At 62.3% G+C, this 56,548-nt stretch carries 52 protein-coding genes and 1 pseudogene (2 of these 53 only partly in view); 20 read left to right on the top strand and 33 right to left on the bottom strand.

The annotated features are described in order from the left end of the window. A protein-coding gene (locus Thiowin_RS10190; protein WP_328987621.1) for a hypothetical protein crosses the window boundary here: on the bottom strand, window positions 1-7 show its 5' end (the start). Its footprint begins 347 nt before the window's first position; the window shows 7 of its 354 coding nt (coding positions 1-7); its start codon is at window positions 5-7; its stop codon lies beyond the left edge, outside the window. Between the two features lie 220 nt (window positions 8-227). On the opposite strand from Thiowin_RS10190, the gene Thiowin_RS10185 reads away from it, so the two are divergent. The 3 genes from Thiowin_RS10185 (at window position 228) to Thiowin_RS10175 (ending at window position 1,768) form a co-directional block, all read left to right on the top strand. Beyond that, window positions 228-473 carry a hypothetical protein gene (locus Thiowin_RS10185; protein WP_328987620.1) on the top strand — a complete coding sequence of 82 codons (246 nt, stop codon included), beginning with the start codon at window positions 228-230 and terminating at the stop codon, window positions 471-473. A gap of 42 nt (window positions 474-515) precedes the next feature. Next, the gene (locus tag Thiowin_RS10180) at window positions 516-1,166 is read left to right on the top strand and encodes a GGDEF domain-containing protein (protein WP_328987619.1); all 651 of its coding nucleotides are present in this window, start codon (window positions 516-518) and stop codon (window positions 1,164-1,166) included. 464 nt (window positions 1,167-1,630) lie between these two features. Continuing rightward, a complete protein-coding gene (locus Thiowin_RS10175; protein ID WP_328987618.1) occupies window positions 1,631-1,768 on the top strand; it encodes a hypothetical protein in 138 nt (45 codons plus the stop codon). 574 nt (window positions 1,769-2,342) lie between these two features. Here the strand turns inward: Thiowin_RS10175 and Thiowin_RS10170 are convergent. From Thiowin_RS10170 to Thiowin_RS10100, 15 genes are all read right to left on the bottom strand, one after another. Continuing rightward, window positions 2,343-3,584 carry a tetratricopeptide repeat protein gene (locus tag Thiowin_RS10170; protein WP_328987617.1) on the bottom strand — a complete coding sequence of 414 codons (1,242 nt, stop codon included), beginning with the start codon at window positions 3,582-3,584 and terminating at the stop codon, window positions 2,343-2,345. A 46-nt stretch (window positions 3,585-3,630) separates the two neighbouring features. Further along, window positions 3,631-4,341: an energy transducer TonB gene (locus Thiowin_RS10165; protein WP_328987616.1), complete on the bottom strand. Its 711-nt coding sequence runs from the start codon at window positions 4,339-4,341 to the stop codon at window positions 3,631-3,633. An 18-nt stretch (window positions 4,342-4,359) separates the two neighbouring features. After that, the gene (locus Thiowin_RS10160; RefSeq protein WP_328987615.1) at window positions 4,360-4,761 is read right to left on the bottom strand and encodes an ExbD/TolR family protein; all 402 of its coding nucleotides are present in this window, start codon (window positions 4,759-4,761) and stop codon (window positions 4,360-4,362) included. Then, entirely contained in the window at window positions 4,748-5,362 is a 615-nt protein-coding gene (locus tag Thiowin_RS10155) for a MotA/TolQ/ExbB proton channel family protein (RefSeq protein WP_328987614.1), read from the bottom strand. Before Thiowin_RS10155 ends, Thiowin_RS10160 begins: the two co-directional genes overlap by 14 nt. Further along, the gene (locus tag Thiowin_RS10150; protein ID WP_328987613.1) at window positions 5,359-6,747 is read right to left on the bottom strand and encodes a MotA/TolQ/ExbB proton channel family protein; all 1,389 of its coding nucleotides are present in this window, start codon (window positions 6,745-6,747) and stop codon (window positions 5,359-5,361) included. The genes Thiowin_RS10155 and Thiowin_RS10150 overlap by 4 nt, the downstream gene beginning before the upstream one ends. 51 nt (window positions 6,748-6,798) lie before the next feature. Continuing rightward, window positions 6,799-7,383 (bottom strand): DUF3450 family protein, encoded by a 585-nt coding sequence (locus Thiowin_RS10145; protein WP_328987612.1) that lies wholly within the window; start codon window positions 7,381-7,383, stop codon window positions 6,799-6,801. Window positions 7,384-7,404: 21 nt separating this feature from the next. Beyond that, complete coding sequence (locus Thiowin_RS10140; protein ID WP_328987611.1) at window positions 7,405-7,644, bottom strand: hypothetical protein; 240 nt, start codon at window positions 7,642-7,644, stop codon at window positions 7,405-7,407. 165 nt (window positions 7,645-7,809) lie between these two features. Beyond that, window positions 7,810-9,618: an ABC transporter ATP-binding protein gene (locus Thiowin_RS10135; RefSeq protein ID WP_328987610.1), complete on the bottom strand. Its 1,809-nt coding sequence runs from the start codon at window positions 9,616-9,618 to the stop codon at window positions 7,810-7,812. After that, on the bottom strand, window positions 9,615-11,432 hold the full coding sequence (locus tag Thiowin_RS10130; protein WP_328987609.1) for an ABC transporter ATP-binding protein: 1,818 nt from the start codon (window positions 11,430-11,432) through the stop codon (window positions 9,615-9,617). Before Thiowin_RS10130 ends, Thiowin_RS10135 begins: the two co-directional genes overlap by 4 nt. A gap of 78 nt (window positions 11,433-11,510) precedes the next feature. After that, entirely contained in the window at window positions 11,511-11,924 is a 414-nt protein-coding gene (locus tag Thiowin_RS10125; RefSeq protein ID WP_328987608.1) for a hypothetical protein, read from the bottom strand. 11 nt (window positions 11,925-11,935) lie between these two features. Further along, on the bottom strand, window positions 11,936-12,325 hold the full coding sequence (locus Thiowin_RS10120) for a class I SAM-dependent methyltransferase (RefSeq protein ID WP_328987607.1): 390 nt from the start codon (window positions 12,323-12,325) through the stop codon (window positions 11,936-11,938). A gap of 177 nt (window positions 12,326-12,502) precedes the next feature. Next, window positions 12,503-13,504: a helix-turn-helix transcriptional regulator gene (locus tag Thiowin_RS10115; protein WP_328987606.1), complete on the bottom strand. Its 1,002-nt coding sequence runs from the start codon at window positions 13,502-13,504 to the stop codon at window positions 12,503-12,505. Between the two features lie 74 nt (window positions 13,505-13,578). After that, a complete protein-coding gene (locus Thiowin_RS10110) occupies window positions 13,579-15,684 on the bottom strand; it encodes a TonB-dependent hemoglobin/transferrin/lactoferrin family receptor (protein WP_328987605.1) in 2,106 nt (701 codons plus the stop codon). A gap of 137 nt (window positions 15,685-15,821) precedes the next feature. Continuing rightward, window positions 15,822-17,165 carry an FMN-binding protein gene (locus tag Thiowin_RS10105; RefSeq protein WP_328987604.1) on the bottom strand — a complete coding sequence of 448 codons (1,344 nt, stop codon included), beginning with the start codon at window positions 17,163-17,165 and terminating at the stop codon, window positions 15,822-15,824. Between the two features lie 123 nt (window positions 17,166-17,288). Further along, complete coding sequence (locus Thiowin_RS10100; RefSeq protein WP_328987603.1) at window positions 17,289-18,257, bottom strand: sirohydrochlorin chelatase; 969 nt, start codon at window positions 18,255-18,257, stop codon at window positions 17,289-17,291. 504 nt (window positions 18,258-18,761) lie between these two features. Between Thiowin_RS10100 and Thiowin_RS10095 the strand changes: the two genes are divergently transcribed. Continuing rightward, the gene (locus Thiowin_RS10095) at window positions 18,762-19,271 is read left to right on the top strand and encodes a GGDEF domain-containing protein (RefSeq protein ID WP_328987601.1); all 510 of its coding nucleotides are present in this window, start codon (window positions 18,762-18,764) and stop codon (window positions 19,269-19,271) included. 741 nt (window positions 19,272-20,012) lie between these two features. Here the strand turns inward: Thiowin_RS10095 and Thiowin_RS10090 are convergent. The 3 genes from Thiowin_RS10090 to Thiowin_RS10080 all read right to left on the bottom strand — a co-directional run bounded on the left by Thiowin_RS10090 (window position 20,013) and on the right by Thiowin_RS10080 (window position 21,214). Next, window positions 20,013-20,312 (bottom strand): hypothetical protein, encoded by a 300-nt coding sequence (locus tag Thiowin_RS10090; protein ID WP_328987600.1) that lies wholly within the window; start codon window positions 20,310-20,312, stop codon window positions 20,013-20,015. Window positions 20,313-20,408: 96 nt separating this feature from the next. Then, window positions 20,409-20,894 carry an azurin gene (azu, locus tag Thiowin_RS10085; RefSeq protein ID WP_328987599.1) on the bottom strand — a complete coding sequence of 162 codons (486 nt, stop codon included), beginning with the start codon at window positions 20,892-20,894 and terminating at the stop codon, window positions 20,409-20,411. Beyond that, a complete protein-coding gene (locus Thiowin_RS10080; RefSeq protein WP_328987598.1) occupies window positions 20,891-21,214 on the bottom strand; it encodes a c-type cytochrome in 324 nt (107 codons plus the stop codon). The genes azu and Thiowin_RS10080 overlap by 4 nt, the downstream gene beginning before the upstream one ends. Window positions 21,215-21,347: 133 nt before the next feature. Here Thiowin_RS10080 and Thiowin_RS10075 point away from each other — a divergent pair, with 133 nt between their 5' ends. After that, window positions 21,348-22,205, top strand: coding sequence for a hypothetical protein (locus Thiowin_RS10075; RefSeq protein WP_328987597.1), 858 nt, complete (start codon window positions 21,348-21,350; stop codon window positions 22,203-22,205). Window positions 22,206-22,381: 176 nt separating this feature from the next. On the opposite strand, the gene Thiowin_RS10070 is transcribed toward Thiowin_RS10075, so the two are convergent. Next, a complete protein-coding gene (locus Thiowin_RS10070; RefSeq protein WP_328987596.1) occupies window positions 22,382-23,140 on the bottom strand; it encodes a hypothetical protein in 759 nt (252 codons plus the stop codon). Window positions 23,141-23,342: 202 nt separating this feature from the next. Beyond that, window positions 23,343-23,867: a flavodoxin gene (locus Thiowin_RS10065; protein ID WP_328987595.1), complete on the bottom strand. Its 525-nt coding sequence runs from the start codon at window positions 23,865-23,867 to the stop codon at window positions 23,343-23,345. 175 nt (window positions 23,868-24,042) lie between these two features. Between Thiowin_RS10065 and Thiowin_RS10060 the strand changes: the two genes are divergently transcribed. Together Thiowin_RS10060 and Thiowin_RS10055 are read left to right on the top strand one after the other, a co-directional pair. Next, window positions 24,043-26,226, top strand: coding sequence for a heavy metal translocating P-type ATPase (locus Thiowin_RS10060; protein ID WP_328987594.1), 2,184 nt, complete (start codon window positions 24,043-24,045; stop codon window positions 26,224-26,226). A gap of 14 nt (window positions 26,227-26,240) precedes the next feature. Next, window positions 26,241-26,726, top strand: coding sequence for a hypothetical protein (locus Thiowin_RS10055; RefSeq protein ID WP_328987593.1), 486 nt, complete (start codon window positions 26,241-26,243; stop codon window positions 26,724-26,726). A gap of 44 nt (window positions 26,727-26,770) precedes the next feature. On the opposite strand, the gene Thiowin_RS10050 is transcribed toward Thiowin_RS10055, so the two are convergent. Together Thiowin_RS10050 and Thiowin_RS10045 are read right to left on the bottom strand one after the other, a co-directional pair. Beyond that, window positions 26,771-27,058, bottom strand: coding sequence for a hypothetical protein (locus Thiowin_RS10050; protein ID WP_328987592.1), 288 nt, complete (start codon window positions 27,056-27,058; stop codon window positions 26,771-26,773). Window positions 27,059-27,193: 135 nt separating this feature from the next. Beyond that, window positions 27,194-27,370 (bottom strand): hypothetical protein, encoded by a 177-nt coding sequence (locus Thiowin_RS10045; protein WP_328987591.1) that lies wholly within the window; start codon window positions 27,368-27,370, stop codon window positions 27,194-27,196. A gap of 526 nt (window positions 27,371-27,896) precedes the next feature. On the opposite strand from Thiowin_RS10045, the gene Thiowin_RS10040 reads away from it, so the two are divergent. Both Thiowin_RS10040 and Thiowin_RS10035 read left to right on the top strand, forming a co-directional pair. Beyond that, window positions 27,897-28,094, top strand: coding sequence for a hypothetical protein (locus Thiowin_RS10040; RefSeq protein ID WP_328987590.1), 198 nt, complete (start codon window positions 27,897-27,899; stop codon window positions 28,092-28,094). Window positions 28,095-28,136: 42 nt separating this feature from the next. Continuing rightward, entirely contained in the window at window positions 28,137-29,267 is a 1,131-nt protein-coding gene (locus Thiowin_RS10035; RefSeq protein WP_328987588.1) for a GGDEF domain-containing protein, read from the top strand. A gap of 422 nt (window positions 29,268-29,689) precedes the next feature. Here the strand turns inward: Thiowin_RS10035 and Thiowin_RS25270 are convergent, their stop codons facing one another. Beyond that, entirely contained in the window at window positions 29,690-30,331 is a 642-nt protein-coding gene (locus tag Thiowin_RS25270) for a lytic transglycosylase domain-containing protein (protein WP_408034187.1), read from the bottom strand. Between the two features lie 364 nt (window positions 30,332-30,695). Between Thiowin_RS25270 and Thiowin_RS10025 the strand changes: the two genes are divergently transcribed. The 3 genes from Thiowin_RS10025 (at window position 30,696) to Thiowin_RS10015 (ending at window position 34,605) form a co-directional block, all read left to right on the top strand. Further along, entirely contained in the window at window positions 30,696-31,247 is a 552-nt protein-coding gene (locus tag Thiowin_RS10025) for a hypothetical protein (RefSeq protein ID WP_328987587.1), read from the top strand. Between the two features lie 301 nt (window positions 31,248-31,548). Further along, the gene (locus tag Thiowin_RS10020) at window positions 31,549-32,418 is read left to right on the top strand and encodes a hypothetical protein (protein WP_328987586.1); all 870 of its coding nucleotides are present in this window, start codon (window positions 31,549-31,551) and stop codon (window positions 32,416-32,418) included. A 36-nt stretch (window positions 32,419-32,454) separates the two neighbouring features. Beyond that, window positions 32,455-34,605, top strand: a complete 2,151-nt coding sequence (locus tag Thiowin_RS10015) for a putative bifunctional diguanylate cyclase/phosphodiesterase (RefSeq protein WP_328987584.1) — start codon at window positions 32,455-32,457, stop codon at window positions 34,603-34,605. 134 nt (window positions 34,606-34,739) lie between these two features. On the opposite strand, the gene Thiowin_RS10010 is transcribed toward Thiowin_RS10015, so the two are convergent. Continuing rightward, the gene (locus Thiowin_RS10010; RefSeq protein ID WP_328987583.1) at window positions 34,740-35,291 is read right to left on the bottom strand and encodes a hypothetical protein; all 552 of its coding nucleotides are present in this window, start codon (window positions 35,289-35,291) and stop codon (window positions 34,740-34,742) included. Window positions 35,292-35,802: 511 nt separating this feature from the next. Between Thiowin_RS10010 and Thiowin_RS10005 the strand changes: the two genes are divergently transcribed. Beyond that, window positions 35,803-38,739, top strand: coding sequence for a bifunctional diguanylate cyclase/phosphodiesterase (locus Thiowin_RS10005; RefSeq protein ID WP_328987582.1), 2,937 nt, complete (start codon window positions 35,803-35,805; stop codon window positions 38,737-38,739). Here Thiowin_RS10005 and Thiowin_RS10000 read toward each other — a convergent pair. The 4 genes and pseudogenes from Thiowin_RS10000 to Thiowin_RS09985 all read right to left on the bottom strand — a co-directional run bounded on the left by Thiowin_RS10000 (window position 38,718) and on the right by Thiowin_RS09985 (window position 42,162). Continuing rightward, window positions 38,718-39,265, bottom strand: a pseudogene (locus Thiowin_RS10000) (DUF1007 family protein). The gene Thiowin_RS10005 and the pseudogene Thiowin_RS10000 sit on opposite strands and share 22 nt — an antisense overlap. Before the next feature lie 45 nt (window positions 39,266-39,310). After that, window positions 39,311-40,570: a DUF4857 domain-containing protein gene (locus Thiowin_RS09995; protein WP_328987581.1), complete on the bottom strand. Its 1,260-nt coding sequence runs from the start codon at window positions 40,568-40,570 to the stop codon at window positions 39,311-39,313. Next, the gene (locus Thiowin_RS09990; protein WP_328987580.1) at window positions 40,567-41,250 is read right to left on the bottom strand and encodes a hypothetical protein; all 684 of its coding nucleotides are present in this window, start codon (window positions 41,248-41,250) and stop codon (window positions 40,567-40,569) included. The genes Thiowin_RS09995 and Thiowin_RS09990 overlap by 4 nt, the downstream gene beginning before the upstream one ends. A 12-nt stretch (window positions 41,251-41,262) precedes the next feature. Next, complete coding sequence (locus Thiowin_RS09985) at window positions 41,263-42,162, bottom strand: ABC transporter ATP-binding protein (protein WP_328987579.1); 900 nt, start codon at window positions 42,160-42,162, stop codon at window positions 41,263-41,265. Window positions 42,163-42,330: 168 nt separating this feature from the next. Between Thiowin_RS09985 and Thiowin_RS09980 the strand changes: the two genes are divergently transcribed. Continuing rightward, the gene (locus tag Thiowin_RS09980) at window positions 42,331-42,630 is read left to right on the top strand and encodes a FeoA family protein (protein ID WP_328987578.1); all 300 of its coding nucleotides are present in this window, start codon (window positions 42,331-42,333) and stop codon (window positions 42,628-42,630) included. 121 nt (window positions 42,631-42,751) lie between these two features. On the opposite strand, the gene Thiowin_RS09975 is transcribed toward Thiowin_RS09980, so the two are convergent. The 4 genes from Thiowin_RS09975 to Thiowin_RS09960 all read right to left on the bottom strand — a co-directional run bounded on the left by Thiowin_RS09975 (window position 42,752) and on the right by Thiowin_RS09960 (window position 47,676). Beyond that, window positions 42,752-43,402, bottom strand: a complete 651-nt coding sequence (locus Thiowin_RS09975; RefSeq protein WP_328987577.1) for an HMA2 domain-containing protein — start codon at window positions 43,400-43,402, stop codon at window positions 42,752-42,754. A gap of 146 nt (window positions 43,403-43,548) precedes the next feature. After that, window positions 43,549-43,788, bottom strand: a complete 240-nt coding sequence (locus tag Thiowin_RS09970; RefSeq protein WP_328987576.1) for a hypothetical protein — start codon at window positions 43,786-43,788, stop codon at window positions 43,549-43,551. After that, the gene (feoB, locus tag Thiowin_RS09965; protein ID WP_328987575.1) at window positions 43,785-46,286 is read right to left on the bottom strand and encodes a ferrous iron transport protein B; all 2,502 of its coding nucleotides are present in this window, start codon (window positions 46,284-46,286) and stop codon (window positions 43,785-43,787) included. Before feoB ends, Thiowin_RS09970 begins: the two co-directional genes overlap by 4 nt. 157 nt (window positions 46,287-46,443) lie before the next feature. Further along, window positions 46,444-47,676 (bottom strand): LbtU family siderophore porin, encoded by a 1,233-nt coding sequence (locus Thiowin_RS09960; protein ID WP_328987574.1) that lies wholly within the window; start codon window positions 47,674-47,676, stop codon window positions 46,444-46,446. A 441-nt stretch (window positions 47,677-48,117) separates the two neighbouring features. On the opposite strand from Thiowin_RS09960, the gene Thiowin_RS09955 reads away from it, so the two are divergent. The 6 genes from Thiowin_RS09955 to Thiowin_RS09930 form a co-directional block, all read left to right on the top strand. Next, the gene (locus Thiowin_RS09955) at window positions 48,118-50,262 is read left to right on the top strand and encodes a TonB-dependent receptor (RefSeq protein WP_328987573.1); all 2,145 of its coding nucleotides are present in this window, start codon (window positions 48,118-48,120) and stop codon (window positions 50,260-50,262) included. Window positions 50,263-50,299: 37 nt separating this feature from the next. Continuing rightward, a complete protein-coding gene (locus Thiowin_RS09950; RefSeq protein WP_328987572.1) occupies window positions 50,300-50,935 on the top strand; it encodes a DUF2796 domain-containing protein in 636 nt (211 codons plus the stop codon). Between the two features lie 127 nt (window positions 50,936-51,062). Further along, entirely contained in the window at window positions 51,063-51,782 is a 720-nt protein-coding gene (locus Thiowin_RS09945) for an ABC transporter ATP-binding protein (protein ID WP_328987571.1), read from the top strand. 3 nt (window positions 51,783-51,785) lie between these two features. Further along, window positions 51,786-53,045: an ABC transporter permease gene (locus Thiowin_RS09940; RefSeq protein WP_328987570.1), complete on the top strand. Its 1,260-nt coding sequence runs from the start codon at window positions 51,786-51,788 to the stop codon at window positions 53,043-53,045. A gap of 338 nt (window positions 53,046-53,383) precedes the next feature. Next, on the top strand, window positions 53,384-55,438 hold the full coding sequence (locus Thiowin_RS09935; protein WP_328987569.1) for a PAS domain S-box protein: 2,055 nt from the start codon (window positions 53,384-53,386) through the stop codon (window positions 55,436-55,438). Between the two features lie 84 nt (window positions 55,439-55,522). Further along, on the top strand, window positions 55,523-56,548 hold the 5' portion of the coding sequence (locus Thiowin_RS09930) for a methyl-accepting chemotaxis protein (protein ID WP_328987568.1). It continues 630 nt past the right edge of the window; the window shows 1,026 of its 1,656 coding nt (coding positions 1-1,026); it begins with the start codon at window positions 55,523-55,525; its stop codon lies beyond the right edge, outside the window.

Genomic DNA, 56,548 nt, shown 5'->3' with positions numbered 1-56,548 from the left:
CGGGCATGGCGAAATCTCCTGTGATCAAGGATCAATGCAGCGCAACCGACTGGCGTCAAGCCCATGGCGGACGGGGCGTGGGGGACGGGGCGTGGCGACAGCCGCAATCAGCCAACAAAATAGTTCTTGCGAATGATTCGTGTTTAGGTTACTGTGCCAGTTCGCGTCTGTCAAGCCGTCTAGCCGAAAATTTCACCTTGTTTTAAACCACCACGGGAGTCCAAGCGATGCCAACCCTGCTGACCATGCCCACCACCAACCGCAAGCACTCAAGATGCCCCAGGATCAATCAACTCCCGCGCGCGCCTCATGGCCCGCGCTTGCGCTCACCAGCGATTCGCGGGCGGCACGGCCATTCCATGCTCACCTCGGTCGTGATTGTCGGGCTGGTACTGGCCGGCTTGCTGTGGTTGCCACCGGCAGAATCCCTTTCCAGGCAATGGCCCGTGATCACCCCAGGCGTGCATCGCTGAGCTTCAACAACCACGCCCGTCGCTCGTTCGCCTAGAATTGCGATGCAACTGCGTCTGATAAACCGCGAACGCCTGGCAGTGTTCGTCATTCTGCTGCTCGGCTACGCCGCCTTCGGGCCGCTGCTGTTCGGCTTGAATGTCGTGCATCTCGAATTTCTGGGCATCTTCACCCTGCTGAACCTGGTCGCCATCCATGCCTTGCTGCCCTTTTTCATGCCTTGGATGGCCGAACGCGACATCCGCGAGATTCAATCCGTGTTGACCGGGCTCAAGCAGGGCAATTTTCGCGTGCCAATCAAGATCGCGCCCGAGCCCCACGACCCGGATGACGAGAACGAGCTGAACCGCCTCAAACGGGACATTGAGCGCATGCGCGCCGGCATCCGCACGCGCGAGGAAATGGTTTATCGTCAGTCCGAGCGCATTCTCGCCCTGAATGAATCCATGCGCCGCGAAGCCATCACAGACCGCCTGACCGGACTCTACAACTCGCGCTATTTCTGGGAGCGCATGGATGCCAGCCTGGCCTACTCCCGGCGCCATGGCGCCGCCTTCGCCGTGGTCATCCTGGACATCGACTTCTTCAAAGAAGGGGCCGAGGCCCAGTTCCAGCCAGGAGATCCTCAGACGCGCCGACGAGGCGCTTTATTGGGTCAAGCGCAACGGCCGCGACGCGGTGATGGCCTGGGATGACCTGAACCTGGCGAGGAGATCCTTGATGACCGGTCAGAAAGCCAAGCCAAAACACAAGTCAGCAAAGCCGTCCCATTCGCTCACCAAGGCCACCTCGGGAGTGACCCCGAACAGTCATCAGACTTTCCTGGAGAGAAGTGCACCGCATGAAACACAGTAATAACCGCAGACGGCCTTATGACGCCAAGTCCAGCAGCCATCAGGCACCCCCACCCCAGTCCGCGCAACCAGCATGCAGGCTGCGGGAGCGGCTGTGTGCCTGGCTGTGGGACGCCTTTCTGTCCGGACCGCCTTCGCGGCGCAGCCGGCGCTGGACCTTGTTGAGGGAACTATCCTGTCACAAACACGACTGCGTCATTCAATCGCGGCAAAGGCTGTCAATGTCCAGATCGCGGAAGCGGCGAGTGGCGAGGCGGCGCTCGCCTCCTTGCAATCGCTGATGCCAGATCTGGCGCTGCTGGACGATGTCCAGAGCCGCCAGCGTTCTCGACAATCTCAACGCCTTGCATGAACTGGGCGTGGCCATCGCGCTGGACGATTTCCGCACCGGCTATTCGTTGCTTGGGAATCTCATCTCAGGCGCTTTCCGCTCGATACGCTGAAAATTGACCGCTCCTTCGTCCAGGAACTCGGCCAGGGCGGCAATGGCGATGCGGTGGTGCGCGCCATCATCGCCCTGGCCGTGGGCTGTCAACCGCACCAAGGATACCTTTATGCCCGACCACTGGAATTCGAGATTTTCGCGCGAGATTGGATTGTGGAGGACGGCGCACCCAGAAAACCCGTGCCGACACCAGTCGCACGACTCCAGCCGTATTGATGCGCGCTTGCGAGATGACCCGGCAGTTTAGGATCCGAGCATGGTCCTGGCTTCCTCTTTTTCATGATCAGTGTTCAGCACTCTCTTCCCGGCCGCCTGCGGCTGCCCATTGCAACCCTGGGGCAAAATCCGCTGATGGGTGAACAACTCAGTGCCCATTTGATGTCGCTTTGACGGATGTATTCCAACGCGCCGGCCAGGGGGGCGGCATCCTGAAGCGCATCCGGTTCGCCGGCGCGGGCGCGCTCGCATCGGGCCTGAGCCTGGTCACGCAAAGCATCGTTAGATGGCGTTCTGGTGTCGCGGTCGCCGGCAACGGCAGCCGCGTCTCGAAGCAGCTGCCCAGACCCGGCTCGCTATCCACGTCCAGCGAGCCGCCCATCAGACGCGTCAACTGCCGACTCCCTATTCAGGTCGGGCTGCAAGCGCAGGAACGAAAGCCACTGATTCGCCTGCTGATGTTGCCGCGGATAAGCCTCGGCCTCTTGCAAGGCGGCTTGTGCGGTATCACCATCCTTCGCCTTGATGGCGGCGATGCCGAGCAGGAGCCAGGCCCTTCCCGGGTCGGCTGGCCGACCGGCGGCCAAGGCCTGGCGATAGTTGGCGATGGCCTGGTTCCAGTGCCCTTGCTGGTAGTGGCAATAGGCCAGGTCCGCGAGTCGGTCGGGGTCGGTCCGCGGTTGTTCGGCGACAAGCGCTTCCAATTCCCGCTCCGCCTGCTGCCAGGCGCGTGCTTGCAGCCAGGCCGCGGCGAGACGTGCTCGATGCTGGGCGTTGTTCCGCGGGTCTCCATCGGCCAGCCCTTGTTCCAGCAACTCGGCGGCCTTGAGCGGCGCGTCGAGGTGCAGGTAGAGTCTGATCAGGCGGTCGCGTTCCTGTGCCGTCAGCGCCAGGCCCAGGCGTTCCATCGTTTGCAGGGTTGCCGCAGCCGCGCGCTTTTCGCCCAGTTGCAGCTGCAGCCGGGCCAGTTCCTGCCAGTAGCGGCGCTCGGCGGGGTACCAGCCCACCGCTTCGCGGGCAAGCGCCCTGGCCGGCTCCGGGCGCTCGGCTTGGCGATACAGCGCCAACAGATGGTTGATGTCATCCGGCGCGGGGCGGGATTTGCCCTGCAACAGCCGCTGCGCCGTCGCGATGGCCTCGTCATGGGCACCGGTGGCGGTCTGCGCCCGCCAAAGGTAGGAGGCGGCGCGAGGATAGTCGCCCGGATCAAGGCCGCGCAGTTGCTCGATGGCCAGTCGGGGACGGTCTTGCTTGAGGTAGAGCTGGCCTAGCAGGTAGCGAATGTCCTGTTGTTCAGCGCGCGTCAGCGCCTCGGAAGCGAGCGACTGCTCAAATGCTTGAATGGCCAATTCCGGCTGCTCGCCCTGGAAATAGGCCTGACCAAGAAACCGTTGCAGGCTGGCCTGCTCGTAATGGCTCAGAGGCTGGCGTTGCTGCAAGTCCCGCAAGGCGTCGATGGCCGCCGCGGGGCGGTTCTGCTCAAGATGGCGGATGACCTGTTGCAAGGGCGCCTGGAGCGCGGCGCCGATCACCGGCGCGGCCTCGACGCTGGCCGCGAGCAGCAGCACAATCAGCGGGAGAAATCGCTGTGGGGACATTCGCGAATGGTTCATCGTCCTGGCCTCGTCGGGCACCTCGGTGAAACTAGTTGCGGAGACTGAAGCGGATCTTTTGGGTCACGCCAGGAAAATCCGCCGCTTGTGGGCGGAAGCGCCAGCGTCGGATGGCCTCCAGCGCCGCCTGTTCGAAGACACCGGACGGATGGGCCGCGATCACTTGCGGGTCGCGCACCAGACCCTGGCGGGTGACGGTGAACCGCACCGTCACAGTACCCTCGATTCGCCGGCGCTTGGCGGTGGCGGGATAACTGGGCCGCGGCGCGGCGATGGGGCGCCGGTTGAAGGTGGCGGGCGCGGCGGGCTTGGGCGCGGGCGGCCTGGGTGTGGCAGCCGGCTGAGGCCTGGGCCTCGGCGGGCTGGCCGGCTGGGGCTGGATCGCGGGTTGCGCGCGCGGCTTGGGCTTGGGCTCGGGTGGCTGTTCCACCGCCGGCAGATCCAAGGGTCGGGGGTCCAAGGGCAGTTCGAGCGGCTCGGGCAGGGGTTCGGGTTCCAGTGGTTCGGGCGGCTCGGGGGGCTCGGGTCGCGGCTCCGCTGGCGGCGGGGGTTCGGTGACGGCTTGGGGCACTTCGGTGGCGCGCGTCGCGGGCTCCATCACATAGACGAGCTTGGGCGCGAACGGCGGCTGTTGCGTGTCCTGGGTGCGTGGGCTGATCAGGGTCTGCATCAGCCACACCAGCGTCAGGATGGCGGCCAAGGCGAGTGGCAGGGCGCCGAGGGTTCGCAGCAGCGGATGCATGGACGCGCGCAGCTCGGGCTAGGGGCGCTCAGCCGCCACCGCCACCTTGTCGATGCCGGCCAGGCGCAGGTGATCGAGCACCTGAACCAGCAATCCGGTATCGACCGAGACATCGGCTTGAATCACCGCCCCGCCGTGGGGATGCTCTTTGGCGGCTTGTTCCACCAGCGCTCGCACCGCCGCCAGCTCAACCTGGCGGCGGTCAATCCAGATGCGTTGTTGGGCATCGATGCCGATGAACAGAGTCGAGGTGTCACGATCCTCGGCGGTGGCCGCCACCGGGCGCGCGAACTCGACACCGCTTTCCTTGACGAAGGTGGCGGTGACGATAAAAAAGATCAGCATGATGAACACCACATCCAACATGGGGGTGAGGTCGATGCTGCTGTCGTCGGTGTCGAGGTGTCTACGGCGTCGCATGGATCACCTTGGGGGCTAGATCGGGGTTGTTGTTTGAGGTCTGCTCCGGAGGGTCTGCCGTCAAGGAGAATTGGTTGTCGATCCGGCGCAGCCGGCGCTTGATCCAGCTCTCCAGCAGGGCGGCGGCATAGAGCCCCGACAGCGCCATCACCATGCCCGCCATGGTGGGAATGGTCGCGCGCGAAATCCCGGCCGCCAAGGCGCGGGGGTTGGCGGAACCTGTCAGCGCCAGCACGTCGAAGACTTCGAGCATGCCGGTCACGGTGCCGAGCAGGCCCAGCAGGGGGGCCAGGGCGATCAGGGTCTTGATCAGATGAAAGTGGCGCCAGGCGCGCTGACGCAGCTCGCTGATTAAGCCTTGACGCACTCGCCGCGCATGCCAACTCTGGTGCTCGGCGCGCGCCCGCCACTGATGCTCGATCTCGCGCAGATCCTGCTTTTGGCCCCAGGCCAGATACAGCAAGTGCTCAAATACCAGAAACCACAGCAGCAAACCGGCTCCCAACACCAGCAGCAACACCGGCCCGCCGAGTTCAAGAAAATCCTGCAAATCGCTGATGCCCAGCAACCGCGGATGAAGCTGTTCCAGCACCGCGTTCATGCGTCCCCGGCCTGGCCGCCCTCCAGTTGTCGCGCCACCAGGGCGACGGCTTGTTCTTCCAGGATCTCCTCGATGCGCCGCCGGCTGCCGTTGGCGAAGCTATGCAGCAGCAGCAGCGGGATGGCGGTGATCAGCCCCAGCACCGTGGTGACCAGGGCTTGGGAGATGCCGCCGGCCATCAGCTTGGGATCCCCGGCGCCATAGAGACTGATGGCCTGGAAGGTGAGAATCATCCCCACCACAGTGCCAAGCAGCCCCATCAGTGGGGCGATGGCGGCGAGCAGTTTCAGCAGCGTCAGACCTCGATTGAGGCGCGGGGTTTCCTCCAGAATGGCTTGATCGAGCCGGTGTTCCATCAGCTCCAGATCGCTGCCGGGCTTAATCTCCTGGAGCGCGAGAAGTACCCGCCCGAGCGGATTGTTGGGCTGGAGCCGGTCAGCGCGCTCCAACTGACGGCGAACGCGCGCCAGGGTCAGGCGCAGGTGCAGGATGCGCACCACCGCCAACAACCCGCCCACCGCCGCCAGCCCAAGGATCAGATAACCGACCAGACCGCCCTGGCGCAAGCGTTCCATCAGGTTGGGCGTCTGCACCAGCAGGCCGAGGATGGCTCCGCGCGACGGATCGATGGCGCCGGTGATCACTTGCCCGGGCGCGGCCTCCTCGACCGCCCGGGCGGCCTGGCGGTAGCGGCCACCGGGTTGGCGCCCGAGTTCCCGGAGTGAGTTGTCCTCCACGCGGTAGTCGAGATAGCGCCCGGCATGCAGGGCGACAAAGGAACCAATGCGCGTGACCGCGACCCGCGCCTCGCCGCCGCTCGCCTGGATCACCGGCGCGGTGAAGGTCTTGACCTCGCTTTGGGCTTGAAGGGCTTCCAGCAGCGTGACCAGCAAACCGTTCAGTTGCTCGGGTTCCGGCAGCTGCTCGCCCTCGGCGAGCCGGGCGAGGCCCTCAGTGCGGCGCGGCTGTTCGGTGTCGATCAGTGAGTCGCGCAACTGGCGCTCAAGCTCGGCGGCCTGCTGGCGCGCCACTTCGAATAGGCCGGCGTAGGGGCCCAGGCGATCCGTCAAAGCCTTGCGCGCTTGGGCGACCTGGGCGGCGAGCGCCTGCTGGCGCGCCTCCAGGGCATCGACTTGTTCTTGCTGGGCCTCCACGGCGTCCTTGAACGGTTGGTATTCCGCGGCGATGGCCTCCCACTGCCGCTCGAAGTCGGCTTCGCGCGCGGCCTGGTGCTCGCGTGCCGCCGCTTGCGCCTGCTTGGCCTGTTCGATCAAGCGCGCAAGCTCCGGCGTCTCGGCGGGTGCGGCGGGCGAAAACGTCAGGGTCAGCAGCAGCGCCAGCAGGGCGTGGCAAACAGGGCGCGACAAGCGGGGCATGGGTTTCATGAATGGGTTCAACATCAACGACGGATCCAAAAGCAACAGCGACGGCCGGTTCTATTTGCGCAGCGGCGCCAGCACCAGATCGGGCGGCATCTGCTTGCGGGCGATGCGAATCGCACGGCGCACCTCCCGGTTGAGCGCCGGCTGCAACGGCCGCCAGCCTCCCGCTTCCCGATTCCACCAACCGCCGCGCGCGCCATCCAGGTGCTGGTAAACCAAGGCCACACGACCGTAACGCAAGTAAGTGACCCAGGGTCGCTCGTCCGCTTGCTCTTGATTGTCCTTTTCCTCGGCGGCATCGGCGTGATCGGCATTCCCGTCTGCGGCCACAGTCCCAATCAGCTCGCCGTCATAGGCCTCGATGTTGCGCCCGTCGTTCAATTCGTGCTGGTAGGCGAGCAGGATCTGGCGTAACCGTTCGGCCGGCGTCGCATCCGGGCGTTCCAGCAGCCGGCCGAGTTGCTCGACGCGCTTGAGCCGCGCCGCGCGCCGGAAGGGCAGATCGGCGCGCACGAAGGCCTCCAAAGCCTCCACCAGTTGGCGGAGAAAGGCGTCGAGATCCGCATCCGGCGGCACGCGACGCAATTGCCGCTCGAGCCTCTCCAGGGTCTCGGCCTGGCGCTCGAGATCCGCCGTCAAGGCCTGCTCGCGCCGCGCCAGTTATTGCTGGCGCGCCAGCAGCGTCCAGTACTCGTCACGCATCTGGCGGGTTTCCGCGTCCAGCTGTTTGATGGTCTGCTGCGAGGCGATTTCCTCGTTTAGGGTTTCAAGCTCAACAGCCTGAAGCGTCTCGGCACGCGCCGGAGTCTCGGCGCTGGCCTGGGAGCCGGCGATCACCAAGGAGCAGACGAACAGCGCGAGTGCGAAGCGATCAAACCATGGGGTAACAGAAGATAACATAAGATTCCTGAATAAAAACACAAACAAGATCTATTCGCAAGATAAAAGACATCTGATAGTCCATAACATAAAGGCTGCGTTGCGGAACACGACCTAACGCAGCGAAACGTCAAATTCGCTAGCTGCGTCTTATATGAAAATTATGATGTCCATAAGCAGTCCCTCTTAGCTCGGGGCGGAGGCGGTGCTTGCCGCGCATCCCAGCCGCCAGGTTTTGACCGCCTGCTGGGCATTCCACATGGCGCGATAGCGGCCGCCGGCGGCGAGCAGCTCGGTGTGACGACCGCGTTCGACTAGGCGCCCGCCGTCCAGCACCAGGATCTGATCCGCGGCGACGATGGTCGAGAGCCGGTGAGCGATAACGATCACGGTCTTGTCGCGCACCAGAGTATCGATGGCCCGCTGCACCGCCAACTCGCTCTCGCTGTCGAGAGCCGCGGTGGGTTCGTCGAGGACGACAATGGGGGCATCCTTGAGTAGCGCGCGGGCGATGGAAATGCGCTGGCGCTCACCGCCGGACAGGCGTCCGCCGATATCTCCCAGTCGGGTGTGCCAGCCCTGGGGCAGACGTTCGATGAAGTCGAGACACTGGGCGGCGCGGGCGGCCGCCTCAACCTCCTCGTCCGCGGCCTCTGGGCGCGCCATGCGGATGTTGGCCAGCACCGTGTCGTCGAACAGGTAGACGTCCTGGAACACCACCGAGACCATGGCGTTGAGCGCCTCCGGCGGGATCCGGCGGAGGTCGACGCCGCCGATGGTGACGCGACCTTCCTGGGGATCGGCATGGCGCAGCAGCAGGCGGGTCACGGTGGTCTTGCCGGAGCCAGATGGTCCGACCAGGGCGGTGAGGCGGCGGGCCGGCAGGCTGGCGGTGAAGGCCCGCAGCGCCGGCTCGGTGGCCTCGGCGTAGCGGAAACCGACCCCTTCGAAGGCGACCTCGTAGCTGGCCGGCCGCGCGGCGGGCACCGCTTGGGGCAGGGGCGGTACCGCCAGCAGGGCCGCGATGCGCTCCAGGGCGGTTTCGATCAGTTCCAGAATGGCGGTGTAGAGCACGAAGGTGGCCAGCGGCTCGGCGTAGCGGGCAACGATGACGAACACCGCCGCCAGCACGGCCAGATCCAGGCGGCCGCCGACCACCCAGGTCACGCCCAGGGCCAGGATCAGCAGCAGACCCAACTCCACCACGCTGGCGACCACCAGGCTCGGACGGGCGCCCTGGCGGTGGTTGTCAGTTTGTATTCGCTCCAGATGGATGAAGCCAGCGCGCAAGCGCTCGGCCCCTTGGCCGGTGCAGCGGGCGGCGCGCAGCACCGGCAGGCCCTGGGCGTACTCGACGAGGTCGGCGCCGATGCGCTCATGGGCCTGCGCCAACTGACGCATGCCGCGGCCGAAGGCCGGGCGGCGCCAATGGTAGAGGGGCAGGATGGCGGGAAACAGCAGCAGCAGGGCCAGAGTCAGGCGCCAGTCAACCGCCAGCAAGGCCAGCGCGGTGGTCAGCGGTGTGATCAGGGCGATGAAAATAAGGTTGAGGATGGTCAGGCTGTAATGGAGGTTCTCGTCCACATGACCGAGCAGGGTGGCATGAAGTTCCCCGGCCCGCTTGCCTTGAATCGCCTCCAGCGGCATGCGCCGCAACTGCTCTCCCAGGCGGGTGCGCAGAGCGTGGGTGGCGGCGGCCATGCGGCCGGTGTAGTCGAAGCCCTGGGCTTGCCAGCGCAGGGCGGTGGCGGCGGCCATCAGCCCGGACATGGCGATCAGCCAAGCCAGAGCGGCCTGGGGGTTCGGCCGGCTCAGCACGGCGACGAATAGGGGCGCGATGCAGGCCAAGGCCAATCCCTGCAAGGCGGCAGCCAGCGCCAGGCCAATCAGGCTGGCGCGCAGGGCCGGGGCATGGTCGCCGACGCTGGTCAAGAGCTGCCGGTAGGTCTCGCGCCAGGGGGTGATGGGGCGGGGACTCTCGTGCGCGCTGCTCATGGAGTTACTCCCGCGGTCGCGGCAACTTGCTCGCCCAACGCCCAATGCTGGGCGCGCTCGTAGCCCCGCCAAAGACGGGCGTAGGCGCCGCCAGCCGTCACCAGTGCCTGGTGGCGACCCGCTTCGGTGAGCCGGCCCCGGTCGAAGACCAGAATCTGGTCGGCGTCGCGGATCGTGGCCAGGCGGTGGGCCACCACGATCACCGTCTTGCCGCGAATCAGGGCCGATAGGGCCGCCACCAGGGCCGCCTCGTTCTCCGGGTCGGCATGGGCAGTGGCCTCGTCCAGTACCAGGATCGGGTGGTCCTGCAGAATAGCGCGGGCGATGGTGATGCGCTGGCGCTGCCCGCCTGACAGAAACAGCCCGCGTTCCCCGACCGGGGTGTCATAGCCGCGCGGCAGGGCGGTGATGAAATCATGGGCCTGGGCCGCACGCGCCGCCGCCTCCACGGCGTCCATGGCGGTCTCGGGCAAGCCCAGGCGGATGTTGTCGGCGATGCTGCCGGAGAACAGGAAGGTATCCTGAAACACGAAGGCCACCTGGCCCATGAGGGTATCGGCCGTCATCTCCCGCACGTCGGCGCCCCCGACCAGGATGCGCCCGGCGGTGACATCCCAAAAGCGCGGGATGAGCTTGGCGACGGTGCTCTTGCCGGCCCCAGACGGGCCCACCAAGGCGGTGACGGCGCCGGGCGACACACTGAAGCTGACGTCCCGCAAGGCCTCGGCGTCGCCCTCGCCATAGCGAAAGCCGACTCCCTCGAAGCGCACGCTCGCATCGGTTGGGATCTGCGCGCGGCCCGGCGCCGGCGCGGACTGGATCGGCAGCGCCATGACCTGCTGGATGCGGGCGACGCTCAGCTTGACCTTGTCCACCATGTGTTTGAGCATCATCATCGGCAGCATGGACTCGGCCATGCCGGTGCCGACCAACAGCACCGCCAGCCAATGGCTGAAGGCGAGACTGTCGTGCCAGCTAAACCAGACCCCCAGCCACAGCAGCACCGCCAGGGTCGGCATCGGATTGAGCGTCGCCATGGAGAAGCGGGCCGCGAAGCCGGCGTCGCGATACCAGCGCATGACCATGTCCAGGTAAGCTTCCAGGGCGCGCTGGTAGCGGCCGAAGGTGGCCTGGCCGCTGTCGAAGGTGCGCACCACCGGCATGGCCTGGACATATTCGATGATGGCCGCGCTGACCCCTTCGCGCGCCGCGTTGTAGCGCCGCGTCATCTCGGCCTGGTCGCGCAGCGCCAGGCTCAGGACGCCGAAGCCAAACACCAGCACCGCCGTGGCGCCCAGGGCCAGGCGCCAGTCCAGCCACAGCAGTACGAAAAAGGTCGCCACCGGGGTCGCGTAGGCGCGAGCGTAGAGGGGCGTGCTGTCCGCCACGAACACATGAAGGGCCTTGATGTCATCGTACATCACCTTGCTCAAGGCGCCGGCGCCCATGGCCTGGACGTGGCCCATGGAGACCGATCCCAGATGCTCGGCGAGCTGCGTGCGCAGGATGGTCTCCAGCCGGAAGGCGGCGTAATGGGACTGATCGAATGCGATCAGGCGCAGAGAATAGGCGGCGGCGGTGCAGGCCAGCACCGCCGCCATCGTCGGCCAGGGCCAGACGCCGGGTGCTTCCAGCAACCTGTGCACGGTGAAAGCCAGACCGCCCATGGCCCCCAGCCCAAGCACCGCGGAGCCGATGGCCAGGAGCATGGCGAAGCGGATTTGGCCGCGCACCGGGTTCATGATCGACCAGAGCGCGGCCCGGCCTTGCACCGGCGGGGCCTCGGCGGTCGGGGATTGGTCGGCGGGGATCAAGGTTGCAACCTCCAGTTCAGGGACAACAGGAGGTTTTGATGTTTCATTACGGTTTCCTTAAACAACGAATTGCGAGACTTAGGCGCCCGTCTCGCTCCGGGCGCTAACGACCTGCACAATGCTGGGAACCCCTTTGCGCAGCTCAGGGACCTTGGCTATCAGCGGAAAGAGCGCCCAAGGAAAACCACGAAACCGGCGGTAAGGCTGCCACCGAACGGATGCGATCCGAGGACTCCAACCGCGCAGTAGCGGCTCGATCTCATCGCGATTCACACTCCATGTCATATCTGGTACACGATAATGCTTGGTTTTCCAGAGCCCTTGCATTGTTTTGCGTGAGAACCAGCGCGGGATGGCGTCGAACATCAGCTCAACACCTGGAAATCGCTCCACTATCGCGGTCAGGAGCTGACGGACCTCGCTTTCCTCGAAATACATGAACAACCCCTGAGCCGTGACGAAGACGGCCTCGGACGTCTCAACCTCATCCATCCACGCGAGGTCTAGCGCGCTTTTGCAATGTAGCGACAACGCTCAGTCGGCGCGAGGAAAAGCTTGCGCACTGCGATGGCTTCTGGGACGTCGACGCACAGCCAACGCACCTGCCCATTGTCGATTCGTTGGAACTGGGTCTCTAGCCCGCAGCCGAGTTCGACCACCGTGCCACCTGGGTGCGTCTGCATCCACTTTGAGACGACTTCGTCGAACATCGCCGAACGGGTCGCGTGCGAGCCATCCGGACGCCCGAAGCTGCGCTCATAGTCATAATCGATCGCCCGGTAGAGGCGCGCGGCCTCCTCGTCGCGGATGAAACCGTCGGGGCACAGGGCCTCGCTGGCCCGGTTGTGCAGCGTCCAGAGCAGCGTCTCCGGAACGCCCGTTAATTCGATCATCGCGTTACTCCCGTTCGCGGAACCCTGGTCGCGTCCAGTCGGTCACGCCACTGGAATCGCAATACATATGCGGATTATTCGCGTTATGTAGCCTGGCTGTCTCGTCGTGACGGGAATAGCCTTGTTCGGATCGGGAGAAAGGGACGCGGGTGTCAAATCCGACGCCGCGATGGGCCATCAGCGCCGACGAGGGCGAACCAGCGTCGAGGGCAGGCAGCCGAACTGGCTCTTGAAGATCGAGGAGAACCAGCCGAGATTGGAAAAACCCACGGCCAGGGCCGCTTCCTGGACGCCATAGCCTCCGCGTTCCAGCAGTTCGCGGGCCTGCTCCATGCGCCGGAGGCGCACATAGGCGCCAATGGTGTGGCCGAATCGCTGACGAAAGCCGGCCTTCAAGTAGCATTCGTTCAGCCCCACCCGGCGGGCCAGCTCGGCGATGGTGGGCGAAGCTGTCAGGTCGCTGTCCAAAATGGCGCGCGCGTCATCCAGTGCCGTGTGCAGACGGCGTTCGCGGCGCTCCGTGCGGGTCAAGCGGATGTCGCCTTCGGCACCGAGAAGGCGGGCGAGCAAATCGAGCGCCAGGGATTCGAACTGAAGACGACCGCAGAGTGTTGAAGTGTCGACCGCGAGAAACCGCAAGGCGAGCGCCCGAAGATCATTCCACCGGCCCGAAAAGGGTTTCAAAGTCGGCCTGGAATCTTCCAGGACAGCCCGCAACGCCTGACTCAAGGCTTGCGGCGCTTGCTCACGCCAGTGGCCGAGCAAGGAGTCGCTGACATCGATGGAAACACCACGCATGAACTGCCGCGCTGGTTGCGCATAATGCATGGCATCGACCCGACCGGCGCGCACCCAGATTCGATCCGCGCGGATGCGCTCGAGGAAATGCAAATCCGGAATCGCCAGATCGAATTCGCCCTCCACGAGCGGGCTGGCGCCGAGAAAGGTCTCCAAATGGCAAAAAGTCGCCTGATGCGCGCGTTCGAGCCGATAATCGCAGCGCCCCGCCAACAGGCCGTTATCGAACATCAAATGCTCCAGGTAGCCGGTAGCCGCCACCCCGATGCGTTCGTGGCGTGGTCCCGGCGTCAGGAGGCCGGCACCATCCACGGCGTGAAACGCGGCATCCTGAAGGAACACGGTTCGGTACTCATTGAGCATGGATTCAAAATAGCGCATGCACGTTCAACCCAAGACCTTGAAAATAACTCACGGATGACGTCAGTCACGCGGGGACTGGTCATCGATGGACATCAAAACCGATACGCCAGCGTCAGTTTGATATTGCGCCCCGGGCCTGGCAGCGCGGAGAGATAGGGCTGATAGTCGGCATCGAGTAGATTATCCACGGCGAGATTCAGGCTGGGACCCTGGCCGCGACCCGACGCCGGGTTCCAGCTCAGCCACAGATCATAGAGCTGGTAGGCGTCCGAGGGCGTGCCGCCTTCCGGCACCCGATTCTGGGCGGCCACCAGTCGGGCGCGTGCGCCCAGATCGATGTCGCGCATTGGAAAACGCAGTCCGGCCTGCAGCGTCAATTGATCGGGCTCGATCGCCGACAGAGGCTCGCCGCTGTGGCGATCCTCGCCGCGCGTTTGACCATAGTTCGCGTTCGCGAACCAGCGCGGGGCTTGATAGCTTGCCTCGACTTCAAAGCCTTGGAGGCGGGCCGAGCCGACATTGACGAAACCAGTCACGCCGCCGCGCCCTGGATTGCCTGGTACCGGGTGCATGCTGAAGTCAACGATCTGGTCGATGAAGTCATCGACATCGTTGCGAAACACCGCCACGCGCAGATCGCCGCGATCCGCCGGGGTCAGCAAGCCGTCGCGATGCAGGCGCAGGCCCAACTCAGTGTTGTGCGCTTTTTCGGGCTTGAGGTTCGGATTGGGCACGAACAGATTGGCGCAGCCCGGTCCGCAGGTGAAGTGCACTCCCGAGACGAACAGCTCGCTGATCGAGGGCGCGCGGAAGGCTTCGTTGTACAGGGCTTGCAAAGACAACCAATCGGTCAGTGCGACATTGACACCGAATTTCACCCAGAATGCGCTGTCTTGGTTATCGGCGATATCGGCGGCATCGGCTTCGCTGCGATAGTTGTCCCAGCGCAACCCCGGAATCAGCGTCCAGCGCTCGCCGAGCGATATTTCATCCTGTAAGTACAAACCCACCACCTGGGTGCGTCCATCCGGGTAGCTGTCGCGCGCCTCTCCATCGCGTGTCGCCTCGGCGCGATTGCGGTAGGCGTCCAACCCCATGGTCAGGACATGCGACCAGGGTCCGTCGCCACCCAGCAGCGCGCGATTGCGCAGATCCAGGCCCAGGGTCTCGAAGTCAGTCTGGTCGTGGCGCCCGTCAAACAGCCGCCGCTCGTCAATGTCGGTGTGATTGCGATACAGCAGCAGCGACGGCTGCAGCCAGGTATTGAGCGGCTGCTCGCGCTCGTAGCGCAGCGCGATATGTGACTGGCGGGTGGTGCGATCGACCAGATTGTCGTCCGTGGCCTCGGTCTGCGGGTTCGAGGGCACCTCGCCATCGATCTCGCCGGCCAGCACGCTGATCCCGAAACCGTTGCGCCCATCCGGACGCCAATTGACCTTGCCCAGACCGGACAGCTCGCGAAAACCGGAATGCGCTAAATCCGCCCCGTCACCAAGGCGCATATCGCCAGCCTGGCGACCGCTCAGGCTGAGCAGTCCGTCCCATCCCTGATCGTTGGCGCCATACAGCATCGTGCTGCCCAGCCATTGTCCGTCGCCATCCTGATAACCGGTTTTGACGCGCCCGCCCAGCGACTGGCCGGGGGCCAACAGCTCGGCGCCGTCCAAGGTTTCCAGCGCGATCACGCCGCCGAGCGCGCCGCTACCCCAGAGCGCCGAGGCCGGGCCGCGCACCACATCGACCTGGCGCAGCAGCTCGGGGTCGATGAACAGGCGCGCGTTATGAGCGCGACTAAAGTCTTGACGCGCCCCATCGAGCAAGAACAACAAACGCTCGTCGCTCAGGCCGCGCACCGCGATCTGCTGGCCGATACCACGTGGCCCACCCCCGATTGCGACATTGGGCAGACCCTTGAGCACTCCGCCAAGGTCATCGGGCTGAAACCGCTCGAACTGCTCGCGCGGCACCACGCTCACCGATTCTGGCAGGGATGCGAGGGCGCGCTCGCTTTTGGTGGCGGTGACGGTGAGGGTTGGCAAGATGGCTTGGGAATCAGTCTCCGCCCGGGCCGGGCCGAGTGGCACGCTTAACCAGATACCAAGAGCGAGGCCGACAAACCAGCGCGGTATCTCACAACGCCGAATCTGGCCAAGCATGCGTGATTGGTCAAAAGCCCCAGGTTGATTGACACGGATCATGGCTAAATCTCCAAAAAAACGCCCAAGCAACCAGCCAACTCCGAGGCGCTGGCGGTTGCATCGGGCCAATGCCACAACGAGAGAAAACCAAGGCAGCCAAGGGAACATTCCGCATGATGGCGCTGGCTCGACTGCTGCTATTTATTACACGATATGTTTTTATCACGGCCTGGCCGCATCAGGCTTGCAAGCGTATCCAGCGCCTCGCCGGTCGGGCACAGCAGGCGACACCACAGCATGGGGATCCAGGCACCCACCCGCAGCACCAGAAAGAGCGCCAGCAAAAACCACGGCGAACCGGCATCGAAGCCAAACAGATCGGGAAACAACTCGAATCCACGCCAGTGCTCGAAACCGGCGAGAATCCCCACAATCAAGACCAGCGTCAGCAGTCGGCGCAGTTGGCGCATGCGTCGGTTCGACAACGGCCAGCGGTTCAGGCGTGAGCCGCGATCCCAGCGCGCGACCCACCGCTGTGCCTGGCCGAAGGGGCAGATGCGCCGACAATAAGTGTTGTCATCCCAGATCGCGCCCAGCAGCACCAGAACCAGGTAAAGGGTGGCAAAGGCCGACAGAGTGACGCCGAACAAAGGCTGCATCAGCGTCACATAGGTGAAGGCGTCGTTGAGCAGCAGCCCGAGCACACCGATCGCCAGTAGCCCGTGCAGCCGCCAGTCGGCGCCACTGAGTGCCCCGCGTCCTTGCCAAGCCAGCACAAAGAGTCCAAGCAACAGCAGTGCATGGCCGATCCACGCGTTCGACAGCCGCGCCACGACCGCGAAGCCGCGGGGCGATGCCTCCAGATAGTCGCCAAGCGGATCCTCGGCGACGGCGACCAACTCGGTCAGCCCCGCGGCGAGGGCGCGGGAGGTCAGGGTCGCGCCGCTGACCGCGTCGACGCGATGCTCGGCCCGATCCACGGGCAATCTGCTGAAGCGTGCATAAAAGCCGGCGTCTGCGAGCTGGCGCAGGTAGCTCGGCGTCTCGCGGGAATCCAGATGCACCAGCTTGCGGATACGCCCCTGCTCATCAACATACACGCCAAGCTCGATTGGGCCGGCGAACCCGCGGACGCGGCTCTCAAGCTCGACATTGTCCAGATACAGGCCGCGATAGCGTCCCCGCGCATCGCGACGTTCGACAACACTGTGCTCCGCGCCTGGACGCAGATCCAAGCGATGCGCATCGGGTTCCTGGGTGCGCGCTCGGCGCAGCAGGGCCGCGCCCGCCGCGTCCGAGAGCACCGGATCATTGCGCGCGTCCACAGCCAACCCGAAGGGGGCCGGTGCTGGCGGCGACCGCCCCAGCAGCCCATGGCCCTCGCCACGCCAGGTCGGATCCTCGGTCAGGCCATGCGCGGCGGTGAATCCAATGTCGCACCCAGCACCCTCGCTTGCGTCGAGCAGACAGGGCACTTGATGCGCGGGATCGGCCAGATATTTAGGTGGCCGCGGGTCCTCGCCGCGTTCGGTGGTTTGCAACCCGAATCCAATGAGCGCGGCAGCAAGGACCATCGTGGCGAGCCAGCGCCGCCATAACCTGATCACCCGATGCTTGCTGATCATCGCCGTTGACATTTGGGTATGGCGCTGCAATGCGCCCGTTTAGGACTCCACCAGTGTTTGCTGGACGATGTCGAGGATCCACCGATGCAGATTCTCGTCCGGCAGAATGGCGTCGGGCCGGTAAAGGATGTCGTCGGAGCGCGGACTTTGCTCCACGGCCGCGCCGATGACGTCGTCCTGGAACATGGGATCATAGGCCACCAGCAGCGGCAGCACTGCGGCCCGGGGTTCCAGCTCCAAGACCTGCTCGATGGCGCGCTGGGTTGGCTCGGGCGAGTAGTCAACCAAATGTCCGCACCAAGCGTAGGCGACCGTCTCAATCCCAAGCTTGGCCTTGAGCGCCCGGCCAAGTTCGCTCATCAGTTCTTCCCACTGCTGGTTGTAGCGGGCATCGCCATAGGCCACCAGCACCACACCAGTGTCCTCGGGTTGTTCGATCAGCCGTTCGGCGCGCGCGGTGACGTTATCCTTGAGCAGGGTGGTGAAATCCAGCGTCGGCACCAGGGTGACGCGCGCCTGGGGTCGGTAGATGGCGATCTTTTCCTTGGTCAGACGCTCAAGGGTTTCGGGGTTGGACTGCATGCCGACGATGGTCGGGATGTCATTCACCGAGTGCGAACTCACCGTGAGGAACACCGGCACCAGGATGATGGCATCGAAGTCCTCGCGGTCGAAGGCTTTGAGCTGGGTGGTGATCGAGGGCTCGCTTTCTTCCATGAAGGCGCTGCGCACCGCCTCCACCTCCGGCATGTCCAGCAAGGGTTCGCGCACCGCCTGCTCGACATCAAGGAGCATCTGGCGCCAGCGCTTGGAGCGCGACCCATGACTGACCAGCAGCACGCCGACCTTATCCGTCGGTTCAACGCCCAGGGTGGCGCTGGATGCTTCATTGGAACAACCAGTCGCGCCACCCAGCAGCAAGGCGCATATCAGTGCCAGTGCCAGTGCCAGTGCCAGTGCCAGTACCGGCGCCGGCGCTGATCGAGAATAACCACGCCATTGGATCATCGAATGTCTCCCTTGCAAATTGCGGTTAATGACTTCAACAACGCACCCTGGCTGTGAAATCGCGTGCCCCGGCGGCGCCGAGTTCTCAAGCCAGAGGGTGTCTGCCGCCACCTTGGATCGGGTGCTGCTCGATCTTGTGCCGGCTTGCGGCCAGGGCGTGCGTGGAAAAGGGGTTGGCGGTGGTTTGCGGATCGGCAGCGGGCATGGCGAAATCTCCTGTGACCAAGGGTCATGACAGCATAACCAACAAAATGCTTTTTACGAATCATTCGCGTTTAGAGTACTGTGCCAAATCATGGCTGTCAAGCCGCCTTGCCGACATGTCACCGTTTTTTTACCCCGCCACTGGAGTCCAAGCGATGCCAACCCTGCCCACCACCAGCCGCAAACCCCCAAGATGCCCGGAATCAAGCAACTCTCACGCACGCGTCAAGGCCCTTCCATGCTCACCTCGGTCGTCATTGTTGGGCTGATGCTAGCCGGCCTGCTGTGGGTGGCGACCGCGTGCTCGCCCGACTCGGCGCCCTGCTACGCGAGCATGCGCGCGAAACCGACCTCGCGGCGCGCCTCGGCGGCGAGGAATTCGCGCTCATCCTCCCGGCCACGACCAAGGCCGACACCGGCGCCTTTCTGCGGCGCTTGCGCGAGCGACTGCATGACACCGAGATCCTCCTCGACGACGGGCGCGGCCTGCGCATCACCGCCAGCATGGGCTACACCATCGCCAATGATCGGGAGTTGGCCACTGGCGCCGAACGCCAGGGCGCCGGGCCCAGTTCCAGCCAGGAGATCCTCAGACGCGCCGACGAGGCGCTTTATTGGGTCAAGCGCAACGGTCGCGACGCGGTGATGGCCTGGGATGACCTGAACCTGGCGAGGAGATCCTTGATGACCGGCCAGAAAGCCAAGCCAAAACACCAGTCAACAAAGCCGGCCCATTCGCTCATCAAGGCCACCCTGGGAGTGACCACGAACAGTCATCAGACTTTCCCCGGAGAGAAGTGCACCGCATGAAACACAGTCATAACCACATACGGCTGGATGACGCCGAGTCCGGCAGTCCCCAGGCACCCCCACCCCAGTCCGCGCAACCAGCATGCAGGCTGCGGGAGCGGCTGTGTGCCTGGCTGTGGGACGGCTTTCTGTCCGGACCGCCTTCGCGGCGCTACTGGCGCTGGGCTTTGTTGCGGGAACTCTCCTGTAAAAAAGACGACTGCGTCATTCGATCTCGGCAAAGGCCGCCATCACCGTCCAGAAACCAACCAGACCAAGATCTGTAGTCAGGATGTTTGTGAGCACGCACTTGTTGACAGAAGGCATTTTGACTGCTACCTTCATATTATCGCAAATTGATCGTATTCTGTTTTGTATTTTTCACGCAAATCATCATGTGGCGTCATGACATGGCATTTCACAAATCAAAACAGGTTGTCACCTGCATCCAGCGATTCGCTTGTTGCACTGCCATGCCGCCTGCACCGAATCGCATCGCATCGCAATCATGCGCTATATGTATAGAATCATAGGTGCCTCTGACAGCTTTCTTGACGACTAAGGCTGTATCACGAATTTTTAACTGTTACTTCACTCTTCAGCAGACCAAGCTTCCGAGGCACTTAAAGCATGCACATCCGATTCACATTTCTGATCTCGCTGTCCCTGATGCTAACCAGCGGTCCTGGTCAGGCCGAGCCTGTCATCAGTCCTGATCACACCCTCAGTCGCCCAGGCTTCCTTGTCGGTGAGCTGGTCGTTCTACCCCACCCGATGCGGATTATCGTCGACGCCCCGGATCGGTTTGGAATCAGGCCGGAACAAATGGATCGTCTGCACCGAGAAGTTAGGGAGGTTTATCCACCCCAACTTCATCCGCGTGTGCAGGCGGCGTGGCAGCTTGAAAAAGCCATTTACCAGGCAGTGATTGAGCGGGGCAAAAATGCCAGTGCGGTCGCGGATCAGCTCGACGAACTGACGCGCTTGAAGCGCGAGGCCACTGATATCCGTATCCAAGCTCTGAATCGTTTCCGCGCCATTCTTGAGCCCGAGCAGTTCCAAGCGGTGATGGCGGCAAGCGCGGAAGCGATAAAGCCCCATCCATGACCATTAGGAACCCAAGCAGTACCACTGCGCGGCGGAAACTCACGCGCAAAATCAAGGATGGAGAATGAAACGCCCGGTCATCACCGCCCAATGCCCGGGAAAGCTGCAAAAGTAACGATAATCTTCTCCAGGGGTGAGATCGCGTGGCGAAAACTCTACTCGAGCCTGCTCTCCAGGGCCGATCATGGCCGTGTGTGCCACAACCCGATGGTCTCCGGGACGAAGATAGTCATTGACAGAGCCCGCCGCCATCCCGTCAAAAGCAATGCCGAGCACATCCTCGCCGCGCACCAGCACCCAGTTCCGACCCATGGAGAGCTTGGGAAGATGGCCGTGATGGCGCAGGGTCAGTTCAATCGTGGAGCACTCGGCGCTGGCGTGCAGTTCACCCACCGGAAACCTCATGGAATCATCGACATCCATGACAAACTGGCACGTCGCATTGAGATCCAGGCTGATCCCCGCGGCGAGCGCCATGGCGAGGGTGCGCCGCACCGGCGCGCCACGCCTCGGCACAAACCCAACCCAATGGCTCATAGACTGAGCACCCATTCCACCAGTTTGCGGATGTTCTCATCGCTCACTTGGGGGGAATTTGGCGGCATGGGCACCTCGCCCCAGTTCCCCGCGCCGCCAGCCTTGACCTTGGCAACCAGGGTAGCGACGACACTGGGATCACTTTTGTACTTGGCGGCCACCTCCTTGTAAGACGGGCCGACAATGCCCTGATCGACGCCGTGGCAGATGGTACAGCCACTTTGTTGGGCGAGTTCAAGATCGGCCTGCGCTGGCCCGCCCGCCGCCAAGGCCAGGCCACCAACCAAGATCCAATGGAGACGAACAACAGAAGTCTTCATGCGACATTTCCCACAGTCAGGTTAAGCAGAATCCGCGCAAAATCATTAACGCGAATGCTTCGCATTTTGTTATTATGGTGCTGGACTTGTCAAGTCGCTGACCGTCATTGCCTCATCGCCAAGGAGTCGAACCATGTCGAAGATCGCGCATCTCTTTGCTCGCACTCCCGCTCGCCATCGCCGGGATCGACCCCTGCCCCGCATGCCTGTCCGCGGGGCGGGTACAGGCCTTGTCCTTGCGCTCTGGTTGTGCCTCGGTCTGGTCGCGCCGCTGGCGCCCGCGGTCGCCGCCCCTGAGTTGAAATCCGACGGTGGCTGGCTCGAATTCGATGTCGATCCGCGGCAAGCTCGCGTTCAAGGCCGCATGATTCTGTTCGGCACCCACAGCGACAGCGGCACCGTTTTCGCCACCCTGCCACCCGGCACCATCGGCCAGGTTCAAGTAGCCTTGCAATGCATGGCCGTGGCCGCCTTACAGCAGGACGACCAGTTGACCATTCCACTCGGTCGCTGCCCGGCCCAGGGTTGTGCGCTTGAATTGCGCTGGACCATGGATGCCGCGCGCTGGTCGCCGAAGGTCAGGGTTTCCCGACTCAACGCTGGCGGCTATCATCTCGCCGCCGCCGATGTGCTGCCCCGGCTGACGGCCGCGCCGCATCGCCGTTCCCAACCAGGCTCCCAACCAGGCTCCCAACCAGGCCCTAGCCTCGACCAAGCAACCGACGTCCCGGCCGATTGGCAATGGGTGGTTCGCATCGCCGACGGCCGCAACACGATAACCACCAGACGCGGGAGCATCCCCGGGATGGCGGAGTTTGTGGATACCTGGAACGCCGCTCCAAAGCCCAAGGTGCAACACATCCCGGTGACCACGCCGGATCACCGCCGGGCTCTGGCACTCGAACTGCCCCAAGCGAACCATGGCCGACTCCCCTCCTCGAAGCCCGCTGAATTGCCCATCGTCAATCCGACCTCTTGCACGGACTGCTGATCGCTACCAAGTCCCCGATGCGCCCGCGCCGATTTCATGCTGCAACCTCCACCCAGAACTAGCCAGCGCGTGCTGGTGGTCGATCATCTCTGGCTTCCTTGAGCACTTGCGCACACCACCGTGACAGGCGCTCCTCGGTCAATTCACTTTGGTTGAAGCGCCTCGCCCACGCCGGCTCAGGGCCAGAGTTTTAGGATGCCAACAATCAGACCGCCGGTGCCCATGGTGACACCAAACGACCAGCGCATGAAGTGATCCATGCGCAGTTGCAAAGCGCGGATGTCTTGCTGCACGCCCTCAAAGCGCTTGTCAACCTGCTCGAAGCGTTTATCCATGTCTGCTTTCATCAGCTCAAGGCGTTTGTCAACCTGCTCGAAGCGTTTATCCATATCCGCTTGCATCAGCTCAAGGCGCTTGTCAACCTGCTCGAAGCGTTTATCCATATCCGCTTGCATCAGCTCAAGGCGCTTGTCAACCTGCTCGAAGCGTTTATCCATATCCGCTTGCATCAGCTCAAGGCGCTTGTCAACCTGCTCGAAGCGTTTATCCATATCCGCTTGCATCAGCTCAAGGCGCTTGTCGATCTGTTCGAAGCGTTTGTCGATCTGCTCGAAGCGCTTGTCAACCTGCTCGAAGCGTTTCTCGACCTGTTCAAAGCGCTTGTCCATGCTTGACTGCATCAGCTCAAAGCGCTTGTCCATGTTCGCATGCATCAGCTCGAAGCGCTTGTCCATCTGGTTGAAGCCTTCGCGCATCAACTCGCGCTGGTTTTTCAGTTCATCATCAACCCGCACCATCCGCTCGCGCAGTTCAATCTCATAAACCACCGGCGGCTTGCCGAGGCTTTGCTCAGCCAACCAGGCGCTGATATTTTCCTTCACATAAAGGCCAATTTCCTGCTTGATATGATTCAGATCTTCTTGAGCAAGGGACATACTTCAACCTCCTTGGTGAAAGCAACAGGGAGTGCGCGGGGCGCGGAAACCGCCCAGCGCCAACGTCATCCGAAGTCTCTCGAATATGGGCGTGTTGCGGTTCGCCGTCACCATCGCCCGGGCAATCCCTGACAGGAATCATAATCCTGCCCGCCTTGGTGGGAAACTCGCTTGATGCACGCGTGCGAGAGGTTCCGGCGGTTTAGGGTCCGAGCATGACCCTGGTTTCCTCGAGCACTTGCGCGCACCACCGCGACACCCGCTCCTCGGTCAATTCGCTTTGGTTGTCTTCATCAATGGCCAGCCCGCACAACAGACTCTCAGCAATCAGGGCACGCGAGGCCTCGTAGTCGTAGCCCTCATCCGACCAATGACCAATGGTATCCGCGCCGCAATCGAGCGCCCGTTCGTGCAGAATGCCGATGGCATCCACAAATTTGTGCGCATAGCCCTCTTGGTCGCCGAGTCCGAAAATGGCCACGAGCTTGCCACGCAGGTCGACGTCATCCAGTCGTGGCTCCAGCAGATCCCAGTCGTCCTGCAATTCGCCATCGCCGTAGGTCGGGCAACCCCAGACCAGCAGATCGTAATCCTGCATGGATTGTGCATCTTGCAGCGAGGCGACATTGATCAGCGTGATTTCCTTGCCACCAAGCTGCCTGCGAATCAGACGTGCCACGTTTTCAGTGTTGCCTCCTGTCGAGCCGTAAAAGATGCCGATATTCATAAGGATTCCCGTCACGAGATAACCAAAGGCCCACGTTTGACCGCATGGCTTGCGATCACCGATTTGCGCGAGCCGCCGAAAAGGATTATAAATAAGAATTGTTGTTATTTGTAATTTTTTGATGCGGCTTCGCTTTTTGCTGTGCTGAATCCGTGTTATTGAGAGCCTCTTTTTCATGATCCGTGTGCAACACTCTCTTCCCGGTCGCCTGCGGCTGCGCATTTCAATCCTGCGGCACAATCCCTTACTCGGCGAACGACTCAACGCCGGTTTGCTAACACTCGACGGCGGTGTGCGAGTGCGGATCAATCCTGCCTGCGGCGCCCTGATCGTCACCTGGCAGCCGGATCGTCTCCGGCGCGAGGAGATCGAAGCCTCCCTGCACGCCCTCTTGGGCACGCCCATTCCAGCCGCGCACCCAAGCCCGCGCCGCATCGCTTGCCGCGCCTGTCGCCAAGGCGTCGGTTCAACCCGGCAAGCCGCAGTTGGCCGCCGCTCCTGGCTGTGGCGCCTGCTCGGCTTTGCCCTGCTGACCGGCTATCTGTGTGTCATCCTGGTGCGCGAGCATCTGCTCAAGCGCCCGCTGGCCGGCGGCGCGATGAGTTTGACTGGCGGCGTGGCACTCATCGCCGCCGTGCCGCTGCTGCGCGATGCCTGGTACGAAACCACGGTCGAGAAGCGCTTCACCCTGCATCAATTCCTGGCCTTTTCGCTGTTGCTGGCGATCGGCTTTGGCGAGGCGGCCACCGCCTTCGAGATCATCTATGTGCTCACCGGCGGGCGGCTGCTAGAGCGATTCGTAGCCGAACGCTCACGCCGCGCCATCCGCGACATGCTGGCGCTCTCCATCAAGGATGCCTGGGTGCTGGTCGATGGCAGCGAGCTGAGGGTGCCGGTCGCCGAGATCCTACCCGGCATGTTGGTGGTGGTGCGCACCGGCGAGAAGATCCCGGTCGATGGGCGAGTCGAAGACGGTCAAGCCGAGGTCAGCGAGGCGGTGATCACCGGCCGTGCCGAGCCGGTGCTCAAGAACCGCGACGACATGGTGTATGCCGGCAGCTATTTGGAACAGGGGGTGCTGCGGGTGCGTGCAGCATCGGTCGGCGAGCACACCTATCTGGCCCGCATCGCCGCCTTGGTGGATCAGGCGCTGGACGACAAAGCCCCGCTGCAAGAGCGCGCTGACCTGCTGGCCACGCGCCTGCTGCGTCTGGGCAGCTTGATGACCTTGGGCACTTTCGTGCTCACCCGAAGTCTGACGCGCGCCTTTACCGTGATGCTCATCATGTCCTGTCCCTGCTCGACGGTGCTCGCCGCATCGACCGCAGTCAGCGCCGCCATTTACACCGCCGCCCGGCGCCAGATGCTGATCAAGGGCGGCGCCGCGCTGGAGCAGGTCGGCCAGGCGTCGATCTGGTGTTTTGACAAAACCGGCACCCTGACCACCGGCGCGCCGGAAGTGGCCGAGGTGGTAGCCGATGATCCGCGCGCCCTGCTGCATTGGGCAGGTTCGGCTGAATGGCACAATCCGCACGCGCTCGCCCATGCCATCGTCGCCCATGCCCAAGCACTGGAGATCGAACTGCAAGAACACAGCAAGAGCGAGCATCTGCTCGGTCACGGTGTCAAGGCCGAAGTCGATGGCCGCCAAGTGCTGCTCGGCAACGCCCGGCTGCTGGCCGAGGCCGGTATCGACTCCCGGCCCTTGGCGGCGGCAGCGGATCGGCTGCGCGCGCGCGGACTGACGCTGGTCTATCTGGCGCTCGATGGCGTCCTCCAGGGCGTGATCGGCATTCGCCACCAATTGCGCTCCGGCACACGCGAGACCATCGCCCGGCTGCGGGCCGCTGGGGTCGAACACCTGGTTCTGATCTCGGGCGACGAGCGCGGCGTCGCCGAGGGGTTGAGCCGCGAACTGGGGCTGGATGCCTGTCACGCCGACTTGCTGCCCGAGGACAAGGCCACCGTGGTGCGCCAGTTGCGCGCCGAGTCCGGCGGCGCCATCGTGATGATCGGCGACGGCGTCAACGACGCCCTGGCGCTATCGGAGGCCGATGTTGGCATCGCCATGGGCGCCGGCGGCTCGGAAGTCGCCGTCGAGGTGGCCGACATCGCACTGGCCGACAGCGACATCGGCAAGCTGTTCGCCCTGCGCCAGCTCAGCCGTATCACCCTGCGCACCGCCGATCAGAACTACGCGCTGGCGGTGGGCACCGATCTGATCGGCATCGGCTTCGGCGCCCTCGGACGGCTCAGCCCGACCATGGGCGGGCTGATCCACATCCTGCACACGCTGGGCATTCTGGCCAATTCCTCGCGCTTGCTGCGGGTTGATCCATCTTCGACCTGGGATGTCTGAGCGGATAACAGCGGATGGGATGGTGCCTTGGCACTGTCTTGCAACAGCAACAAGCCGCCCGCGAGGTTCATCAAGCCGCCAACAATGGCGCCTATTGGGCCCAGGAGGCGCCAGTAAGGGCGCTGCTGGTACGGCAGGCGCGCCAGCAGGTGATTAGTCTGGATCGCCAGGATGGCCAACATCAAGACCGTGATGGCCGTTCCAATCGACATGGACAGCACAGCAAATATTCCCGCCAACCAAAGATTCAACAAATTGGCCACACCCAGCACCATCACCGCGCCGGTGCAGGGACGGATGCCCACCGCCATCTCGCGGGCACCTTGTCGATGCGTGAGCAAGTAGGTTCAAATAACGACTTTGCCATGCCCGGATCTGGTGGCATGCAACACGCCGTAAAAGAAACTGACCAAGACACTCGCTGTCGTATCACTGGGTGCGGCCTGCAATTGACGCAAGCGCTTCGACAGTTGCCGCTGCAGTTGGCGTTGTTGCTTTAACATCCAATGCCGGGCATTCAGGGCATGTGGTTCGGCTCCAAAAGTCAAGAAGACGCAGATTCGGCTTCCGGCGGAAACAAAAGGAGTTCGATGAGGCCGAGGAATCCGGTCAGGGCCACCAGTATCAGGGACGCCCAATTGCCGAGCAAGTGCGCGCGGCGCCAGCGCGGCCAGGCGAGCGCCAAGACCAAGGCGATGCCCATGCCGATGGCGGCATTCTCATCATGCCATTGCGGCGTCAGGCGCGGATAGCGCGACTCGGGCGTGCGCCAATGCAGGCTGACGGGGATCAGGCTGTCCCACAGGGTATCAACCAAACGCGGTGCGGCCATGGCTATGCGCCGCTGATACCGAGCAATGGATCTTAACTCGCGATCCATCGCGATAGCGTGAATCTCCTGGCGGTCGGAGCATATGGCGGTGGATCGAGCGGATTAAACAGAAGTTTCAGCTCCATGCGCTCCGGGTCATAACCGGGCAGCTCCAGCGGGGTGAGTATAGGCCACCCAACCGCCCAGCAACCAGGGCAGCGCCGTCAGCACCGCGCTGAATGCCGCCTCGCGCGGGAACCACTGGCCGATCAGCAGGTAAAGCCCCAGTGCGGTCAGACTGCTCAACAAGGCGCCGAACAGGGCACCGACCACCACCCAACTTCACACCAGCCAGTCACCGCGCAGCGGCAGATGAAGCGAGAGGCGAAAGCGCCCTTTCAGCCGCTCGGGACCAAACTGCGCCAGCGCCAGCGCCAGCACCAGCACCAGCACCAGCACCAGCGCGACGCCGGTTAACGCCGGCAGGTATTGCAGCGGGGTGTAGAGTCTCCCTTGCAGATTGCGGTTAAGGACTTCAACAACTCACGCTGGCTGTGAAATCGCGTGCCCCGGCGGCGCCGAGTTCTCAAGCCAGAGGTTGTCTGCCGCCACCTTGGATCGGGTGCTTTTCGATCTTGCGCCGGCGTGCGGCCAGGGCATGCGTGGAAAAGGGGTTGGCGGTGATTTGCGGATCGGCAGCGGGCATGGCGAAATCTCCCGTGACCAAGGGTCATGACAGCATAACCAACAAAATACGTTTTGCGAATCATTCGCTTTTATAGTACTGTGCCAAATCATGGCTGTCAAGCCGCCTTGCCGACATGTCACCGTTTTTTACCCCGCCACTGGAGTCCAAGCGATGCCAACCCTGCCCACCACCAGCCGTAAGCCCCCAAGATGCCTCGGAATCAAGCAACTCCCGCGTACGCATCAAGGCCCTTCCATGCTCACCTCGGTCGTCATTGTTGGGCTGATGCTAGCCGGCCTGCTGTGGTTGCCACCAGCGGAATCCCTGACCAGTCAATGGCCCGCCCTCACCCTGGGCCTGCACCCCTGACCGCGTCAACCATGCCTGTCACCCCGGCCACATCAAGACACCATGCAGCTTCGCCTGATCAACCGCGTGCGCCTGTCGGTGTTCGTCATTCTGCTGCTCGGCTACGCCGCCTTCGGGCCGCTGCTGTTCGGATTGCATATTGTTCATCTCGAGTTCCTGGGCATCTTCACCCTGCTGAACCTGGTCGCCATCTATGCATTGTTGCCGTTTTTCATGCCTTGGATCGCCGAACGCGACATCCGCGAGATTCAATCCGTGTTGACCGGGCTCAAGCAGGGCAATTTTCGCGTGCCAATCAAGATCGCCCCCGAGCCCCACGACCCGGATGACGAGAACGAGCTGAACCGCCTCAAACGGGACATTGAGCGCATGCGCGCCGGCATCCGCACGCGCGAGGAAATGGTTCATCGTCAGTCCGAGCGCATTCTCAGCCTGAACGAATCCCTGCGCCGCGAAGCCATCACCGACCGCCTGACCGGACTCTACAACTCGCGCCATTTCTGGGAGCGCTTGGACGCCAGCCTGGCCTACTCCCGGCGCCATGGCACCCCCTTCGCCGTGGTCATCCTGGACATCGACTTCTTCAAGAAGGTCAACGACACCCATGGCCATCTCGGTGGCGACCGCGTGCTCGCCCGACTCGGCGCCCTGCTACGCGAGCATGCGCGCGAAACCGACCTCGCGGCGCGCCTCGGCGGCGAGGAATTCGCGCTCATCCTCCCGGCCACGACCAAGGCCGACACCGGCGCCTTTCTGCGGCGCTTGCGCGAGCGACTGCATGACACCGAGATCCTCCTCGACGACGGGCGCGGCCTGCGCATCACCGCCAGCATGGGCTACACCATCGCCAGTGATCGGGAGTTGGCCACTGGCGCCGAACGCCAGGGGGCCGGGGCCAGTTCCGGCCAGGAGATCCTCAGACGCGCCGACGAGGCGCTTTATTGGGTCAAGCGCAACGGTCGCGACGCGGTGATGGCCTGGGAAGACCTAAACCCTGGCGAGGGGACGCGCGATGAACCGGCGGCTGAACAGGCGGCTGGCCGGGCGGAGCTCCCGGCGGAACGCCAGACAGAGAGCCAGTCCCATCCGCTCATCCAGGCGGCCGCGGCTGCGGCGGCCATTACCCATCAAGCATCCATGCAGCGGAGTGTATCCAATGAAACACCTCAATAACCTGCCACGACCACGGGACACCAAGGCCGCCACTCCCCCTTCACCCCAGCCGGACCAGTGCGCGGAACCGGCGTGCCGGCTGCGCGCGCGCCTCTGCGCTTGGCTATGGGACGCCTTTCTATCCGGGCCACCCTCGCGGCGCGGCCGGCGCTGGGCCTTGTTGCGCGAGTTCTCCTGCGAGGGCGGATTCCGTGAGCTTTGGTCTCGGCGGCCGCCGCCATCGGCGCCCGGAAACAACCCAAGTCAAGATCACTAGTCGCCATGCCTTGCGCGCCCGCATGTGTTGACATAGGGCCTTGGATGTGAAGGCGCCGCTCAGGTGGAACGCCACGGGCCCGGTCGCCCTCGGAGCGACGCGCTCTCGACCAGCGCTCAACGCCAAGTCGCTTTGCACGACGGACCAAGGCGTCGCGGACCATTGGTCAATACCGCCCCTTCAAGCGCCGAAAAATGCGCGCCACATAGGCCCGTGTTTCTTTGTAGGGCGGCACACCGCCGTGGCGCTCCACCGCGGCCTCGCCAGCATTGTAGCCGGCCAACGCCAGCTCTAGGTCGCCGTTGAAGCGGTTCAGCAGCCAGCGCAGATAGGCCATCCCGCCGCGCAGATTCTGCTCCGGATCCCAGACGTCTCGCACGCCGAAGCGGGTCGCGGTGGCCGGGATGAGCTGCATCAGTCCCTGGGCGTTCTTGTGCGAGCGGGCGTCCGGATCGAAGCTGGATTCGGCCTCGATGAGCGCGAGCACCAAGGCAGGGTCAAGGCCGTAGTGGGGCGCCAGCCCATGCACGAGCCGGACGATCTCCGCAGGCGCCCGGGCCGGGCGGTGGGCGCGCGCTCCCCCGGCCAGACCGGGCGAGACCCGCTTGCCCTGGCCATCGGCGCAGGAGGGACGACGCTTGGGCCGCGCGACAATCCTCAGCACTTCCAGCACCTCTCGCGCCTTGGCGTGATCGGACTGGGCGGCATCATAGAACCAGGCGGCGGCCAACTCCGGGTCGTTGCGGATGTCCTCGGCGAAGGCAAACACCTGACCGAGCCGATACTTGGCCTCGGCGTCTCCGAGCATCGCGGCCTTGCATAAGTTGCTTGACCCGACCGTCCGTCTTGACAACAAAAACTTTATCACGAATCATTCGCCTTTGTACCCCATCCTTCTTTAACACATCCTTCCGCCAGAGTGCCTTGATGAACCTCGTCCCCTTCTCAGAACCCGCGGCGGAGACGCGCGCGCCCGGCCCACTGCTCTTCCGGCGCTCGTTTAGGAATCCCCCGCGCCTTTCGGCGCGACCAGGGCGGTCATGCCCTGCTGCACCATCTGAGCGCTGTGTTCGGATATCGGGAACTCATGGTGTCCCGTCGCGGATTATTGAAACTCTAACCTTTGGCTCGAACCCCTGGCTCGAACCTCTGGCTCTCATGATTGGCTCTCATTGTTGGCAATCACATCCGGACTCAGTCTTCATCCAACCAAGCTTACCGAGGCACTGACCATCATGCACTTTCGCTTCCCCGTCCGACTCTCGCTATTCCTAACCCCGCTTCTGATTCTGACCGCGGGCGCCAGTGTGGCCGAGTCTGAATCCAGTCCAAGGCAGGAGAGCAGTCGCCCAAGCTTCCTGGTCAGTGAACTCGTCAGTCTCCCGCACCCGATGCGAGTGATTCACAAGGATCCGGCGGCGTTCGGGATCACCTCGGAGCAAATGGACCGTCTGCACCGAGAAGTCAGGGCGGTTTATCCACCCCAACTTCATCCGCGTGTGCAGGCGGCGTGGCAGCTTGAGAAAGCCATTTACCAGGCGGTGATCGAGCGGGGTGAAAGCCCCAGCGATGTCGTGGATCGGCTCGCTGAGCTGACACGGCTGAAGCGCGAGGCGACCGATATCCGAATTCAAGCGCTGAATCATTTCCGCGCCATTCTCGAGCCCGAGCAATACCAAGCGGTGATGGCGGCGAGCGCGGAGGCGGCAAGGCCCCGCCCCTGATCCGCGTCCGTTACCTCCGCGCCAACGAGCGACTGTCCGATGACCCCGGCCGAGAGCATCAGCCGGTGCGTCCTCGTTCTCCGGCTCCACAGGCATTCCGTCCACGGCAATGCTAAGCACGTCATCGCCGCGCGCCCGCACCCAGTCGCGGCGCATGGACAGCTTGAGCCAATGGTCCCACAGTCGGGCAAAGTCAAATTCGCGAAAAATACTTAACGCGAATGCTTCGCATTTTGGTATTATCGTGCTGGCCTTATCCCGACGCTGACCCGCCAATGCCTCAACGCCAAGGAGTCAAACCATGTCGAAGACCGCACGCCTTTTTGCTCGCGGACCCGCTCGCCATCCGCGGAATCGAACCCTCTCCCCCAAGCCGATCCGCTGCTCAGGCACGGGCCTGTTGCTTGCCTTCTGGATCGGCCTCGGTCTGGCCGCGCCACAGGTGACCGCGGCCGCCGCCCCGGAGCTGCGATCCGAAGGTGGCTGGATCGAATTCGATGTCAATCCGCGGCAAGGTCGCGTTACCGGCCGCATGATCCTGTTCGGCACCCAGAGCGACAGCGGCACCGTCTTCGCCACCCTGCCAGCGGGCACCACCGGTCCGATTCAAGTGGCCCTGCAATGCATGGCCGTGCCCGCCTTCCAGCAGGACGATCAGTTGACCATTCCCCTCGGTCGCTGCCCGGCCCAGGGTTGCGCGCTTGAATTGCGCTGGACCATGGATGCCGCGCACTGGTCACCACGGGACACGGCCTCGCGCCTCAACGCGGGCGGCTATCGTCTCGCCGCCGCCGATGTGCTGCCCCGGCTGACGGCCGCGCCCCATGGCCTCTCCCGACAAGGCTCCCGACAAGGCACCCAGCCAGTCTCCCCGCGACGCCCGAACCGCGACCAGGCAACCGAGGTGCCCGCCGATTGGCAATGGGTGATTCGCGTCGCCGATGGCCGCGACGCGATCACCACCAGACGCGGGCGTATCCCCGGGATGGCGGAGTTCGCGGATACTTGGAACGCCGCTCCAATGCCCGAGGTGCACGACATCGCGGTGACCACGCCAGATCACCGCCGCGCCCTGGCCCTCGATCTGCCCCAAGCGCGCCATGGGCGACAACCCTCCTCGAAGCCCGCTGAATCACCCGTCCTCGATACGACCTCTTGCAGGGACTGCTAATCGCCACCGGGTTCCCGATGCGCCACCGCCGATTTCATGCTGCAACCTCCCCCCAAAGCCCGCCGGTGCGTGCTGGTGGTCGATGACGATCCGTTCATGCGCATGATCATTCGCAACAGCTTGCAAGGCGACATCGAGGTCGCCGAGGCGGCGAGCGGCGAGGCGGCGCTCGCCTGCCTGCAATCGCTGATGCCCGATCTGGTGCTGCTCGACGTGGTCATGCCGGGCTGGGACGGCTTTGAAACCTGCGCGGCCTTGCGCGCACACCCCGACTGGGGTCAGCGACCGATCATCATGCTGACATCGGGCGCTGACACGGCGTCGATTGAGCGTGCCCACGCCGCCGGCGCGACCGACTTCATGACCAAACCCGTCCACACCGCCCTGTTGCATTATCGGGTGCGCTACCTGTTGCGTGCCCATGACACCTCCCTGACCTTGCAGAACCGCGAACGTCAACTCGGCGCGGTGCAGCGCAGTGCCCGGCTAGGTCATTGGGAATACTGGCCGGAGGCGCGCCATTTCGTGCTCTCGACCACCGCCCGAGGCCTGTTCGGTCTGGCGGACACGGACGCTCCCCGCGCGCCACATGATCTCCTCGCCCTGATTCACCCCACTGATCAAGACAGCATCCGTGAGCTGTTCTCGCGCCTCGATCAAGCGCCGGGCGCCCCGCTGCAATTCGAGCATCGCCTGGCCACGGGCGGGCTGATTCTGGCGCAAACGGCCGAGTACCATGCCGGCAAGCACGCGCACTGGCTGGGAACCGTGCAGGATGTCACTGATCTGCGCCGCGCGGCGCGGCGCGTGGTGCGCCTGGCCTATTACGACAGCAAGACCCGACTGCCGAACCGGGCGTTTTTCGTTGAGTATTTGCAACGCTTGCTCGATGCCGACCCGCGGCGCGAACAGTGGGTGCTGGCGCTGGAGGTCGATGCGCTGCGCCGGGTTGGCGTCGGTTGGGGCGAGGCGGTCACCGAACCCCTGCTACGCGACCTGGTCGCGCGCCTGAGCGCGGAGTTGGCCTTCGTGCCGCCGCGCCCACCGCTGCTCGCCCCCCAGGATTGGCACCTGCATCAGGGCCCTCTGCTCGCGCGCCTGAGCGATTCCGCCTTCGCCATGCTCTCGGCCAGCAACGCGTCCGACAGTCTCGCCCTGGCCGAGCGGCTTGTGGCGCTCTTGCAGACCCCCTTGACGGTGGCCGGTGTCGACCTGGTCATCGCGGGGCGCGTCGGCCTGGCCCAGGCGCCGCGTCACGGCCGGGAGGCCGATACCCTGGCGCGCCGCGCCCAGGCCGCCGCCATGCAGGAGTATTCCGGAACACGGATTCATGTCTATGAGCCGAGAGTCGATAACCGCCAGCGGCATCGGCTGACCCTGGAGGCGCGACTGCGCCAGGCCATCGACCACGGGCAACTGGAACTCTGGTATCAGCCCAAGCTCGACGCCCGAGACGGCACTCTCGCCGGCGCCGAGGCGCTGGTGCGCTGGCGCGATCCGCGCGACGGGCTGGTCGCGCCAGGGCGCTTTATTCCACTCGCCGAGGATGGCGGCCTGATCGTGCCCTTAACCGAATGGGTGTTGGATCGCGCCTGCGCCGACCTGCGCATCCTGATGAGTCATGGCTGGGGGGATCTTCGCCTGGCAGTCAACATCAGCGCCGCCCAACTCGACCACCAACCACTCGCCGAGGAGATCGCGCGGCGCCTGACCCGCGCGGGCGTCGCGCCCGCCAGCCTGGAATTGGAAATCACCGAACGCGCGCTCATGCCCCGAGCCGCCAGCGTTCTCGACAATCTCAACGCCTTGCATGAGCTGGGCGTGGCCATCGCGCTGGACGATTTCGGCACCGGCTATTCGTCGCTAGGGTATCTCGGGCGCTTTCCGCTCGATACGCTGAAAATCGACCAGTCCTTTATCCAGGAACTCGGCCAGGGCAGCAGTGGCGAGGCGGTGGTGCGCGCCATTATCGCCCTGGCCGAGGGCTTGCGCTTCGAGGTGGTCGCCGAAGGCATCGAAACGCTCGATCAAGCCCACTGGCTGCTCGCCGAGGGCTGTCATCTGCACCAAGGCTACCTTTATGCCCGACCGCAGGAATTCGAGACTTTCACCCGGGATTTTATTGTGGATGATGGCGCACCCAACAAACCTCTGCCGACACCAGTCGCTCAGCTCCAGCTCTGTTGATACGCGCTTGCGAAAGGACACGGAGGTTCAGGGTCAGAGCATTATCCTGGCCTCCTTGATGACTTGCGCGCACCACCGTGACACCCGCTCTTCGGTCAATTCACTTTAGGCTGAAGCGCCTCGCCCACGCCGGCTCAGGGCCAGAGTTTTAGGATGCCGACAATCAGACCGCCGGTGCCCATGGTGACGCCAAACGACCAGCGCATGAAGTGGTCCATGCGCAGTTGCAGCGCGCGGATGTCTTGCTGCACGCTCTCAAAGCGCTTGTCAACCTGCTCGAAGCGTTTATCGACCTGCTCGAAGCGTTTATCGACCTGCTCGAAGCGTATATCGACCTGTTCGAAGCGCTTGTCCATGTCCGCTTGCATCAGCTCCAGGCGCTTGTCGACCTGTTCCAAACGCTTGTCGATTTGCTCGAAGCGTTTCTCGACCTGTTCAAAGCGCTTGTCCATGCTGATCTGCATCAGCTCGAAGCGCTTGTCCATCTGGTTGAAGCCTTCGCGCATCAACTCGCGCTGGTTTTTCAGTTCATCCTCAACCCGCACCATCCGCTCGCGCAGTTCAATCTCATAAACCACCGGCGGCTTGCCGAGGCTTTGCTCAGCCAGCCAGGCGCTAATATTTTCCTTCACATAAAGGCCAATTTCCTGCTTGATGTGATTCAGGTCTTCTTGGGCAAGGGCCATCGTTCAACCTCCTTGGTAAAAGCAACAGGGAATGCGCGGGGCGCGGAAACCGCCCAACGCCACCCGAAGTCTCGCAAATGCGAGCGTGATCTTCAAGAATTTCAAATTTTTTCCAAGGCTTCCAGACATGCGGCGACCTGGAGAAAAACTGGGATTTGATCTGTTTATAGTACATTGCTTCATTTAGTTTGCGACATGCGCGTTTTCTTGCCGGTGAGCGTGGTTATTGGGCGACTATAGCCGCGACAATTCGCGGCTGCGTTAGCGATACCACATCCTGGAGAAATCCACATTGACTACCAAATGAGATGCAAGACAGCGAAATCAGAGCAGACATAGAGCGTATACTATCCAAAGCCAAAGAAATTTTAGCTCTGTGCTGTGAAACAACAATTGCATTATTCGTGGTTTCAACAAGCGATATGCGTTAGCAGGAAAGCTTACTTGCCTGCTCCGCCCTCTTTTTGCTACCAAATCCCTTGGCGACACTGCGCTGATGCTACTTTCAGTCATGATTGATACCGCGAGCCTGATCGCCTCCTCAGCCATCGCGACCTTCGTCATCGATAGCACCCATCGCGTCGTGCACTGGAACGCCGCCTGCGCCGATCTAACAGGCATGCCGACAGTGCGCCTGCTTGGAACCGCCGATCAATGGATGCCGTTTTACCCAAGTGCGCGCCCCATGCTCTCGGACTTGATTGTCGCACAGGCGAGCGAGGAGGAAATTGCCGCCTATTACCCTGGCAAGTACCGCCGATCACGATTTCCCGGCGCCTTTGAGGCCGAGGACTTCTTTCCGCAACTGCCTTGGGGCGGGCGCTGGCTGTTGTTTACCGCCGCGCCACTGCACAGCCCAGACGGGAAGGTCACGGGTGCGATTCAGCACCTTGTCGATATCACCGAGCACCGTCGAACCGACGCGGAACGCACGACAAGTCAGCGACTGCTGACTGAGATTATCGAGGGCAACCCGGTACCAACCTTCGTCATCGATACCGAGCATCGTGTCACGCACTGGAACCGGGCGTGCGAGATTGTAATGGGTATTCCCGCTACGGAAATGATTGGCACGCGCGAACAGTGGCGAGCCTTCTATCCGGCTCCGCGCCCGGTGATGGCGGATCTCATTCTCAGCCAGGCCAACCAAGGTGAATATGAGCGCTACTATGGAAATTACACCGCATCCTCCGTGGTTGAGGGCGCATTCGAGGCTGAGAGTTTTTTCCCGCACTTTCCCGGCGGCGGGCGCTGGCTGTTCTTCACTGCAGCCCCCCTGCATGGTGTCGCCGGCGAGATCATCGGTGCGATCGAAACGCTCCAGGATACAACCGAACGCAAGCGCGCCGAAATCGCCTTCGCCGAGAGCGAGCGCCGTCTCGCCGAGGAAAACTATCGGACGCTGTTCAATGAGATGATCACCGGGTTCTCCGTGCATCAGATCATCACCGATGAGCAAGGACGACCGATCGACTACCGCTTTCTTGATGTGAATCCCGCATTCGAGTCCATGACCGGTCTGCGTGCGGCGGATATTGTCGGGCGGCGCGTGCTGGAGATTCTGCCGAACACCGAATCCCTTTGGATTGAACGCTTCGGCCAGGTTGCCCTCACTGGGGTTCCCGTGACCTTTGAAGCGCCCAGCGAAGAAATCGGAAAGGTTTTTGAAGTGCGCGCTTTTCGGCCATCACCCGGTCAGTTTGCCGTGACCTTTCAGGATGTCACCACTCGCAAGCAAGCCGAGGTGCGCCTGCGGCTGCTGGCGAGCGTTTTTGAGAACACCCATGAAGGCATTGTGATTACAAATACCGACAGTGTCATCATCGAGGTCAATGATTCCTATGAGCGCATTACCGGCTACCAGCGTGCAGAACTGATCGGAAAGACGCCGCGCATGCTCAAGTCGGGTCACCACGGGCCTGAATTCTACCGCGGCATGTGGCTTACCTTGCTTGAAGAGGGTGTTTGGCGTGGTGAGCTATGGAATAGGCGCAAATCGGGCGAGCTGTTTCCCCAGCAATTGACCATTTCAGTGGTGCTTGACGACCAGGGGCATCCAGTGCACTTCGTCGGCGTCGTTGTCGATATCACGACCATCAAACGGCATGAAGCCGAGCTTGAGCGGATTGCCCATTACGACTCCCTGACTGGCTTGCCGAATCGGGTGCTGCTCAATGATCGGCTGCAACAGGCCATTGCCAAGGCACAACGAGAACAGATGCTGTTGGCGGTTTGTTTCCTGGATGTCGATGGCTTCAAGCCGGTGAATGACAACCATGGGCATGGTGTCGGCGATTGTCTGCTCATCAAGCTTGCCGACAGGTTTCGTGCCGTGGTGCGTGCCAATGACACCGTTGCTCGGTTGGGAGGAGATGAGTTCATCATCCTGTTGGCGGATTTGGCAGATCAGGATGGGTGTATTCAGATTCTGCAACGCATTCTGGCCATGGTCAGCGAACCGTTTTTGATCGACAGCAATCAACTGGTCGTGACAGCCAGTATTGGGGTCACCTTGTTTCCACTGCATGCCACCGACACGGACACCTTGCTGCGTCAGGCGGATCAGGCCATGTACAAGGCAAAGCAGTTGGGAAAAAACACCTTCTTTTTCTATAACGGCGATCAGGATGCGGTGGAAATTGAGACCCAGCGCATGATCAAGCGGGTCGAACGCGCCTTATCCGACAACGAACTGGTGCTGCATTATCAGCCAAAAGTCAACATGCGCACTGCTGAAGTGGTCGGGGCCGAGGCGCTGATCCGCTGGCATCATCCAGAGCGTGGCTTGCTCCCGCCAGGGGAATTTTTGCCTGTGATCGAGGACAGCGATGTCATGCTGGAACTGGGCGACTGGGTGATTCGCGAAGCGCTGCGCCAGATGACTCTTTGGGATCAGCAAGGCTTAAGGCTTGCAGTCAGTGTGAATGTGTCTGCATGTCAGTTACAACGGACTGACTTTGTCGAAAAGCTGGAACAAGCCCTGCGAGAAGCGGGACGGATTGATGATCCGCGCCTGGAGATTGAGATCACCGAGACGGCCGCGATTAGCGATCTATGCCATGTCACCCGGTTGATCGAAGCCTGCCGCGCACTTGGCGTGCAGTTTTCGCTCGACGATTTCGGCACCGGATATTCTTCACTGACCTACCTTAAGTTGCTGCCGGTGCAAACGCTGAAAATTGATAAGTCATTCGTCCTCGATATGTCCAGGGACGCAGAAGACCATGCGATTGTCTCAGGTGTCACTGGACTGGCCAAGGCATTTGATCTGACGGTGATCGCCGAGGGAGTGGAAAGCGTCGAGCATGGTAGCCTATTGTTAGGTCTCGGATGCGAACTGGCCCAGGGCTACGGCATCGCTCCCGCGTTGTCCCCGGAACGACTGCCGGATTGGGCCAATCACTGGAAGTCCGACCCGGCATGGAGTCAAGCAGGCGCTTGCACTTGAACGCGGCAAGCAGGCGGAAAGGCATCGGCGCCATCTTCGTGCAAAATTTCAATGTAGAAGGTTGGGTCGGCAATCGCATAGCTGAACCGACCGATCGCCATGGATCGCGGTTTATCCAGCAGCAACTCGAAGCACAAGCGCAGGCGATCCTGTTCGGCTTTCATCTCGGACGCACCCGGGTCACATCCACAACTGGCTCGTCGCCCTGCTCGACGCTGGTGAAGTAATGATAATCGGCGAGATTCTTCAATATTTTTGTCGCGATGGCCGCGAGCCAGGCATCCTTGGTGGCGGCCTTGGCCTCGGAACCGACATCCTCAAGCACGATCTGGCTGTAGTACGGATCGAAGAGCCATTCCTGGTAAAGCCCCGTCACCTCACCCGCCGCATTGGCCATCACCCTGACCCGCAAATCGATCCAGGCGTGCGGATGGGCCAAGGCCGGCAGACTGAGCAGGACAACCAGGATGACACCAGAAAAAAAGGTCTTTGCGCAATGAAGCCTGGATAGAAAATTGCAAGGCATCGCAAGGCATGAAGGGCAAGATGGCATGTGGTTCGATTAAAAAAGTCAAGAAGACGCAGATTCGGCTTCCGGCGGAAACAACAGGAGTGCGATGAGGCCGAGGAATCCGGTCAGGGCCACCAATATCAGGGAAGCCCAATTGCCGAGCAAGGGCGCGCGTCGCCAGCGCAGCCAGGCGAGCGCCAACACCAAGGCCATGCTCATGCCGATGGCGGCCTTCTCACCATGCCATTGCGGCGTCAGGCGCGGATAGCGTGACTCGGGCGTGCGCCATTGCAGGTTGACGGGGGTCAGGCTGTCCCACAGGGTATCAACCAGGCGCGGTGCGGCCATGGCCATGCGCCGCTGATACCGGGCAATGGGCTTGAACGCGCGATCCATCGCGATGGCGTGAATCTCCTGGCGGTCAGAGTAGATGGCGGTGCGATAGAGCGGATTGAACAGAAGTTTCAGTTCCATGCGCTCCGGGTCATAACCGGGCAGCTCCAGCGGGGTGAGTGGATCATCACCCTGACCGAGTAGAAACAGCCGACTGTCCTCGGCGAGCAGGAAGCCCAGAAAGTCGCTGCCCTGGTTCTCGCTGATCTTGATCGCGCGCACCCGAAATCCCTCCGATAGCGGGACCGAGCGCACCCAGGGCGCGCCAGCGACGCGTTTGAGCTGAAACAGCTTGCCCTGGTCATCGATCAGAAAATGCCCGGCGTCGAAAGCCTTGAGAATGGACACCCGCGCAAAGGTGGCGCGCACCGGAAAGACGAAACCCGCTTTGGCGAGCGCGCGGGTGAAGCTGTCGGTCAGCTCGGACTCGCGGCGATTGGCGTCACTGTTGATGAAGGTCAGTGCGGCGCCGGGTCGCAGTATATCCTCGGGAAAACGCAGCCGGGAGCGCCCAGGATTGGATTCGAGCAGCGGGAAGAGTGGGATACGCGGGCTGTGCTCCGGCAAATCCCGTGGTTCGAACTCCAGCACCAGGCGCTCGGCGCGGATGGCGGCCTTGTCGAAGGTCTGCCCGGCCAGTTCCAGCGGCAATTTGCCCCAGAGTTCCATATTCTTGTAGTAAATGAAGGGAATCAGCTGCTCGAAGGCTTCGCGGTCGTAGTCCCGGCCATCCTGATCGCGATAGACGAATTGATGCCCGGCGCCGACCAACTCAGTATAGATAAACTTTTCGATGACTGGGCTGTAAAAGAGCTGTGTCTTGCCAAAACGGTACTCGAACAGCAGATTCTTCACTTGCGGCAGCCAGATGGCGAGCAACACGACTGTCAAGGCGATCAGCGACCAACGAGCGATGCGGGCGGTCATGACGCCCCCCCGATCATGGCCTGATGCCGATAGCGATGGGCGGGCAGGATGACCGCCGGGATGAACAGCAGCGCCAGCCCCGTCAGCGCCGGGAAAATCTGGTCGTATTCCTGATAGCCGCGCTCCTGATACAGCAAGCCCAGAAACGCCAGGCTGACACCCAGATAAGCCAGCCGCCGTGGCCAGGCCGGTTCCAGCAAGGCCAGGTTGGCGCCAAAATAGGCCACCCAACCGCCCAACAACCAGGGCAGCGCGGTGAGCACCGCGCTGAATGCCGCCTCGCGCGGGAACCACTGGCCGATCAGCAGGTAAAGCCCCAGCGCGGTCAGACTGCTCAACAAGGCGCCGAACAGGGCGCCGACCGCCACCCAGCTCCACACCAGCCAGTCACCGCGCAGCGGCAGATGCAGTGAGAGGCGAAAGCGCCCGTTCAGCCGCTCGGGGCCAAACTGCGCCAGCGCTAGCGCGACGCCGGTGAACGCCGGCAGATATTGCAGCGGGGTGTAAAGCAGCCGCCGCAGCTCGAACGCCCAGTACCAGATCATCTCTGAGTGTTCGATCTGAAACTGATGGCGAAGGGTCAGAAACACATAGCCCAGCACGCCCAGATGCACCGCCAGCAGGGCGGCGAGGCTCCAGCGCAGCTTGAGCCATTCTTTCAACAGGATCGCGAACCACATGCGCATCTAACCTCAGTATTTTCCGGTCAGTCCGATAAAGGCGTCTTCCAGGGTCATCGGGAGTTCCTCGCCCAGCAGGATGTCCGGGCGCTGACTGGCGAGATGCTCGGCGATCCGCTCGCGCTCGGCGAAGCTGGACAGGCGCGGCGGTCGGGTCAGGATATCCGTGTTGCGGATCAGCGCATCGGCCGCTGGCGGCTCGGCGCCGGCCGGCATGGAAAAGGCAAAGCAGCGAAATGTGCGCCGAAAATCCGCCAGCGGCAGGTGCAGAATCTCGCCACCACGCTGGAGAAATATCACCTCATCAACCAGGTCATCCATGTCCTGGATCACATGGGAAGTGACAAAGACCGTCTTGCCGCCCTCGGCCAAATAGGCGGCCAGATACTCCAGAAACAGCCGCCGGTAGCCGGGGTCCAGCCCCATGGAATAATCATCCAGAATCATCAACTCGGGGTTCTGGGCAAAGATCAGCCCCAGCACCACCTGCGAGCGTTGCCCACAGGACATCCGGGCAATTTTGTGATCGCGCGCCAGCCCCATGCGATCAACCAGATCAAAATACAGCACCCCGCGCCAGCCGGGATAGAAGGCCCGGTGATAGCGCTCGATCTCGGCGATGGTCATGTAGTCGTGGGTCAGATGTCCCTCGAACAGCAGCCCGATGCGCGCGCGAGTGGCCGGAGACAGCGCGTGCGAGTCCTCGCCCAGCACCCGGCAGCGACCGCTGCTCGGGCGCAGAAAGCCCATCAGCAGCCGAATCAGAGTGGTCTTGCCCACCCCGTTCTTGCCCAGCAGCGCCACCACCCGACCCTTTGAAACCCTCAGGCTGAGATTTTCATAGAGGGTTCGCCGGCCATAGCGGTGGGTGATGGCGTCGATGTCGATCACGGGCTCGAAGGATGGAAACATGCAGGCTCCACTAGCGGGTTTCGTTGGCGAAACAGGACATGACTACTAGGATAGCGTATCCGAATTTACTGGCAATCATTCCTATTTGCTTTTTTTTCGAGGATGTCCTAGACTCACAAGTTGATGTCAAATTCCCCCCGTTGAGGAAAACAGATGAAAAGAGGCAGCATGTCCCCACTTCGGCATCATGGGCAGGGTCGCGGCGCGGGCAAGGGCGGCCGCGAAGGCGGTGGCCGCGGTCAGCGCGCGCGCACGCTTAATGAAGTTCTGGCTGGCGAACACGTCCGTATCCGCGGGCATCGGGCGCAAGGTGCCGTGCGCCAACGACTGCTTGACCTGGGATTGCACCCACGAGCCAATGTCGTCATGGTCCGCAGCGCCCCCCTCGGCGACCCCTTGGAACTGAAGCTGGAATCCTCCCTGATCGCCTTAAGGCGAGCGGAAGCCGTTCTCATCGATATCGACTGAGAACCCACCTCCCCCCGGCAGCCCCTCCGGCCCTGCCAGGCGCGCCGCAAGCCTCATGACTTTGCACTTTTCACCCCGAGCCTGGGTCGCCCCAGACTGATCCTCAAAGCGAGCCTCGGACTCAGCGCGAACGCGGCAAAGGCGTCAGCCGCGGTGAAACCATCGCGCGCCCCTGGTCGGACCCGAGCTCCCCATTCCACCAGCATCTCAGGGTCTGGCGCAGCATCCAGTGACTGATGCGCCAATTGATGCGGCACAGCATGGCGACAGCCGGCGACGGCGACTCAAGGATCGTGACAGCGCCGCCCTTGGGCGCCGAATTGTCGGCTTTTCGCCACAACCAACCCAGCATCCGCGAACGCCCCCCCTCGCCCCAAATCTCCGATAAAGTCTTCGGCAAACGCAACCAGCTTCCTTGTAAGTCGCGCCGCGATCCATTCAGCAAGCTGTTGTTGGATCCCACGTCATCACGAGACCCGCGCCCGGACACCGCCAGAAGTGGCCCCGCAACAGAGACCACAGTCGTCGTCCGCGCCTGGACTGGTGTTGCCGATAACAGCGCGCGCAAGCGCTGCTGCAGTTGATCAGCACTAAAATGTCGTGCATCGTGCGCAATCACCACACTGGCGCAGGCCGGATTGATGCGCACCGAGCGCACGCCGTCGCAGGCTTGCAAGTGCCCACGAAGCGCAGCAGCAAGCCACGCTTTGGTACGCAGGGCGGGACAATGCAGGCGCAGGCGCCCAGGAAGCTGATGACGAACCTCGAACATGGTAAAACTCCTCGACTCCCATGAGCCGGATCTGACAGCCAAAGACATCAGATGTATATCGTATTGCGAAACATTATTAATTGCAATAATGAATCGGTTCAGCGGACGCGTTCAAACCCTGAACCCGCGAGCTGCCTTGGAGTCCTTCATCTTCTTTTGCCCAGCTTGCCTTTGGCACCCGCGGCGGGCGGTTTGATGGCGCAGCCTCCGGCCTGACCGCAGCCGTCGCAGCGCCCGCCCTGGCGCCAGAGCTTGCGATACAGGTAAAAGAGCGCCAGCGCGATGACCACGCCGGTGATGGCCAGATCAAACCAACCGCTGCTCGCGCCACGCCCCGCCGTGATCTTGGGCGCGACAGTCTGTGCCACTTCAGTGGTTGTGTTCATCGCTGCTCCCACGCCAAGCGCCGCCTGGAGCCGCTGGTCAGCCCGACCAGAATCAGCACCGCCAGGGCGCTCAGATAGACCGCCGTCATCGCCTCGATACCGCTGGCGTCTAAAGCCTGGCCAAGACTGTAGACCATACTAGACACCAAGAGCCCCAACAGGGTCGGGAAGACGATGGAGAACAACATCCATTTGTAGGAATCCGTCTGCACCTTGATCATGATGGTGGTGGCCAGACAGGGCGGATAGAGGGCGAAGAACAGAATCATGGACACCGCCAGCAGCGCGGTCGCGCCCCCGGCGCGGGTCTCGCTGCCCATGCGCTCTTCCAGGGTCTCGTTCTGGTCGTCATCCTGCTGAAAGAGCACGCCCAGGGTGGCGACACTGCTCTCGCGCGCGGCGAAGGAGGCGAGCAGGGCGACATTGATCTTCCAGTCGAAGCCGGCGAACTGAGTCACTGGCTCCATGCCGCGCCCGATGGTGCCGAGCAGGGAAGTGACGATGCGCTCCTCGCGCATTTCGCGCCGCAAGCCCTGACGCACCTTGGCCAGATCCCGCAGCGCTTTCCATGCCTGGCGCGCATCGCGGTCACCCGCTGGCGGCTTGACCAGGGGATAGAAGTCCGGATTGATGGACTCGAAGCGCGTCGCGACCGCTGCGGAACCGGCCGCGCCACTGGCGCCAAGCTTGGCGCGTTTGTAGTCGTCGAAATAATTGAGCAATGGCACCAGATGCTCGCCGCTGGCCACCTCGGCATAGGCATTGCCGCGCAGGGCGCGCTGGAACTGCTCGGCCGCGGCCTGGCCCTCGGCCTCGAAGTGGGCCAGCCGCTCCTTGGATAGTCCGGGGAATTGCAGCAGCACGAAGACCACCACAGCCACCGCCAGCACAATGGTGCCGACCTTCTTGATGTACTGCCAGGTGCGCTCGAAGGCGCGACCAAGCACGCCGCGCAGGGTGGGCAGGTGATATTGGGGCAGCTCCATCACGAAGGGCGAGGTCTCCTGGCCGCGTAGCAAGGTGACGGTGAGCAGCTTGGACACCAACAACGCGAAGATGATGGTCATGGTGGAGATATAGAACAGCATCAGCGCCTTGTCCTGCTCGAAGAAAATGCCGATCAGCAGGGTGTAGAGCGGCACTTTGGCCAGGCAGTTCATGAAGGGCACGGCAAAAATGGTCGCCAGGCGCGCGCGGTGATCGGGAATGCCCTTGGTCGCCATCACCCCCGGCACCGCGCAGCCACCGGCGAAGACGCCGCCCAGAATCAACGGCAGGGTACTCTGCCCGTGCAGCCCGAAGCGATTGAGAATCTTATCGAGAATGAAGGCGATCCGCGCCATGTAGCCGGAATCCTCGATGATGGCGATGGCGGCGAACAAAATCAGGAAAATCGGCACATAGTTCAGCAGGGTATTGGCCGAGTCCACCAGCCACAGCCCCAGCGAGCGACTGTAGGGATCGACCAGAAAACCCGCCGCCGGCAGCACCCCGGCAGCCAATTCGCGCAGCTTGGCCAGCAACGGCCAGGTATAGGTGGTGATCTCGTAGCCCCAGACGATGGACACCTGATAGATCAGCCACACGGTAAAGACCAGAAACACCGGCGCCATGAAGCGATTCAGCACGAAGCGATCAATGCGATCCGTCACCGCCGGGCGCCTGGCCTCGACGCGGCTGAGCACGCCAGCGAGAATGGCCGTGACAGCCCGCTCGCGACAAGCGGCGATATGATCCCCAATGCTCATCCCGGCCTGGGTCTCGAACCTGTCCCGGCGCGCGCGGGCCTCTTCGAGCAAGGCATGCGCCGCCGCCTCGCCCAGGCGCCCCACCAACAGAATGCGCGCCTGACTGTCGCCCTCCAGCAGCTTGAGCGCCAGCCAGCGCAGCGGCAAGTCGCTCAATGCCGGCGCCGCGCCAAGGGGTTGTTCGAGCTCGCCAAGCTCGGCCTCGAGCGCATCGTAGCTCAGTGGAATGGGGCCCGCCCGACCGGGCCGCACGCCCGCGCGGATCGCGGCGCGCAGGTCCTCGCGTCCCTCCCCCTTGCGCCCGATGGTGCCCACCACAGGCACCCCAAGGCGCGCGCCGAGCGCGGTCTGGTCGATGGCGATCCCTTGGGCGGTGGCGACATCAAGCATGTTGAGCGCCAGCACCAGCGGACGTTCCAATTCCATGAGTTGCAGGGTCAGGTGCAGGGCGCGGCGCAGGTTGGCGGCATCCAGCACATTGACCACCATGTCCGGTGCATCCTGCAGCAGGAACTCGCGCGCCACCCGCTCCTCCAGCGAGAAGGAGGTCAGGCTGTAGGTGCCGGGCAGGTCGACAATCACCACATCACCCTGCTGATCGCGATAGCGCCCGGATTTCTTGTCGACCGTTACCCCGGGATAATTCGCCACATGCTGGCGAGCGCCGGTCAGCGCATTGAATAGGGTCGACTTACCGGCGTTCTGCTGACCAGCGAGGGCGACCAGCAGGTGTTTGGATTCGCGCATCATCTCGTTTCTCGTTGCTGTATTGCGCTCGCTTGAGGATCCCATCGCATCGCCCAGACCAAGGAGATACCGATCCAGGCGCTGCAGAAACTTTCCTGCCGGGACTCCGGGGCCGAAAAGCGCGTCCGGCACTTTCATGCGTTGATGGGCCTGAGCGACTTCAGAATTCAACAGCAAGCTGAGCAACCAGGGCGCTGGCGTTTTTGCCGGAGCCGCCATCATGCTCGCCATAGTCGCTGTCTTGGCGATATTCAAAGGACAGCGCTGTGTTATCAAACACTTCAACCGACCATCCGAACAACCAACTCCGTTCCGGCAGTTCTAGGGCGACGGCTTCCTCGGTGCCTTGATAGGCGATAGCGAGAACAGTGTCGCGACCAAAAACCGGAAAGCTGTAGCCGGCTTCGATGTTCCAGGCCGCGGGTTCCGCGCCCTTGTTCCGATATGCCAGGCTGGGAAACTCAAAGCGCTCGCTGGCGCTCAGGTATTCCGCGATGACATTGACGCCGCCAACACCCAGACTCAGATTTGCCGTCCATCCGCCGGTGCGTTCGTTCGGATCGGTGCTAAACCAGCGCGCCCTGGGATCCTCGCCTTCGATCAGTCGGTCGTAAATCGCCTGACGATTCTCGGCGATACTGTCCTGCAGGGTGTCGGAGTCGCCAAGATCGTTGATGTAACCGGCACCGGCGCTGATTCTGTAACTGTCTGTTTCCAGCGCGTAGCTCAGATTGGCACCCCAACTCTTGATCTGGTTCTTGCCGTCGACCTTGTTGTCACCATTGAAGGCGTAGAGACTGCCACTGAAGCCCTCATGGATAAAGCCAAGCTGGGCGGCGGTTTCACGTGCCTCGCCGATCTCCAGCGTCAGCGGATCCGAGACCAGGTTGGTCTCATAAGCGCCGAAGGGCACATAGAATTGACCAGCGGTGAAAAACACCGGCGAGACGTCCGGGTTGTAAATGTTGATAAAGGCCAGGTCGACTTCCAGGTCGGTGTCGTCTTCCTCGTACAACAATGAAGCCTCGATACCCACCCAGTCGTTGACCTGGGAGGCGATACCCAACTCGAAGGTGGCCAGCACCAGATCGGACTCGGAATCACCCTGGTAAGGATCCAGGTAGGACGCCTCCACCTCGATCACACCGCCGATTTCTATCCCTTCAAACCAGCCGCGCCCCTCGCCCGCCGCAAGTGCGTCCTCGAGCTTGCCGACCCGTTGCGGGGCGCCTTGAAGTTGTTGGTTTTGTTCGGCGATCTGCGCGGCCTGACGGGCGTTTTCGCGCTCGAGTTGCTCGACGCGTTGCTCAAGCGTGAGTTGGGCGAAAACCGGCGGGGTTGCCAGACCGGCAAGGGTCATGGTGATAGCGGGAAGAAGACGTGTACCTTTCATGTGTCCACCTCATTGCGTTGGGAATCTGTTTATGAATAAATAACTAGAATAAGAAGCGTTCTCGTTAATAGTATTTCAGCAACGCGAACGATTAGCAATATTTTTTTTCCGGAGGATGCCGCCCAAGCCACCTTATTTCCTCGGACCAGGGTTTGGCAGAAAACTGGAGCAGACGCTAGCGCCGGTTGTATGATAAATTTTAATTTCATCATACGCTAACTTTAAGCATCATCCATAGCTGCCCAGATCAAGCGCCTTGTTCTGGGCCAGATTGCTAGCCGCGTAGGCATGCAGCTAGCCTTGTGCCGATTCGTGATCGTCTTTCGCTTTGTTGACGCCACTCGGTCTTGCTTTCTCAAGTCAGCTTGCTTTTCCAAAATGTTATGTCATAACATTTCGAGCACTCATCACGATCCCCCTGCTGACAGTTGAGAATGCCCCATGATCACCAAAACCCGACACCATCAGCGCACGATCCTGCTTCCGACACTCATGATCACTCTTCCGATGACTCTTCTCGGCGGCACGGCAGTCGCGCGTGAAGCACCCGAGGAGGAGGCAATGACCATCGAACTCGATGCCATCGAGGTGACCGCCGGTGTCCCTGTACCCGGCGATCCCATGCTGCAGGCAGCCAAGGTCTCGGTGCTCAGTGGCGAGGAACTGCGCGAACGCGAACGCTTTACCCTCGGCGAGACACTCGATGCCCTGCCCGGCGTGGCATCCATCAACGCCGGCAATCAGGTCGGCAAGCCGGTGATCAGGGGTCTGAGCGGCAATCAGATCCAGATTCTGTCAAACGGGATTGGCGTGGATTACCAGCAATATGGCGAGCGTCATCCGCCCAATATCGACCCCTTTCTGGCCGGGCGGATCGAAGTGGTACGCGGTGCCTCCAGTCTGCTCTATGGCTCGGGTGCGCTGGGCGGCGCCATTGATGTGCAGGCCCCGGCCTTTGAGTTTGCCGCGACGGGTGAGACCCTGGTCGGCGCCGATACGCTCTTCGTCTACCACAGCAACAAGGCCCAATGGGATACCGGGATCAAGGCGCGCGCCAGCAATGACATTCTGAGCCTGGATGCCGGACTGATGCGTCGTTCCGCCGGCAACATGAACACCCCCAACGCCAAGACCGCCACCGAATCCGGCAATCCAAGCGACCCCAAATTCACCGGCGAGCTGCCCTACACCGACTTTGACCAGCTCAACGCCCAGTTCGGTCTTGGCATGCTGACCGATCTCGGCGAATTTGGGCTGCGCTACAGCCAGTGGAATGACGAGAACAATTTCCTACTCCCCAATGGCACAGGCATCGGGCTGTGGCTGCGCAACGATGAGCTTCAGCTCACCGGCGACATGCCGCTGGCCGACGGCTGGCAGCTGAAACCGACCCTGTCCTGGCAGAACAACCTGCGCCGCGCCAACAGCGCTGGCACTCCCCGCTCGGCTGGCTACGACGGCACCATTCATCTGGAGTTTGATCGCTACAGCGCGCGCTTTGAGGCCATCCATGAGCACCTTGGCCCCTTCGACGGCGGCACCCTTGGCATCGAGTACAGCAGCAAGACCCAATACTCGCGCGGCACCACAGTGCTAGCGCCGGGCGGAGAGGTCCGCAATCTCGCGCTCTTTGCCTTCGAGAGCAAGGACATCGGCGCCCTGACCCTGCAAGCCGGGCTGCGCCATGACTGGCATTCGGTCACCGGCGACGCCAGCAAGACCAGCGCGCCGGTGGCCCAATTGGAGGCAGGCTCCGGGCGCGATAATCACGACTATGCGGTCTTCACCGGCTCCCTAGGCGCGGTCTATCGGCTTACCGAGGAACTCGCGCTGGCCGCCAATCTCGGTCGTGGCTTCCGCGCGCCAACCTTGTTCGAGCTCTATGCCGACGGGGTGCATGGCGGCGTCGCGGCCATTCAGGAGGGCAACCCGGATCTGGAGCCAGAAAAGTCGCTCAACATGGATCTCGGCCTGCGCTGGCAGTTGCCCAACTTAAGTGGAAGCGCGACTGTCTATCGCAACGACATCAGTGACTACATTTATCTGCAAGACACTGGTCGTTCCGAGGACGACCTACCAATCTTCGCCTTCCAGCAGGACGATGCGCTCTTGACCGGTCTGGAGCTTGAGGCACGCTGGCAGGCCAGCGACCATCTGGAATTTGCCGGGGTACTGGACTTGGTGCGCGGCACCAATGACCGGACGAACCAAGATCTGCCCCTGCTACCGGCAGATTCCCTGCGCCTTGAGGCGACCTACCGCTTCGCCGATCGCGGCCCGCTGCGCGAGCCCTACATCAGATTGGGCATGCGCCACAGTGCCGCCAAGGACGCCGCGCCAGGCGAGCCCTTCGCGCAATTCGACCACATGGATTTTGGCACCGCATCGACCGATGCCTACACCCTCATTGATCTCGACCTGGGCTTTGCCTTGCGCGGCTTTGACCGCCAGAATGCGCGCATTGATCTCGCGATACGCAATCTGTTCGATACCGAGTATCGCGATTTTCTCGACACCTACAAAGGCTATGCGCTGAGCCCAGGGCGGGATATTCGCCTGAGTCTGAGTGTGCCTTTTGGTGGTTAAATTGGCTCACCAACCGAACAACCCAGAGAATCTGATCATGTCTGCGCAGCCAACCCGGATAACTCCCGCGCTGATTCTGGCGCTCATGACTCCCTGGACGCTCGCGGACCATGCGCACCACGATCAGCATCATGCTGAATACCGCCAGCATGGCGCCCACCTTCACGGCATTGCCGCGCTGAACCTTGCACTCGAGGGCAAAGAGGTTCAGATCGAACTCCACGGCCCGGCGGCCAATATCCTCGGCTTCGAGCATCTTCCTTCATCCCCGGATCAGCGCGCGACCTTGGATCAGGCGGTTGCCGCGCTAAAAGACGGCGAGGGTCTTTTTTCCTTCAATGATGCGGCGGGTTGCCACCTGGAAAGGGCGACTGTCATCTCCGAGTTGCTTGAAGAAGCGCATGAGCATGGGCATGAGCACGAACATGGAAACGAGCACGGGCATGAGCACGATCACGGGTACGACCACGCGCATGGAGAGGATGGCGAAACCCATGCGGACATGGGGGCTGTCTACCAGTTCGCGTGCGAGACTCCCAATCAACTCACACAGCTGACTGTCGCCTTGTTCGAGGCCTTCACGGGCATGGAGAAGATCCAGGTTCAATACATCATCGAGAGCCAACAGGGAGCGGCGGAACTGACAGCGAAAGACCCTGTCATCAAGTTTTGAATCAACAGTGCTCGACATGCCAATCCCCTGAATAAGCCTGGTCCGTCGCGTCCTGTCAACTGGACGCATTCTGGATCAACCCCATCCTGAGATTAGTCCCAACCTGGACCAAGCGGAGATCGGCTAATTGATCATCGACATCAAGGCGCTGGCATTCCGCTGGCAGCCCGGCGCGCCCCTGGTGCTGAGCATTGACGACCTGCGGGTGGCCTCTGGCGAGCGTCTGTTCATCAAGGGCCCCAGCGGCAGCGGCAAGAGCACCCTGTTGAGCCTGATCGCCGGGGTGACCACCGCCAGCGCCGGTTCGGTGCGCGTCCTCGACCAGCCCTTGGAGCAACTTGGCCGTGTCGGGCGGGATCATTTTCGCGCCGATCACATCGGCTACATCTTTCAGATGTTCAATCTGCTTCCCTATCTGTCGGTGATCGACAACGTCACCCTACCCTGCCGCTTCTCGGCCCGGCGGCACGACCGGGCAAGATCCCGCAGCGAAACCTTGGCGGCGGAAGCCCGGCGCCTGCTGACGCACTTGGATCTGGGTGATACCGAACTCCAGCGGCGCGCGGTCACCACCCTCAGCGTCGGCCAGCAGCAACGGGTCGCAACGGCACGCGCCCTGATGGGTTCGCCCGAGCTGTTGATCGCTGACGAGCCGACATCTGCGCTGGACGCGGATCGTCGCGCGTCCTTCATCCGGCTGTTGTTCGACGAATGCCGCGCCTCCGGGGCGACCCTGGTGTTTGTCAGCCATGACGCGGCCTTGGAACCGCTGTTCGATCGCACCCTGGATCTGGCCGCTGTCAATCACGCGGCACCGCTGGCCGGCACGGCCATGGGGAGCACCTGAGTCATGGCCATCCTGTCCCTAGCATGGAAAAGTCTGTGGAATCGGCGCTTCACCGCGCTGCTGACGCTCTTGTCCATCGCGCTCAGCGTCGCCCTGCTGCTGGGTGTCGAGCGTCTGCGCCAGGAAGCACGCGCGAGCTTTGCCAACACCCTGACCGGCACCGATCTGATCGTCGGCGCGCGCGGCGGGCCAGTGCAGTTGCTGCTCTATGCCGTGTTTCGCCTGGGCGACGCCACCAACAATATCTCCTGGCAGAGCTATCAAGACATTGCCCGCCTGCCCCGGGTGGCTTGGACGGTGCCGCTGTCGTTGGGCGATTCGCATCGCGGTTATCGGGTGGTGGGCACGAACCAGGACTATTTTCGCCATTATCAGTATGGGCGCGAGCAGCGACTGGCGTTGGCCAAGGGCGCGGTATTCGCGGATCTCTACGAGGCCGTGCTCGGCGCCGAGGTGGCGGCCAAGCTGGGCTATCGCCTGGAGGACGGGATCATCCTCGCCCATGGCGCTGGGGATATCAGCTTCGCCCGTCATGATGACAAGCCGTTTCGCGTCGCCGGCATTCTCAAGCCCACCGGCACCCCGGTGGACCGGACGGTGCATGTGAGTCTGCAAGCCATCGAGGCCATTCATGTCGACTGGCAGTCCGGCGCGCCAGTGCCCGGCCGGCAAGTCTCGGCGGAACAGACCCGGAACCTGGATCTCACCCCTAAGGCCATCACCGCCGCGCTGGTCGGGCTGGACGCCAAGATCGCCACCTTTCAAGTCCAGCGGGCGATCAACAACTACCCCGAGGAACCCCTGCTGGCCATTCTTCCCGGCGTCGCGCTGAGTCAGTTGTGGGATCTGATCGGCATCGCCGAAAACGCCCTGCTGGTGGTCTCGGCCTTCGTGGTGCTGGTGGGGCTGATCGGCATGCTCACTGCCCTGCTGACCAGCCTCAACGCGCGCCGGCGCGAAATGGCCATCCTGCGCTCGGTCGGCGCCCGCCCAGCGCATGTGTTTGCGCTGGTCATGGGCGAGGCGGCTGTGCTCATGCTGCTCGGCATCGCCGCCGGCTTGGGGCTACTCCATGCCCTGTTGCTGATCGCCCAACCGCTGTTGCAAAACACCTTTGGGCTGGTCATCACCCTGGGCGCCCCCAGCCTGGGAGAATGGCAACTGCTCGCCGCCCTGGTGCTGGCCGGCGGCCTGGTCGGCAGCCTGCCCGCCTATCTGGCCTACCGTCACGCCTTGGTTGATGGTTTATCGATGCGGTTATGAGGATGGCATGGATTCCTCATGGCTCCCAGGCTCCAGCGTCCCATGGTGATTCGGGCCGCTGGAGCGGCCGCTCTGCATTCCCACGCTGGAGCGTGAGAACGAGTGAGTGAAGATCGACAACAACCGAAGGATCAACAGAGGGGTTCCTTCGCTGCCTCTATGGATTCGATAATCGGTTGCAATCAGGAAGCTCCGAGGATAACCTGCCCAAGTTGACCTATGCTTATTCAATGGCAGAGGCAAGGACGTAACAGGTCACCGATGTTGGATGTTCCCGTGACAAAGCGATAGAACTCGCCACACACACCAGCTTGGCATTCATTATCGGAGCCCATCCAATGTCGAACAGTGATTTTCCACCTCCAGGCACGATTCCCGGCACCAGTGACCACCAAAGCCATGTCAAGAATCCACACGAGCCCCAACAGAAGCTTGTCGCGGAGCTGGATTGGCTACGCCGACGCAATGCCGCACTTGAGTCTTGCAGCCGTTGGTCCCAGACCGAGGACTTTTTGTGGTGCGACGCGCTGGCCCAGATCACCATGGATGCCATGGCCGTGGTGGACACAAGCTACACCTACCAGATCGCCAACCTCACCTGCGAGCGCTTCTGGGGCGCGTCTTCCGGACAGCTGGTTGGCCGATCCATGGGCGAACTCTTTGGAGAGGACGTCTTTTCCGCGCTGATCAAGACCCAGATCGACCGCTGCCTGGCCGGGGAAATCGTCAGGTTTTCCAGCTGGTTCGAGTTTCCCGCCCTGGGTCGCCGGCACATCGACTCCAACTACTATCCGCTGCGCGATAGATACGGCCAGATCAAGCATGTGGCGACCCAGTGCCGCGATGTCACCGAGCGAATGCTGGCCGATGACAAACTGCGGGAGAGCGAGGCGCGCTATCGCCGCCTTGTTGACAATGCGCCGGACATGATCTACCGCATGTCCTTGCCATCTGGTCAGTATGAATTCGTCAACCCGGCCGCCGAAATTATTATCGGCCACACAACCGATGAGATTCTAGCCTCACCGCTGTTGATCCGGGACATCATTCATCCTGATGATCGGGACTATTTTGAACAGGAATGGTCCAAGCTTCTTCAGGGCCAGGTAGAGCCCAAGTATGAGTACCGAATACTGACCAAGTCCGGCCAACAGCGGTGGCTCTCCCAGCATAACGTTCTGATCCAAGACGCTGATGGTCGATGCGTCGCCATCGAGGGTATCGTCAGCGATATCACTTCGCGCAAAATGGCCGAGCAGGCCCACAGGGAAAGCAATGCGTGTTTCTCCCAGATTTTCCACAAGAGCGGTGTCGCCACCGCCACCATCAGCCCGGACGCCCACTTTCTAAAGGTCAATCACAAGGTCTGCGAACTCACCGGATACAGCCGGCAAGAACTCCTGCGCATGACCTGCGAGGACATCACCCACCACCAAGACCGCGAGAAGACCAGGCGGCGCTATCGTCAATACCTCAAGGAGAATGAAGACGGCTACGAGCTGCAGAAACGCTACCAGTGCAAGGACGGCCAGATCCGCTGGGGATTTCTGACCATCTCGGCAATCCGCGAGCCATCTGGCAGGCTTCTCTACTCGGTGATCCAGATCCTGGATCTCACACCGCTCAAGCAGGCCCACTTGGAATTGCTCCAGGCCAAGGAGCAGGCCGAAGCCGCCAACCAGGCCAAGTCCGAGTTTCTCGCCAACATGAGCCATGAGCTTCGCACCCCGCTGAACGGCGTCCAGGGCGCGCTCCAACTGCTGAGCACCTCGGAACTAGCCCAGCATGAGGTAGCCGAATGCGCCGAACTGGCGATGGCGTCCTCCCAACGGCTGCTCGGGGTAATCGACGATGTCCTCAGCTTCTCGATGATCGAAGCCGGCAAGGTGACCATAGAGAAGGCTGCTTTTGACCTTTATTCCCAGCTAGGATCCGTTATCGAGACCTTCGCCCACCAAGCCGCATCCAAGGGGCTCGCTCTGCATTCCAGCATCGAGCCCAGCATTCCGCGCACCTTAATCGGCGACGCGGCGCGACTGCGCCAAGCCCTGTTTAATTTGGTCGGCAATGCCGTCAAGTTCACCGAGCAGGGGGAGGTCCGGGTCGATGTTCGCGCTCTGGAGCCAATCGATAACGAACGAATCCGCCTGGAAATCATGGTCACCGACACCGGCATTGGCATCCCCGAGGACATGCTCCAATACCTGTTTGAGCCCTTCACGCAGCTTGATGGCTCCACCAAGCGTCGCTTCCAGGGCACCGGCCTGGGCCTATCCATTGTTAAACGACTAGCCGATATGATGGACGGATATGTGGACATCGAAAGCAAACCGGGAAAGGGAACCAAGGTCCACTTCAACATCGCGGTGGGCATCGCGCCAGCACGGCCCTGACCGACAGGCAATCCCTGATAATGGGAGACCAGCGTTCCAGGCTTGAGTCAGCTGTCTTCCATCTCACCGAGGAGAGACAAACGCATGTGGAATAACCTGACCATTCGCGCCAGACTCATCGGCATTATCGTTCTGCTTCTGATGCTCATTGGCATCGCCGCTCTACTAATCTCCAGCCAGGGCGCCCGTCGCATGGGGCATGCCTTGGTGGACCATACCCTGAAAATGAAGATTGAGGGAGACATCTGGTCCGCCAGCAACACTGTCGCCGATGAATGGGGCACTCTGCAACTAGTGGACGGCAAACTGGTCGATGCCGAGGGCCGGCCAATCAATGATCGATTCGAGGTCGTGGACAAGCTCAACCGGGAACTCGGCGTGCTGGCGACCGTTTTTGTGCGCGATGGCCGCGATTTCACCCGGGTCACCACCAATATCCTTTTGCCCAATGGGCGTCGTGCCGTGGGCACCCAACTCGGACAGGACAGTTCTGCCTTTGCCCCCGTCTCGTCTGGGCAACGCTATATCGGTGAAGCGAACATCCTCGGGATATCGCATCTCACCGTCTATGAGCCAATCAAGAGCGCCTCCAATCAGGTCATTGGCATCCTATTCCTTGGCATTCCGCGCCAGGTAATCGATGGCATCGTCGGCCAAGGCGTCAATCAGATGTTAACCACCTTGGTCATCAGTATCCTGGTGCTGATCGCGGTCGGGGTAGGCGTCGCGGTCTGGCTGGCCCGAATCATCGTCAAGCCGATCACTCTGCTGTCGGAAGCCTTGCACGAGATTGCCGCCGGCGAGGGTGATCTGACCCGACAACTCGAGGTGCGGGGTCGCAATGAACTCGCCACCCTGGCCGCGGCATTCAATACCTTTGTCGGCAATAACCGCGAACTCATTCGCCAGGTCGGCGCCGCGTCCGGTCAACTCGCGACGGCCGCGACGCAGCTGTCCAGCACCACGGAAGAAACTCGTGAGCAGGTGCGCCGCGAACATTCCGAAACTGATCAAGTCGCCACCGCCATGAACCAAATGGCCGCGACCGTGCAGGAGATCGCTCGCAATGCGTCTGAAGCGGCGCGCGCGGCCGTCACCACCCATGGGGAA

The organism is Thiorhodovibrio winogradskyi, from assembly GCF_036208045.1.
Taxonomy (GTDB): Bacteria; Pseudomonadota; Gammaproteobacteria; order Chromatiales; family Chromatiaceae; genus Thiorhodovibrio; species Thiorhodovibrio winogradskyi.
This window is presented reverse-complemented; position numbering and strand designations above follow the sequence as displayed.

Bases quoted from the DNA above. Each gene is read 5' to 3' on its own strand.
- Thiowin_RS10185 (WP_328987620.1), top strand. From the start codon at position 228: ATGCCAACCCTGCTGACCATGCCCACCACCAACCGCAAGCACTCAAGA.
- Thiowin_RS10135 (WP_328987610.1), bottom strand. From the start codon at position 9,618: ATGAGCAGCGCGCACGAGAGTCCCCGCCCCATCACCCCCTGGCGCGAG.
- Thiowin_RS09995 (WP_328987581.1), bottom strand. From the start codon at position 40,570: ATGACCGCCCGCATCGCTCGTTGGTCGCTGATCGCCTTGACAGTCGTG.
- Thiowin_RS10015 (WP_328987584.1), top strand. From the start codon at position 32,455: ATGCTGCAACCTCCCCCCAAAGCCCGCCGGTGCGTGCTGGTGGTCGAT.
- Thiowin_RS09980 (WP_328987578.1), top strand. From the start codon at position 42,331: ATGTCCCCACTTCGGCATCATGGGCAGGGTCGCGGCGCGGGCAAGGGC.
- Thiowin_RS09960 (WP_328987574.1), bottom strand. From the start codon at position 47,676: ATGAAAGGTACACGTCTTCTTCCCGCTATCACCATGACCCTTGCCGGT.
- Thiowin_RS10055 (WP_328987593.1), top strand. From the start codon at position 26,241: ATGGGATGGTGCCTTGGCACTGTCTTGCAACAGCAACAAGCCGCCCGC.
- Thiowin_RS10160 (WP_328987615.1), bottom strand. From the start codon at position 4,761: ATGCGACGCCGTAGACACCTCGACACCGACGACAGCAGCATCGACCTC.
- Thiowin_RS10080 (WP_328987598.1), bottom strand. From the start codon at position 21,214: ATGAAGACTTCTGTTGTTCGTCTCCATTGGATCTTGGTTGGTGGCCTG.
- Thiowin_RS10010 (WP_328987583.1), bottom strand. From the start codon at position 35,291: ATGGCCCTTGCCCAAGAAGACCTGAATCACATCAAGCAGGAAATTGGC.
- Thiowin_RS10125 (WP_328987608.1), bottom strand. From the start codon at position 11,924: ATGGATGAGGTTGAGACGTCCGAGGCCGTCTTCGTCACGGCTCAGGGG.
- Thiowin_RS10140 (WP_328987611.1), bottom strand. From the start codon at position 7,644: ATGTTATCTTCTGTTACCCCATGGTTTGATCGCTTCGCACTCGCGCTG.
- azu (WP_328987599.1), bottom strand. From the start codon at position 20,894: ATGAGCCATTGGGTTGGGTTTGTGCCGAGGCGTGGCGCGCCGGTGCGG.
- Thiowin_RS10075 (WP_328987597.1), top strand. From the start codon at position 21,348: ATGTCGAAGATCGCGCATCTCTTTGCTCGCACTCCCGCTCGCCATCGC.
- Thiowin_RS10120 (WP_328987607.1), bottom strand. From the start codon at position 12,325: ATGATCGAATTAACGGGCGTTCCGGAGACGCTGCTCTGGACGCTGCAC.
- Thiowin_RS10035 (WP_328987588.1), top strand. From the start codon at position 28,137: ATGCAGCTTCGCCTGATCAACCGCGTGCGCCTGTCGGTGTTCGTCATT.
- Thiowin_RS10060 (WP_328987594.1), top strand. From the start codon at position 24,043: ATGATCCGTGTGCAACACTCTCTTCCCGGTCGCCTGCGGCTGCGCATT.
- Thiowin_RS09940 (WP_328987570.1), top strand. From the start codon at position 51,786: ATGGCCATCCTGTCCCTAGCATGGAAAAGTCTGTGGAATCGGCGCTTC.
- Thiowin_RS10175 (WP_328987618.1), top strand. From the start codon at position 1,631: ATGTCCAGAGCCGCCAGCGTTCTCGACAATCTCAACGCCTTGCATGAA.
- Thiowin_RS10065 (WP_328987595.1), bottom strand. From the start codon at position 23,867: ATGAATATCGGCATCTTTTACGGCTCGACAGGAGGCAACACTGAAAAC.
- Thiowin_RS09935 (WP_328987569.1), top strand. From the start codon at position 53,384: ATGTCGAACAGTGATTTTCCACCTCCAGGCACGATTCCCGGCACCAGT.
- Thiowin_RS10155 (WP_328987614.1), bottom strand. From the start codon at position 5,362: ATGAACGCGGTGCTGGAACAGCTTCATCCGCGGTTGCTGGGCATCAGC.
- Thiowin_RS09990 (WP_328987580.1), bottom strand. From the start codon at position 41,250: ATGTGGTTCGCGATCCTGTTGAAAGAATGGCTCAAGCTGCGCTGGAGC.
- Thiowin_RS10110 (WP_328987605.1), bottom strand. From the start codon at position 15,684: ATGATCCGTGTCAATCAACCTGGGGCTTTTGACCAATCACGCATGCTT.
- Thiowin_RS10165 (WP_328987616.1), bottom strand. From the start codon at position 4,341: ATGCATCCGCTGCTGCGAACCCTCGGCGCCCTGCCACTCGCCTTGGCC.
- Thiowin_RS25270 (WP_408034187.1), bottom strand. From the start codon at position 30,331: ATGCTCGGAGACGCCGAGGCCAAGTATCGGCTCGGTCAGGTGTTTGCC.
- Thiowin_RS09975 (WP_328987577.1), bottom strand. From the start codon at position 43,402: ATGTTCGAGGTTCGTCATCAGCTTCCTGGGCGCCTGCGCCTGCATTGT.
- Thiowin_RS10115 (WP_328987606.1), bottom strand. From the start codon at position 13,504: ATGCGCTATTTTGAATCCATGCTCAATGAGTACCGAACCGTGTTCCTT.
- Thiowin_RS10040 (WP_328987590.1), top strand. From the start codon at position 27,897: ATGCCAACCCTGCCCACCACCAGCCGTAAGCCCCCAAGATGCCTCGGA.
- Thiowin_RS09970 (WP_328987576.1), bottom strand. From the start codon at position 43,788: ATGAACACAACCACTGAAGTGGCACAGACTGTCGCGCCCAAGATCACG.
- Thiowin_RS10170 (WP_328987617.1), bottom strand. From the start codon at position 3,584: ATGTCCCCACAGCGATTTCTCCCGCTGATTGTGCTGCTGCTCGCGGCC.
- Thiowin_RS10050 (WP_328987592.1), bottom strand. From the start codon at position 27,058: ATGGCCGCACCGCGTTTGGTTGATACCCTGTGGGACAGCCTGATCCCC.
- Thiowin_RS10150 (WP_328987613.1), bottom strand. From the start codon at position 6,747: ATGAAACCCATGCCCCGCTTGTCGCGCCCTGTTTGCCACGCCCTGCTG.
- Thiowin_RS10100 (WP_328987603.1), bottom strand. From the start codon at position 18,257: ATGATCCAATGGCGTGGTTATTCTCGATCAGCGCCGGCGCCGGTACTG.
- Thiowin_RS09950 (WP_328987572.1), top strand. From the start codon at position 50,300: ATGTCTGCGCAGCCAACCCGGATAACTCCCGCGCTGATTCTGGCGCTC.
- feoB (WP_328987575.1), bottom strand. From the start codon at position 46,286: ATGATGCGCGAATCCAAACACCTGCTGGTCGCCCTCGCTGGTCAGCAG.
- Thiowin_RS09985 (WP_328987579.1), bottom strand. From the start codon at position 42,162: ATGTTTCCATCCTTCGAGCCCGTGATCGACATCGACGCCATCACCCAC.
- Thiowin_RS10070 (WP_328987596.1), bottom strand. From the start codon at position 23,140: ATGTCCCTTGCTCAAGAAGATCTGAATCATATCAAGCAGGAAATTGGC.
- Thiowin_RS10020 (WP_328987586.1), top strand. From the start codon at position 31,549: ATGTCGAAGACCGCACGCCTTTTTGCTCGCGGACCCGCTCGCCATCCG.
- Thiowin_RS10005 (WP_328987582.1), top strand. From the start codon at position 35,803: ATGATTGATACCGCGAGCCTGATCGCCTCCTCAGCCATCGCGACCTTC.
- Thiowin_RS09955 (WP_328987573.1), top strand. From the start codon at position 48,118: ATGATCACCAAAACCCGACACCATCAGCGCACGATCCTGCTTCCGACA.
- Thiowin_RS10180 (WP_328987619.1), top strand. From the start codon at position 516: ATGCAACTGCGTCTGATAAACCGCGAACGCCTGGCAGTGTTCGTCATT.